General features: G+C 68.5%; 58 protein-coding genes (2 of these 58 running past the window's edge). 33 read left to right on the top strand and 25 right to left on the bottom strand.

Going from position 1 to position 55507, the window contains the following annotated elements:
* On the bottom strand, window positions 1-537 hold the 5' portion of the coding sequence (locus KIT25_17655) for a hypothetical protein (protein ID UYN93864.1). The gene continues 447 nt to the left of window position 1, outside the view; 537 of the gene's 984 nt are visible here — the first part of the coding sequence; it begins with the start codon at window positions 535-537; the stop codon falls past the left edge of the window.
* Between the two features lie 7 nt (window positions 538-544).
* Window positions 545-1519, bottom strand: coding sequence for a C-terminal binding protein (locus KIT25_17650; protein ID UYN97972.1), 975 nt, complete (start codon window positions 1517-1519; stop codon window positions 545-547).
* Window positions 1520-1632: 113 nt separating this feature from the next.
* On the opposite strand from KIT25_17650, the gene KIT25_17645 reads away from it, so the two are divergent.
* The 4 genes from KIT25_17645 to pcaB are packed head-to-tail and all read left to right on the top strand — an operon-like array spanning window position 1633 to window position 5798.
* Window positions 1633-3180 (top strand): alkaline phosphatase family protein, encoded by a 1548-nt coding sequence (locus KIT25_17645; GenBank protein UYN93863.1) that lies wholly within the window; start codon window positions 1633-1635, stop codon window positions 3178-3180.
* A 14-nt stretch (window positions 3181-3194) separates the two neighbouring features.
* A complete protein-coding gene (pcaH, locus tag KIT25_17640) occupies window positions 3195-3890 on the top strand; it encodes a protocatechuate 3,4-dioxygenase subunit beta (protein ID UYN93862.1) in 696 nt (231 codons plus the stop codon).
* A 4-nt stretch (window positions 3891-3894) separates the two neighbouring features.
* On the top strand, window positions 3895-4473 hold the full coding sequence (gene pcaG, locus KIT25_17635; protein ID UYN93861.1) for a protocatechuate 3,4-dioxygenase subunit alpha: 579 nt from the start codon (window positions 3895-3897) through the stop codon (window positions 4471-4473).
* 2 nt (window positions 4474-4475) lie between these two features.
* Complete coding sequence (gene pcaB / locus KIT25_17630; protein UYN93860.1) at window positions 4476-5798, top strand: 3-carboxy-cis,cis-muconate cycloisomerase; 1323 nt, start codon at window positions 4476-4478, stop codon at window positions 5796-5798.
* A gap of 44 nt (window positions 5799-5842) precedes the next feature.
* On the opposite strand, the gene greB is transcribed toward pcaB, so the two are convergent.
* Complete coding sequence (gene greB, locus KIT25_17625; GenBank protein UYN93859.1) at window positions 5843-6394, bottom strand: transcription elongation factor GreB; 552 nt, start codon at window positions 6392-6394, stop codon at window positions 5843-5845.
* Window positions 6395-6424: 30 nt separating this feature from the next.
* On the opposite strand from greB, the gene KIT25_17620 reads away from it, so the two are divergent.
* From KIT25_17620 to urtE, 13 genes are all read left to right on the top strand, one after another.
* A complete protein-coding gene (locus tag KIT25_17620; protein ID UYN93858.1) occupies window positions 6425-7240 on the top strand; it encodes an urease accessory protein UreD in 816 nt (271 codons plus the stop codon).
* A gap of 43 nt (window positions 7241-7283) precedes the next feature.
* On the top strand, window positions 7284-7586 hold the full coding sequence (locus KIT25_17615; GenBank protein ID UYN93857.1) for an urease subunit gamma: 303 nt from the start codon (window positions 7284-7286) through the stop codon (window positions 7584-7586).
* Window positions 7587-7598: 12 nt separating this feature from the next.
* Window positions 7599-9650 carry an urease subunit alpha gene (gene ureC, locus KIT25_17610; GenBank protein ID UYN93856.1) on the top strand — a complete coding sequence of 684 codons (2052 nt, stop codon included), beginning with the start codon at window positions 7599-7601 and terminating at the stop codon, window positions 9648-9650.
* Window positions 9650-10138 carry an urease accessory protein UreE gene (locus tag KIT25_17605; protein ID UYN93855.1) on the top strand — a complete coding sequence of 163 codons (489 nt, stop codon included), beginning with the start codon at window positions 9650-9652 and terminating at the stop codon, window positions 10136-10138. Before ureC ends, KIT25_17605 begins: the two co-directional genes overlap by 1 nt.
* Window positions 10119-10799, top strand: a complete 681-nt coding sequence (locus tag KIT25_17600) for an urease accessory protein UreF (protein ID UYN93854.1) — start codon at window positions 10119-10121, stop codon at window positions 10797-10799. The genes KIT25_17605 and KIT25_17600 overlap by 20 nt, the downstream gene beginning before the upstream one ends.
* Complete coding sequence (locus tag KIT25_17595; GenBank protein ID UYN93853.1) at window positions 10796-11215, top strand: DUF3995 domain-containing protein; 420 nt, start codon at window positions 10796-10798, stop codon at window positions 11213-11215. The genes KIT25_17600 and KIT25_17595 overlap by 4 nt, the downstream gene beginning before the upstream one ends.
* A 2-nt stretch (window positions 11216-11217) precedes the next feature.
* Window positions 11218-11835, top strand: a complete 618-nt coding sequence (ureG, locus tag KIT25_17590; protein ID UYN93852.1) for an urease accessory protein UreG — start codon at window positions 11218-11220, stop codon at window positions 11833-11835.
* Window positions 11836-11861: 26 nt separating this feature from the next.
* On the top strand, window positions 11862-12431 hold the full coding sequence (locus KIT25_17585) for a HupE/UreJ family protein (protein ID UYN93851.1): 570 nt from the start codon (window positions 11862-11864) through the stop codon (window positions 12429-12431).
* Window positions 12432-12521: 90 nt separating this feature from the next.
* On the top strand, window positions 12522-13814 hold the full coding sequence (urtA, locus tag KIT25_17580) for an urea ABC transporter substrate-binding protein (GenBank protein ID UYN93850.1): 1293 nt from the start codon (window positions 12522-12524) through the stop codon (window positions 13812-13814).
* A 79-nt stretch (window positions 13815-13893) separates the two neighbouring features.
* Window positions 13894-15507, top strand: coding sequence for an urea ABC transporter permease subunit UrtB (gene urtB, locus KIT25_17575; GenBank protein ID UYN93849.1), 1614 nt, complete (start codon window positions 13894-13896; stop codon window positions 15505-15507).
* On the top strand, window positions 15504-16613 hold the full coding sequence (urtC, locus tag KIT25_17570) for an urea ABC transporter permease subunit UrtC (protein ID UYN93848.1): 1110 nt from the start codon (window positions 15504-15506) through the stop codon (window positions 16611-16613). The genes urtB and urtC overlap by 4 nt, the downstream gene beginning before the upstream one ends.
* The gene (urtD, locus tag KIT25_17565; protein ID UYN93847.1) at window positions 16610-17362 is read left to right on the top strand and encodes an urea ABC transporter ATP-binding protein UrtD; all 753 of its coding nucleotides are present in this window, start codon (window positions 16610-16612) and stop codon (window positions 17360-17362) included. Before urtC ends, urtD begins: the two co-directional genes overlap by 4 nt.
* Before the next feature lie 2 nt (window positions 17363-17364).
* Window positions 17365-18060 carry an urea ABC transporter ATP-binding subunit UrtE gene (gene urtE, locus KIT25_17560; protein UYN93846.1) on the top strand — a complete coding sequence of 232 codons (696 nt, stop codon included), beginning with the start codon at window positions 17365-17367 and terminating at the stop codon, window positions 18058-18060.
* A gap of 101 nt (window positions 18061-18161) precedes the next feature.
* Here urtE and KIT25_17555 read toward each other — a convergent pair whose 3' ends face one another.
* The gene (locus tag KIT25_17555) at window positions 18162-19868 is read right to left on the bottom strand and encodes an amidohydrolase family protein (GenBank protein UYN93845.1); all 1707 of its coding nucleotides are present in this window, start codon (window positions 19866-19868) and stop codon (window positions 18162-18164) included.
* Window positions 19869-19947: 79 nt separating this feature from the next.
* On the opposite strand from KIT25_17555, the gene KIT25_17550 reads away from it, so the two are divergent.
* The 5 genes from KIT25_17550 to KIT25_17530 all read left to right on the top strand — a co-directional run bounded on the left by KIT25_17550 (window position 19948) and on the right by KIT25_17530 (window position 24681).
* The gene (locus KIT25_17550) at window positions 19948-21087 is read left to right on the top strand and encodes an NADH:flavin oxidoreductase/NADH oxidase (protein ID UYN93844.1); all 1140 of its coding nucleotides are present in this window, start codon (window positions 19948-19950) and stop codon (window positions 21085-21087) included.
* 18 nt (window positions 21088-21105) lie between these two features.
* A complete protein-coding gene (locus KIT25_17545; GenBank protein ID UYN93843.1) occupies window positions 21106-22320 on the top strand; it encodes a CoA transferase in 1215 nt (404 codons plus the stop codon).
* Window positions 22307-23515: a 3-hydroxybenzoate 6-monooxygenase gene (locus KIT25_17540; protein ID UYN93842.1), complete on the top strand. Its 1209-nt coding sequence runs from the start codon at window positions 22307-22309 to the stop codon at window positions 23513-23515. The genes KIT25_17545 and KIT25_17540 overlap by 14 nt, the downstream gene beginning before the upstream one ends.
* Window positions 23516-23631: 116 nt before the next feature.
* Entirely contained in the window at window positions 23632-24054 is a 423-nt protein-coding gene (locus KIT25_17535) for an ester cyclase (protein ID UYN93841.1), read from the top strand.
* Window positions 24055-24060: 6 nt separating this feature from the next.
* The gene (locus KIT25_17530) at window positions 24061-24681 is read left to right on the top strand and encodes a TetR/AcrR family transcriptional regulator (protein UYN93840.1); all 621 of its coding nucleotides are present in this window, start codon (window positions 24061-24063) and stop codon (window positions 24679-24681) included.
* Here the strand turns inward: KIT25_17530 and KIT25_17525 are convergent.
* The 8 genes from KIT25_17525 to KIT25_17490 form a co-directional block, all read right to left on the bottom strand.
* Complete coding sequence (locus tag KIT25_17525; protein ID UYN93839.1) at window positions 24678-25997, bottom strand: TRAP transporter large permease; 1320 nt, start codon at window positions 25995-25997, stop codon at window positions 24678-24680. The genes KIT25_17530 and KIT25_17525 overlap by 4 nt on opposite strands.
* 16 nt (window positions 25998-26013) lie before the next feature.
* Entirely contained in the window at window positions 26014-26541 is a 528-nt protein-coding gene (locus tag KIT25_17520) for a TRAP transporter small permease (protein ID UYN93838.1), read from the bottom strand.
* Window positions 26542-26548: 7 nt separating this feature from the next.
* Entirely contained in the window at window positions 26549-27562 is a 1014-nt protein-coding gene (locus KIT25_17515) for a TRAP transporter substrate-binding protein (GenBank protein UYN93837.1), read from the bottom strand.
* 19 nt (window positions 27563-27581) lie between these two features.
* Window positions 27582-28229, bottom strand: coding sequence for a TetR/AcrR family transcriptional regulator (locus KIT25_17510; GenBank protein UYN93836.1), 648 nt, complete (start codon window positions 28227-28229; stop codon window positions 27582-27584).
* Window positions 28230-28327: 98 nt separating this feature from the next.
* Complete coding sequence (alsS, locus tag KIT25_17505; GenBank protein UYN93835.1) at window positions 28328-29992, bottom strand: acetolactate synthase AlsS; 1665 nt, start codon at window positions 29990-29992, stop codon at window positions 28328-28330.
* Complete coding sequence (locus KIT25_17500; protein UYN93834.1) at window positions 29989-30453, bottom strand: carboxymuconolactone decarboxylase family protein; 465 nt, start codon at window positions 30451-30453, stop codon at window positions 29989-29991. The genes alsS and KIT25_17500 overlap by 4 nt, the downstream gene beginning before the upstream one ends.
* Before the next feature lie 34 nt (window positions 30454-30487).
* Window positions 30488-30847 (bottom strand): BrnA antitoxin family protein, encoded by a 360-nt coding sequence (locus tag KIT25_17495; GenBank protein UYN93833.1) that lies wholly within the window; start codon window positions 30845-30847, stop codon window positions 30488-30490.
* Entirely contained in the window at window positions 30747-30995 is a 249-nt protein-coding gene (locus tag KIT25_17490; protein ID UYN97971.1) for a BrnT family toxin, read from the bottom strand. Before KIT25_17490 ends, KIT25_17495 begins: the two co-directional genes overlap by 101 nt.
* Window positions 30996-31173: 178 nt before the next feature.
* On the opposite strand from KIT25_17490, the gene KIT25_17485 reads away from it, so the two are divergent.
* On the top strand, window positions 31174-32175 hold the full coding sequence (locus tag KIT25_17485; protein UYN93832.1) for a hypothetical protein: 1002 nt from the start codon (window positions 31174-31176) through the stop codon (window positions 32173-32175).
* Window positions 32176-32438: 263 nt separating this feature from the next.
* On the opposite strand, the gene KIT25_17480 is transcribed toward KIT25_17485, so the two are convergent.
* From KIT25_17480 to KIT25_17445, 8 genes are all read right to left on the bottom strand, one after another.
* Window positions 32439-33239 (bottom strand): SDR family oxidoreductase, encoded by an 801-nt coding sequence (locus KIT25_17480; protein UYN93831.1) that lies wholly within the window; start codon window positions 33237-33239, stop codon window positions 32439-32441.
* 52 nt (window positions 33240-33291) lie between these two features.
* Window positions 33292-33834 carry a carboxymuconolactone decarboxylase family protein gene (locus tag KIT25_17475; GenBank protein UYN93830.1) on the bottom strand — a complete coding sequence of 181 codons (543 nt, stop codon included), beginning with the start codon at window positions 33832-33834 and terminating at the stop codon, window positions 33292-33294.
* A 137-nt stretch (window positions 33835-33971) separates the two neighbouring features.
* Window positions 33972-34802, bottom strand: a complete 831-nt coding sequence (locus tag KIT25_17470) for an SDR family oxidoreductase (GenBank protein ID UYN93829.1) — start codon at window positions 34800-34802, stop codon at window positions 33972-33974.
* Window positions 34799-35674, bottom strand: coding sequence for an MBL fold metallo-hydrolase (locus KIT25_17465; protein UYN93828.1), 876 nt, complete (start codon window positions 35672-35674; stop codon window positions 34799-34801). The genes KIT25_17470 and KIT25_17465 overlap by 4 nt, the downstream gene beginning before the upstream one ends.
* Window positions 35674-36786, bottom strand: coding sequence for an S-(hydroxymethyl)glutathione dehydrogenase/class III alcohol dehydrogenase (locus KIT25_17460; protein ID UYN93827.1), 1113 nt, complete (start codon window positions 36784-36786; stop codon window positions 35674-35676). The genes KIT25_17465 and KIT25_17460 overlap by 1 nt, the downstream gene beginning before the upstream one ends.
* A gap of 177 nt (window positions 36787-36963) precedes the next feature.
* Window positions 36964-37917, bottom strand: a complete 954-nt coding sequence (locus tag KIT25_17455) for a nitronate monooxygenase (protein ID UYN93826.1) — start codon at window positions 37915-37917, stop codon at window positions 36964-36966.
* Window positions 37917-39044, bottom strand: coding sequence for a CoA transferase (locus KIT25_17450; GenBank protein UYN93825.1), 1128 nt, complete (start codon window positions 39042-39044; stop codon window positions 37917-37919). The genes KIT25_17455 and KIT25_17450 overlap by 1 nt, the downstream gene beginning before the upstream one ends.
* On the bottom strand, window positions 39041-40150 hold the full coding sequence (locus tag KIT25_17445) for a CoA transferase (GenBank protein UYN93824.1): 1110 nt from the start codon (window positions 40148-40150) through the stop codon (window positions 39041-39043). Before KIT25_17445 ends, KIT25_17450 begins: the two co-directional genes overlap by 4 nt.
* Before the next feature lie 62 nt (window positions 40151-40212).
* On the opposite strand from KIT25_17445, the gene KIT25_17440 reads away from it, so the two are divergent.
* Window positions 40213-41427, top strand: a complete 1215-nt coding sequence (locus KIT25_17440) for an LLM class flavin-dependent oxidoreductase (GenBank protein ID UYN93823.1) — start codon at window positions 40213-40215, stop codon at window positions 41425-41427.
* A 102-nt stretch (window positions 41428-41529) separates the two neighbouring features.
* On the opposite strand, the gene KIT25_17435 is transcribed toward KIT25_17440, so the two are convergent.
* On the bottom strand, window positions 41530-42342 hold the full coding sequence (locus KIT25_17435; GenBank protein UYN93822.1) for a metal-dependent hydrolase: 813 nt from the start codon (window positions 42340-42342) through the stop codon (window positions 41530-41532).
* 123 nt (window positions 42343-42465) lie between these two features.
* On the opposite strand from KIT25_17435, the gene KIT25_17430 reads away from it, so the two are divergent.
* Together KIT25_17430 and KIT25_17425 are read left to right on the top strand one after the other, a co-directional pair.
* Window positions 42466-43638: a thiolase domain-containing protein gene (locus tag KIT25_17430; protein ID UYN93821.1), complete on the top strand. Its 1173-nt coding sequence runs from the start codon at window positions 42466-42468 to the stop codon at window positions 43636-43638.
* A gap of 19 nt (window positions 43639-43657) precedes the next feature.
* Window positions 43658-44050 (top strand): Zn-ribbon domain-containing OB-fold protein, encoded by a 393-nt coding sequence (locus KIT25_17425; GenBank protein ID UYN97970.1) that lies wholly within the window; start codon window positions 43658-43660, stop codon window positions 44048-44050.
* 96 nt (window positions 44051-44146) lie between these two features.
* On the opposite strand, the gene KIT25_17420 is transcribed toward KIT25_17425, so the two are convergent.
* The 3 genes from KIT25_17420 to KIT25_17410 are packed head-to-tail and all read right to left on the bottom strand — an operon-like array spanning window position 44147 to window position 48272.
* Window positions 44147-44533, bottom strand: a complete 387-nt coding sequence (locus tag KIT25_17420) for a hypothetical protein (GenBank protein UYN93820.1) — start codon at window positions 44531-44533, stop codon at window positions 44147-44149.
* Window positions 44509-45957, bottom strand: coding sequence for a bifunctional 3-(3-hydroxy-phenyl)propionate/3-hydroxycinnamic acid hydroxylase (locus KIT25_17415; protein UYN93819.1), 1449 nt, complete (start codon window positions 45955-45957; stop codon window positions 44509-44511). The genes KIT25_17420 and KIT25_17415 overlap by 25 nt, the downstream gene beginning before the upstream one ends.
* Window positions 45936-48272 (bottom strand): xanthine dehydrogenase family protein molybdopterin-binding subunit, encoded by a 2337-nt coding sequence (locus KIT25_17410; GenBank protein UYN93818.1) that lies wholly within the window; start codon window positions 48270-48272, stop codon window positions 45936-45938. Before KIT25_17410 ends, KIT25_17415 begins: the two co-directional genes overlap by 22 nt.
* 81 nt (window positions 48273-48353) lie before the next feature.
* On the opposite strand from KIT25_17410, the gene KIT25_17405 reads away from it, so the two are divergent.
* Genes KIT25_17405 through cydB form a run of 5 tightly spaced genes read left to right on the top strand, consistent with a single transcriptional unit; the run spans window position 48354 to window position 54021 of the window.
* Complete coding sequence (locus KIT25_17405) at window positions 48354-50048, top strand: hydantoinase B/oxoprolinase family protein (GenBank protein ID UYN97969.1); 1695 nt, start codon at window positions 48354-48356, stop codon at window positions 50046-50048.
* Window positions 50048-50575 carry a hypothetical protein gene (locus KIT25_17400; GenBank protein ID UYN93817.1) on the top strand — a complete coding sequence of 176 codons (528 nt, stop codon included), beginning with the start codon at window positions 50048-50050 and terminating at the stop codon, window positions 50573-50575. The genes KIT25_17405 and KIT25_17400 overlap by 1 nt, the downstream gene beginning before the upstream one ends.
* Before the next feature lies 1 nt (window position 50576).
* The gene (locus tag KIT25_17395) at window positions 50577-51596 is read left to right on the top strand and encodes an asparaginase (protein UYN93816.1); all 1020 of its coding nucleotides are present in this window, start codon (window positions 50577-50579) and stop codon (window positions 51594-51596) included.
* Window positions 51597-51605: 9 nt separating this feature from the next.
* Window positions 51606-53015, top strand: a complete 1410-nt coding sequence (locus tag KIT25_17390; protein UYN93815.1) for a cytochrome ubiquinol oxidase subunit I — start codon at window positions 51606-51608, stop codon at window positions 53013-53015.
* A 1-nt stretch (window position 53016) separates the two neighbouring features.
* Window positions 53017-54021 carry a cytochrome d ubiquinol oxidase subunit II gene (gene cydB / locus KIT25_17385; GenBank protein UYN93814.1) on the top strand — a complete coding sequence of 335 codons (1005 nt, stop codon included), beginning with the start codon at window positions 53017-53019 and terminating at the stop codon, window positions 54019-54021.
* A 93-nt stretch (window positions 54022-54114) separates the two neighbouring features.
* Here cydB and KIT25_17380 read toward each other — a convergent pair whose 3' ends face one another.
* Entirely contained in the window at window positions 54115-54474 is a 360-nt protein-coding gene (locus tag KIT25_17380; GenBank protein UYN93813.1) for a hypothetical protein, read from the bottom strand.
* A 76-nt stretch (window positions 54475-54550) separates the two neighbouring features.
* Between KIT25_17380 and KIT25_17375 the strand changes: the two genes are divergently transcribed.
* A complete protein-coding gene (locus tag KIT25_17375) occupies window positions 54551-55345 on the top strand; it encodes an alpha/beta fold hydrolase (GenBank protein UYN93812.1) in 795 nt (264 codons plus the stop codon).
* Between the two features lie 5 nt (window positions 55346-55350).
* Window positions 55351-55507 carry the beginning of an amidohydrolase gene (locus KIT25_17370; GenBank protein ID UYN93811.1) on the top strand. Its footprint extends 1019 nt past the window's final position, so only the first 157 of its 1176 coding nucleotides appear in the window; the start codon lies at window positions 55351-55353; the stop codon falls past the right edge of the window.

Raw genomic sequence — 55507 nt, 5'->3', positions numbered from 1 at the left:
ATCCCATCGCATGCCGTGACCGGAAGGCTCGTCGGGTGCGTCATAGTCGCCAAGGTCGTTCTCCATGCAGAGCGCGAGGACGATCTGCCCGGTCCGGGCGCCGAGTGCGCGGGCGTGATCGAGCAGGTCGCGGTAGCCGTCGAGGTCGGCCGGCGCGCTGAGATTGAACACGCGCCTGCCGGTCAACGGCTCGAGCAGGTCGGAGAAGCGCCGTCCCGTCGCGACACCCCAGCCCCAGGCGAAGGAGTCGCCGACCACCACGATGTCATCGGCAGCCGCCTCGGCGATGTCCCGGGGGTCGCGCAGCCCATGCCGGTTGATGCGGACCGCGACGTCGTAGTCGCCGGTGTTCTTGCGCTGGCGGAGGTCGACGTTCGGCGGCGCCAGCACCAGCCGATCACCGACGGCGTGGGTGAAGGCGATCCGGCCCGATGGATCGAAGCCGGGAAAGAAAACGCGCGCCAGCACCTCCAGCAGGCCGACCGCCACGATCGTCGCGACCGCCGCCACGACCAGGGTCGCCGCGCCGCGCCGCATCGGCGCCCTAGTTCCCGGGGCCGCGTTCCATGGAATAGGGCTGCCAGCGCTCGAGCTTGGACTTGTCCAGGACCATCGGATTGACGCACGAGCGCGGCCACTTGCCGCTCAGCACCAGCGCCATCTCGGCACCGGCGCGGCGCTTGCGGGCGATGTCGAAGCGGCTCGACGCCGAGGCGACGTGGGCGGTCAGGATGACGTTGTCCATGCCGAGCAGCGGGTTGTTGTGACCCACCGGCTCGGTCTCCAGCACGTCCAGTCCGGCGCCGGCGATCCAGCCCTCCTGCAGCGCCTTGATCATGGCCGGCTCGTCGACCGTGGAGCCGCGGCCGGTGTTCACGAACAGCGCTGTCTTCTTCATCCTGCGGAAGTGCTCCTCCTTCATCAGGTGGTGCGCATCCTTGGTGCCGGGCGCGTGCATGGAGACGATGTCGGAGCGTTCGAGCAGCTCACCGTAGCTCACCGGCTGGACGCCGTAGTCGCTCATCACCAGCTCCTCGATGTAGGGATCGTAGGCCAGCATCTGGAAGCCGAAGGGCCGCGCGCGCCTGGCGACGGCGCGGGCAACGTGGCCGAACGCGATGAATCCCAGGGTCATCCCCATCAGGCGCGGGAACTGGTAGAGCATCGGCCGGGCCTTGGCCCAGTCGCCCTTGCGCACCATCTGGTCCTGCACGACCAGCCGCCGCCAACTCGCCAGGATCAGCGTCATGGCGTGGTCGGCCACCTCCTCGATGAAGGTATCGGGGCAGTTGGTCACCGGGATGCCGAGCCTGGTGGCGGTCGCGACGTCGATCGAATCGACGCCGACGCTGCCGATCGACACGACCTTGAGCTTCTTTCCGGCCTCGATCACCTTGGCGGTGATGCGGGGCCGTCCCTTGCAGTAGATCGCGTCGGCATCGATCGCCGCCCTGGCGATCTCGTCCTCGCCGCCCGAGATCTCGACGATTTCCGCGCCGAGCGCGCCCAGCGTCTCCATCTCGAGGGTGTGATCGGTGTTGCCCGGGCCGGTCGTAACGATCTTGAAATTCGCCACCTGTTGTCTCCTCCTCCGGATTGGGCACACTCTAGCGCAGTTTGTCGGGAGGTCGCATGTCCGGGGTCAGGAACGTCCTTTTGATCGTCGTCGACCAGTGGCGCGGGCTGATGTTGCCCAAGCTCGGCGCCGGCTATCTCAAGTTGCCCAACATCGACCGGCTGTGCGCCGAGGGCGTGACTTTCCGCAACCACTTCACCCAGTGCGTGCCGTGTGGTCCCGCTCGGGCGAGCCTGCTGACCGGGCTCTACATGATGAATCATCGGGCCGTGCAGAACACCATTCCGCTGGCCGACCGCTTCACCAACCTCGCCCACGAGCTGCGGCGCGGCGGCTACGACCCGGCTCTGGTGGGCTACACCACCACCACGCCCGATCCGCGCAAGACCGCACCCAGCGATCCGCGCTTCTTCGTGCTGGGCGACATCATGGACGGCTTCCACGCAGTCGGCGCTTTCGAGAACCGGGACGCCTATTTCGGCTGGGTCGCCAGCCAGGGCTTCGAACTGCCCAAGGTGCGGGAAGACATCTGGCTGCCGCGATCCGATTCGAAAGGGGATGGCGGCGCGGGAGGGGCCACATCGCGACCGGCGGTGATCCCCAAGGAGCTGTCGGACACGGCCTGGTTCACCGAGCGCGGCCTAGCGTATCTGCGCGGCCGCGCGGGCCGGCCGTGGTTCCTGCATCTCGGCTACTACCGGCCGCACCCGCCCTTCATCGCGCCGGCGCCCTACAATGCCATGTACCGGCCTCAGGACATGCCGAAAGCCGTGCGGGCGGCGTCCTCGGCCGAGGAGGCCCGGCAGAACGCGTTGCTCGGCTACTACGTGAACCACGTCGCGCAGGCGAGTTTCTTCCAGGACGGCAGGAAGCTCGGCAGCGAGATGAGCGAGGAGGAAGTGGCGCAGATGCGCGCCACCTATTGCGGCCTCATGAGCGAAGTCGACGACCAACTCGGCCGCGTCTTCGACTACCTGAAGCAGACAGGACAATGGGACGATACGCTGATCGTCTTCACCTGCGATCACGGCGAGCAACTCGGCGACCATCACCTGCTGGGCAAGATCGGCTATTTCGACGAATCCTACCGCATCCCCCTGATCATCCGCGATCCGCGCCAGGAGGCGAATGGCACGCGCGGCGCCGTGGTCGGGGAGTTCACCGAGACGATCGACACCATGCCGACCATCCTCGACTGGCTTGGCCTGCCGGTGCCGCGCCAATGCGACGGCCATTCGCTGTTGCCGTTCTGCGAGGGCGATGTACCGTCGGACTGGCGGACCGAGGTTCACTACGAATTCGACTTCCGCGATCTCTACTACAGCAAGCCTGAATCGGCGCTGGGCACGCCGATGGACAAGTGCACGCTCGCCGTCGTGCAGGACGAGAACTACAAGTACGTGCATTTCGCGGCGCTGCCGCCGCTGTTCTTCGACCTCAAGGCGGACCCCGGCCAGTTCGTGAACCGGGCCGGCGATCCGGCCTACGCCGCGCGCATGGGCGAATACGCCGCCAAGATGTTGAACTGGCGACTCGGATATGCCGAGCGCACGCTGACCGGCTACCGTGCCACACCCAAGGGGCTGGAGGTGCGGGCGGCCTAGGGTAGAATGTTTGAATGGCCAATGATCTTTACCGCCGGCCCGCGGCGGACCAGCATCCGCCCAACCTGTCACTCGACTACAAGTCGACGCCCGGACGTGCGCCGCGCCAGGCGCCGATCGTGCTGCCGCAGACCCTGTCGGAGATCACCGGGCCGCTCGCCGCGTCGGAGCATCTCGGCACGCTCGAGAGCGACCTGACGAGGCAGCGTTCCGGCGAGCCGCTCGGCGAACGCATCGTCGTGCACGGGCGCGTGCTGGGCGACGACGGCAAGCCGGTGCCGAACGCGCTGGTCGAGATCTGGCAGTGCAACGCCGCCGGCCGCTATCACCATCCGGGCGACCAGCACGACGCGCCGCTCGATCCCAACTTTCACGGCGGCGGACGCTGCCGCGCCGATTCGGAGGGCCGCTACCAGTTCGTCACCATCAAGCCCGGCGCCTATCCGTGGAAGAACCACTTCAATGCGTGGCGGCCGGCGCATATTCATTTCTCGCTGTTCGGGCCGGCCTTCGCCACGCGCCTGATCACGCAGATGTACTTCCCCGGTGATCCGCTGCTGGCGATCGATCCGATCCACCTGTCGGTGCCGGCCGGCGCGCGGCAACGGCTCATCTCGTCCTTCGACATCGAGACGACGCGGCCGGAGTGGGCGCTCGCCTACAGGTTCGACATCGTGCTGCGTGGCCGCAACGCCACGCCGATGGAGTGATCGCATGAGCAGCGGTCTCACGCCGTCGCAGACCATCGGCCCGTTCTACTTCGGCACCCTGGTGAAGGCCTATCGCGCCGACATCGCGCCGCCGGGTGTCGCCGGCGAGCGCATCGAGGTGGCGCTCACGCTTCACGACGCGGAGGGCGCTCTCGTGACCGACGGCCTGCTCGAGATCTGGCAGGCCAACGGCCACGGCCGCTACAACCATCCCGACGACCGTCGCAACCTGCCGCTCGATCCGGGCTTCGAAGGCTTCGGCCGGGCCTCGACCGACATGCAGGGCACGGCGCGCTTCGCGACGGTGCGGCCCGGCCGCGTGCCGTGGCCCCATGGCGGAGGACAGGGAGGCGGCATGCAGGCGCCGCATCTCAACATCTCCGTCTTCGCGCGCGGCCTGCTCAACCGGCTGGCGACGCGGCTCTACTTCGACGGCGATCCGGCGCTCGCCGAAGACCCGGTGCTGAAGATGATCGAGCCGGCGCGGCGCGCCACGCTGATCGCCAGGCGCGACCCATCGGGTGCCTGGGCGTTGCCGATCCATCTCGGCGGCGTGCGCGAGACAGTCTTCTTCGATATCTGAACATGGCCGGTCGCCTCGTGAACGCGCTCGGCGCGGCGGCCGCCACCGCCGAGGCCTTCTCCGACGCGGCCACCCTGCGCCACATGCTGCGCTTCGAGGCGGCGCTGGCTCGGGCGACGGCCGAGGCCGGCCTGATCCCCAAGAAGCACATCGCGACGATCGCCAGGGCCTGCGACCCCACGCTCTATGATGCCGCGTCGCTCGCCGAGACGGCACGGTGCAATGCCACGCTCACCGTCGCCCTCGTGAAGGCTCTCACCGCCGAGGTCGCCCGGCGCGACGTCGGCGCGGCCGCCTACGTGCATTGGGGCGCCACCAGCCAGGACGTGCTCGACTCCGCGATGGTGCTGCAGTTCGGCGAGGCACTGCCGCCGCTGCTGAAGCAGCTCGACGGCATCGTCGGTGCGTTCGCCAAGCTGGCGAAGAAGCACCGCACCACGGCGATGCTCGGCCGCACCCTGCTCCAGCCGGCGACGCCGCTGTCGCTCGGCCAGAAGATCGCCGGCTGGGTCTCCGACATCGACCGCGCGAGACGCCGGTTGGCCGCGAGCTTCAAGGAGACACAGGTGCTGCAGTTCGGCGGCGCCTCGGGCTCCCTGTCGGCGCTCGGATCGAAGGCCGAGCCGGTGATGAAGTCGCTCGCCAAGGAACTCGATCTGGCCTTGCCACCGGCTCCGTGGTTCACCCAGCGCGTGCGTGTCGCGGCGCTGGCGCAGGATTGCGCGCTGGTCATCGGTGCGCTCGCCAAGGCCGCGCGCGACATCTCTCTGATGATGCAGGCCGAAGTGGGCGAGGCGAGCGAACCGTCGGGCGCCGGCCGCGGCGGCTCCTCGACCATGCCGCACAAGCGCAATCCGGTGGGCGCCGCCCTGGTGCTGGCCGCGGCGCAGCGCGCGCCCATGCTGGCGGCGACCGTCGTCGCGGCGATGCCGCAGGAGCACGAGCGCGCGCTGGGCGGCTGGCAGGCCGAATGGCCGACACTGGCGGCGCTGGTCGAATCCTTGGGCTCCGCCGTCGAAGCGATGGCCGAGGTGGCGCCTGGCCTCGCGATCGATCTCGATGCCATCCAGGCTAACATGGACGCCGTTGAACCCGCCGTCTTCGCCGAGCGCGCGACGTTCCTGCTGGCCGAGAAGTTGGGTAAGCAGAAGGCGCACGCGCTGGTCGAGAAGGCGCTGGCGCAAGGTGGCTCGTTTCTCGAGGCGCTGGGCCGGCTCGAAAAGGAACTTGCCGACGAGAAATCGTTGCTCGGGTACTCGCCCAGGTTCGTCGATCGGCTGCTTGCCCCATTGTCATCCCGAGACCGAAGGCCGAGGGACCTTTAAGGCGACAGGAGAAGTCCCCTGCTGCGCTCGGAATGACACCGGCGCTAGCGGTACTCCACCTTGACGATCTCGAGCTCCTCGACGCCCACCGGCGTGCGCATCTTCACGACGTCGCCCTCGTGGGCGCGCAGCAGCGCCTTGGCGATGGGCGAGATCCAGCTCACGTGTCCCTTGGCCGGATCGACCTCGTCGACGCCGACGATCTTCACCGTGCGTTCCTCGCCCTTGCCGTTGGCGCAGGTCACGGTGGCACCGAAGAACACCTGGTCGGTCTTGGGCCGCTTGGCTGGGTCGACGACCTCCGAGCGCTCCAACCGCTTGCTGAGGAAGCGGATGCGCCGGTCGATCTCGCGCAGCCGCTTCTTGCCGTAGAGATAGTCGCCGTTCTCCGAACGGTCGCCGTTGGCCGCCGCCCAGGACACGACCTGCACCACCTCGGGCCGCTCCTTGCGCATGAGCGTCATCAACTCCTCGCGCAGGCGGGCGAAGCCTTCGGGAGTCATGTAGTTCTTGGCGCCGGCCGGCAGGCCCCCGGTATCTTCCGGCGGGTCGTCGTCCAGTTCGCCGTCGGTTTCCTTGGTGAAAGCCTTGCTCATTTCGATCCGTAATCTATCAAGGGCTGGCCGATGAACGCCACCCGTCCCGCCCTGCAGCGCGCTTCCGGCGAATGCCGGGTCGTGTTCAAGAGGAGCGACGGGGCAACGCGTCTGGCTGATCTCTATCAGCGCGATCCCTGCCGGGTTCTGTTCCCCGAACCCGAGCCGGGCGAGCCCGTTCAGGCCGTGCTGGTGACGACGTCGGGTGGCGTCACCGACGGCGATTCGCTGCGCATGGATGTCTCGGTCGGACCGACCGGCGAAGCCGTGGTGGCCACTCAGGCGGCGGAGAAAATCTATCGTGCCGCCCATCCGGACGCGCACTGCGCCATCGATGTCGCGATCGAGCTGGAGGAGGGCGCGACGCTCGACTGGCTGCCGCAGGAGACGATCGTCTTCCAGGGCGCCCGGCTGAAGCGGCGAACGGTTGCCGACGTGGCGCCCGGCGCTTCGCTGCTGGCCTGCGAGATGGTGGTGCTCGGCCGGGCGGCGTCGGGCGAGCGCTTCCGGTCGGGACTGCTGCTGGACGCCTGGTCGGTGCGGCGCGGCGGCCGGCTCGCCTGGACCGACACGCTGCGCGTCGAGGGCGAAACGCCTGGAGGCGCGGGCTTCCGCGAGGCCAACGCGCTTGCCACGGTGATCGGCGTATGGGACTCCCCCGGGCCGCGCTTCGAGCGGGCGCGCGTGCTGCTCGAGGCGGCGGACGGCGTGCGTGCGGGGATCACGCTGGTCAACGGCGTGATGGTGGCGCGGCTGCTCGGCGAGGCGACCGGGGTGCGGCGGGCGGTCACGCGCTTTCTCGGCGATTTTCGCGGCCGGCGCCTGCCGCGCGTTTGGCATATTTGATGCTGGCTCTATAGTCCGAAGAAGCGAGGGAGGAGCGCGGGCGATGAATCTGACGCCTCGGGAAAAGGACAAATTGCTGGTCGCCATGGCGGCCAACGTGGCGAGGCGACGACTCGAGCGCGGGGTCAAGCTCAACCATCCCGAGGCGATCGCGCTGATCACCGACTTCGTCGTCGAGGGCGCCCGCGACGGCCGCTCGGTGGCCGACCTGATGCGGGACGGCGGCACGGTGCTGACGCGCGAGCAGGTGATGGAAGGCGTCGCCGACATGATCCACGACATCCAGGTCGAGGCGACGTTTCCCGACGGCACCAAGCTCGTCACCGTCCACAATCCGATCCGTTGAGGGGCGCGCGCCATGAAACCAGGTGAGATTCTCCCGGCGGCGGGCGAACTGGAGCTCAATACGGGCAAGGGCCGCAACTCCATCACGCTCGAAGTCGCCAATACCGGCGACCGGCCGATCCAGGTCGGCAGCCACTATCATTTCTTCGAGACCAACGAGGCGCTGAATTTCGACCGCAAGCGCGCCAAGGGCATGCGGCTCGACATTGCCGCGGGCACCGCCGTGCGTTTCGAGCCGGGCCAGTCGCGTACGGTTCGGCTCACTCCCTACCTCGGATCGCGCGAGAGCCACGGCTTCCAGGCCAGGGTCTCGGGCAAGCTCGGGCCTATCGCCAAGGTCGGCCCGTCGAACGAGGGACCGACGCGCATCTCGCGCGCCGCCTACGCCGGCATGTTCGGCCCGACCAAGGGCGACAAGGTGCGGCTTGCCGACACCGACCTCGTCATCGAGGTCGAGAAGGATCACACGACCTATGGCGAGGAGGTGAAGTTCGGCGGCGGCAAGGTGATCCGCGACGGCATGGGCCAGAGCCAGCGCACCCGTGCGCAGGGCGCGGTCGACACCGTGATCACCAACGCCCTGATCCTCGATCATTGGGGGATCGTGAAGGCCGACATCGGCCTCAGGGACGGCAAGATCGCCGCCATCGGCAAGGCCGGCAATCCCGACATCCAGCCTGGCGTGAACATCGTCATCGGCCCCGGCACCGAGGCGATCGCGGCCGAAGGCAAGATCGTCACCGCGGGCGGTATCGACTGCCATATCCATTTCATCGCCCCGCAGCAGGTCGACGACGCGCTCTACAGCGGCGTGACGACCATGCTGGGCGGCGGCACCGGCCCCGCGCACGGCACGCTCGCCACCACCGTCACCCCCGGGCCGTGGCATATGGGCCGCATGCTGCAGGCCGCGGAAGGCCTGCCGATGAATCTCGGCTTCTTCGGCAAGGGCAACACCAGCAAGCCCGCCGCCCTCAAGGAGCAGGTCGAGGGCGGCGCCTGCGGGCTGAAACTGCATGAGGATTGGGGCACAACGCCCGCCGCCATAGACAACTGCCTCACCGTCGCCGACCGCATGGACGTCCAGGTGGCGATCCATACCGATACGCTGAACGAGTCGGGTTTCGTCGAGACGACGCGGGCAGCCTTCAAGGGCCGCGCCATCGCGACGTTCCATACCGAGGGCGCCGGTGGCGGCCATGCGCCCGACATCATCCGCCTGTGCGGCGAGAAGAACGTGCTGCCGTCCTCGACCAATCCGACGATGCCCTACACGGTCAACACCGTGGACGAGCACCTCGACATGCTGATGGTCTGCCACCATCTCGACGCGCGCATCCCCGAGGACGTGGCCTTCGCCGAGTCGCGCATCCGCAAGGAGACGATCGCGGCCGAGGACATCCTGCACGACATGGGCGCCTTCTCCATGATGTCGTCGGACAGCCAGGCGATGGGCCGGGTCGGCGAAGTCGTGATCCGCACCTGGCAGACCGCCGACAAGATGAGGAAGCAGCGCGGGCGCCTCAAGGAGGAGCAGGGCGACAACGACAATGTCCGCGCCAAGCGCTACGTCGCCAAGTACACCATCAACCCCGCGATCACCCACGGCATCGCGCGCCATGTCGGCTCGATCGAGGTCGGCAAGCGCGCCGACCTGGTGATCTGGTCGCCAGCCTTCTTCGGCGCCAAGCCCGACATGGTGCTGATCGGAGGAAGCATCGTCGCCGCGCCGATGGGTGATCCCAACGCCTCGATTCCGACGCCGCAGCCGGTGCATTACCGGCCGATGTTCGGCGCCTTCGGCCGGAGCCTGGTGGCGAGCCCGGTACTGTTCACGAGCCAGGCCGGTGTCGCCAAGGGCATCGCGAAGAAGTGGGGGTTGAGCCGTCCGCTCGCGGCGGTCAGGGGAACGCGCAGGATCGGCAAGAAGGACATGGTGCACAACGCGCTCTGCCCGAAGATCGAGGTCGATCCCGAGACCTACGAGGTGCGTGCCGACGGCGAGCTCCTGACCTGCGATCCTGCCAAGGTGCTGCCTCTGGCGCAGCGCTACTTCCTGTTCTGATGAAGCGCGCCATCGAAATCGTGCGGTCTGGCCGCTGGCCCGCCGCCGAGCGCGTCGACAGCGTCACCCTGCTGTTCGACGACCGCTATCGGCGGCGGCTGCGCATGCTGGGCGACGGCGGGCTCGACTTCCTGCTCGATCTCGTCGAGCCGGTGGTGTTGCACGGCGGCGACGGTCTGAAACTCGCCGAGGGCGGCTTCGTCGAGGTGAGGGCGGCGGAGGAAGACCTCGTCGAGGTGAGAGGGCGCGATGCAGCTTCGTTCGCTCGGCTCGCCTGGCATCTCGGCAACCGTCACCTGCCGGCGCAGATCGAGGGCGACCGCATCCTGATCCGCGACGATCATGTCATCGTCGACATGTTGAAGGGCCTCGGCGCCGAGGTGCGCAAGGTGCGCTCGCCGTTCGATCCCGAGGGCGGTGCGTACGGCCAGCACAATCACGATCCGGGGCATCGTCACGGCTCACTGCATGGCGGACGCCATGGCTGATTCGCTCTACCGCCTGCTCGCCTGGCTCTCGCCCGCCTATCCGATCGGCGCCTTCTCCTACAGCCATGGCATCGAGACCGCGGTGGAGGAGGGCGTCATCAAGGATCGCGCCACGCTGATCGCCTGGCTCGACACGGTCCTGCGCAACGGCACGGGCTGCGTCGACGGCGCGCTGTTCGCCGCCGCCTGGCGTGCCGCGACCTCGAAGGACTGGCCTTTGTTCCACGCCGTCGCCGAGCGCGCGGCGGCATGGCGCGGCACATCGGAGATGGCGCTCGAATCGCGCCAGCAGGGCGGCTCGTTCCTGTCGATCACACGCACCGCCTGGCCGCATCCCGATCTGCACGAGGCGGGCGACGAGCTGGCGCTGCCGGTCGCGGTGGCGCTCGCCGCAGCGGCGCACGGCATCGCGCTCGAATCGGCGCTCGGCGGCTACCTGCATGCCTTCACCGCCAACCTGATCTCGGCCGCCATCCGTTCCGTGCCGCTTGGACAAAGCGACGGTCAGCTCGCGCTGGCGGCTCTCGAAGGCGCCGTGCGCGCCACCGCCGATGCGGCCGTGGCCGTCGCCGATCTCGACGAAGTCGGCACGGCCACGCCGTTGCTCGACTGGTGTTCGCTGCGCCACGAGACGCAGTACACCCGGCTTTTCCGCTCGTGATCGCGCTCGCCCTGTTGCTGTCGGCCATGCTGCTCGCCATCGCGGCGCTCCATGTCTACTGGGGGCGAGGCGGCCTGTGGCCGGCGTCGAGCGAGGCCGAACTCGCCCGGACCGTCGTCGGCACGGGGCAGAGCCGCATGCCGTCGGCCTGGGCGTGCCATGCGGTTGCCGTCCTCCTCGTGGTCGTCGCCGCCTGGCCGTGGTTGATCCTGGCCTGGCCGGAGGATCCGATCGTGCTGACCGGCCGCATCGTCATCGCCGCGGTCTTTTTCATGCGCGGCCTGGCCGCCTACAGTCCGCGCTGGCGTCGCTCCTTCCCGGCCGAGCCCTTCGCCACGCGCGACAGGCGTCTCTACGCGCCGATCTGCATGGTGCTGGCGACGGGTTTCGTGGCGCTCTTGGAACGGGAGTATTGAGCATGGAATTGCGAGGTCCCCTGCGCGTCGGCGTCGGCGGTCCGGTCGGATCGGGCAAGACCGCTCTGGTCGAGCGGCTGTGCAAGCGGATGCGCGACGCCTACGACATCGCCGTCGTCACCAACGACATCTATACGAAGGAGGATGCCGAGTTCCTGACGCGCGCCGGGGCGCTTGCGCCGGAGCGCATCGTCGGCGTCGAGACCGGCGGCTGCCCGCACACGGCGATCCGCGAAGACGCCTCGATCAACCTCGCCGCGGTCTCCGATATCGTCCGCCAGTGGCCCGAACTCGAGATCGTGTTCGTCGAGTCAGGCGGCGACAACCTTGCGGCTACCTTCTCGCCCGAGCTCGCCGATCTCACGATCTACGTCATCGACGTGGCCGCCGGCGAGAAAATCCCGCGCAAGGGCGGGCCCGGAATCACGCGGTCCGATCTGCTGGTCATCAACAAAATCGACCTGGCGCCGCTGGTCGGCGCCAATCTTGACGTGATGGACCGTGACGCGCGAAGAATGCGCGGACAGCGGCCGTTCCTGTTCTCCAATCTCAAGGAGAACAAGGGCGTCGATGACATCGCCGCTTTCATCGTCCGGCAGGGGGGCCTTCCGGCACGGTAGGCCGGCCTTCGAGGGGAGAAATGCAGATGTTGCGTATCGTCGGTCTCAGTGTCGCCCTGCTCTTCGCCGGAAGTCCGGCCATGGCGCATTCGGGCCATGCGGCCTCGGGGTTCGCGCACCCCTTCACGGGGATCGATCACCTGTTGGCGATGGTCGGCACCGGCATGTGGGCGGCATTCCTGGCGACGAAGCGTCCGTCGGCAGCCTACCTCGTTCCGCTGGCGTTCGTGACGATGATGGCTTTGGGGGCAGCTGCCGGATTTGCAGGCACAAAACTGCCTTTTGTAGAAGCGGGGATTGTCGCTTCCGTTTTCTTGGTGGGTGGCCTCGCCGCCGCCGCCGTCCGGCTGCCGGTGAACATCGCCATGATCGTGGTGGGGCTGTTTGCCATCCTCCACGGCTATGCCCACGCGCTCGAGGCCCCCGGATCGGACACGGGCCGCTATGTGCTGGGCTTCCTGCTGGCCACCGCCGCGCTCCATGCCATCGGCCTGGGGCTCGGTATGGCAGCACAACGGCTTGTGGGCGACTTCGGCATGCGCACCCTGGGTGGCCTGATCGTTGCCGGTGGCGCCTTCATTCTAGCGGCTCACTAAGGCTCTCGAGATTATCCACAGGACCGTTGGCACGATCTTCGCTTTCCGCGGCTTTGGCGGGGCTTCCGTCGAAGGAACAAGGAGAGCGGGATGAAGTTGGGTTCGATGATTCGGACGGGGCTCGTCGCGGCCGGCCTGGTGGCCGGCGCCGCGACCGGCGCGTTCGCGCAGGGGGCGCCGATCAAGATCGGCATCCTTCATTCTCTGTCGGGCACCATGGCGATCAGCGAGACCACGCTGAAGGACGTCATGCTGATGCTGATCGAGGAGCAGAACAAGAAGGGCGGCGTGCTGGGCCGCAAGCTCGAAGCCGTCGTCGTGGATCCGGCGTCGAACTGGCCGCTGTTCGCCGAGAAGGCGCGCGAACTCCTGCAGAAGGAGAAGGTCGCGGCGGTGTTCGGTTGCTGGACTTCGGTCAGCCGCAAGTCGGTGCTGCCGGTGTTCGAGGAGCTGAACGGCCTGCTGTTCTACCCGGTGCAGTACGAGGGCGAGGAGAGCCAGCGCAACGTCTTCTACACAGGCGCGGCGCCGAACCAGCAGGCGATTCCGGCCGTCGACTACCTGATGGAGAACGAGAAGGTGCAGCGCTGGGTCCTGGCCGGCACCGACTACGTCTATCCGCGCACGACCAACAAGATCCTCGAGGCGTATCTCAAGGCAAAGGGCGTCAAGCAGGAAGACATCATGATCAACTACACGCCGTTCGGTCACTCCGACTGGCAGTCGATCGTGGCGGAGATCAAGAAGTTCGGCTCGGCCGGCAAGAAGACGGCGGTCGTTTCGACCATCAACGGCGATGCCAACGTGCCGTTCTACAAGGAGCTGGGCAACGCCGGCATCAAGGCCAAGGACATCCCGGTCGTCGCCTTCTCGGTCGGCGAGGAGGAACTCGCGGGCGTCGACACCAAGCCCCTGGTCGGCCACCTCGCCGCCTGGAACTACTTCCAGTCGGTCAAGAACCCGACCAACGAAGCCTTCATCAAGACCTGGCAGACCTTCACCAAGAATCCCAAGCGCGTGACCAACGACCCGATGGAAGCCCATGTGATCGGCTTCGCCATGTGGGTCGAGGCGGTGAAGAAGGCCGGCACGACCGATCCCGACGCGGTGATCGATGCCATCATCGGCGTGTCGGTGCCGAACCTGTCGGGCGGCTACTCGACCATGATGCCGAACCATCACATCACCAAGCCGGTCCTGATCGGCGAGATCCAGGCCAACGGCCAGTTTGACGTGGTGTGGCAGACTTCCGGCTTGGTCGTCGGCGACGAGTGGTCCGACTACCTGCCGGACTCCAAGGACCTGATCGCCGATTGGCGCAAGCCCATGAACTGCGGCAACTTCAACGTCGCCACGGGCAAGTGCGGCGGCAAGGGCAAGTAGGTCCTCGCACCGTCAACTCACAGGGCGGGGCGACTTTCGAGTCGCCCCGTTCCCGTCTTAACGCTAAGTCATCCAGGCCATGCATCGCTTGCGTCTATTCGGGGGTCTGTTCGCGGCGATCTGCTCCCTCCTGCTTGCCGGGTCCGTGCTCGCCGCCGACTTGCCGACCCTCGTCGGCAACCTGACCAAGGGCGGCTTCGGCGACCGCGAGACCGCCATCAATGCCCTCGCCGCATCGGGCGAGGGACGCGCCGCGCCCGTCCTCGAAGCCCTGGGCGCCGGCCAGCTCTACGTCCGCAAGTCCGACCAGATAGTCGTCATCGGCAAGCCCGATGGCGGCAAGCTCGCGTTGAGCGAGGCGGTGTCAGGCAACCCGGCCGGCAGTGCGAGCGAAGGTGAGCTCGATCGGGTGCGCGTGAACAATCGGTTGCGCGGCGTCATCGAGGCGGCCGTCGGGTCGCTCACCCTGATGAGCCCCGAGCCGCGCGTGCGCCGCGGCGCCGCTGAGTCTCTGCTCAAGCGCCCTGATCCGGCGGCGCTCGGTGCGCTCGACGCCGCCATTGCGGCCGAGAAGGACGCCAGGATCAAGGCGGCATTCGCCGAGGCGCGGGCCGCAGTCCTGCTCGTCTCAGACGCGCCCAAGGCCCAGAAGCTCGACGCGCTTGGCGTGATCGAGCGCCGAGGAGACCGCGAGGCGCTCTCCGTGCTGCAGGGCGCCGCCAACAATTCAACCGATCCGGACGTCAAGGCGGCGGCCCAGGCGGCGGCGGCCTCGGTGCGCCAGACGCTCGCCGCCTGGGGGGCGGCGCAGAACGTCTGGTACGGCATCTCGCTCGGTTCCGTCCTGCTTCTCGCCGCCATTGGCCTCGCCATCACTTTTGGCACCATGGGCGTGATCAACATGGCGCATGGCGAGATGGTGATGCTGGGCGCCTACACCACCTTCGTCGTTCAGGAGGTGATCCGCACGTCGGCGCCGCACCTGTTCGACGTGTCGCTCGTCATCGCGCTGCCGCTCGCCTTCGTGGTGGCCGGTGCCGTCGGCATCGCCATCGAGCGCGGCATCATCCGCTTCCTCTACGGCCGTCCGCTCGACACGCTGCTCGCCACCTGGGGCCTCTCGCTGGTCCTGCAGCAGGCCGTGCGCTCGATCTTCGGCTCGTCCAACCGCGAGGTCGGTGCTCCGTCCTGGATGTCGGGCGCCTTCCAGGTCGGCCAGATCACAGTGACCTACGGTCGCCTCTGGATCGTGGTCTTCGCCCTCCTGGTGTTCGTCGCCCTGATCCTGGTGTTGCGCAAGACGCCGCTCGGCCTCTACATGCGCGCCGTCACCCAGAACCGGCCGATGGCCTCGGCCATGGGCATCCGAACGCCGCGCGTCGATGCGCTGACCTTCGGTCTGGGCTCCGGCATCGCCGGCCTGGCCGGCGTGGCGCTGAGCCAGATCGACAATGTCAGCCCCAATCTCGGTCAGGGCTACATCATCGATTCCTTCATGGTGGTGGTGTTCGGCGGCGTCGGCAACCTGTTCGGTACGCTGGTGGGCGCGACGGCACTGGGCATCGTCAACAAATTCCTCGAACCCTACGCCGGCGCGGTGCTGGGCAAGATCCTGGTGCTGGTGTTCATCATCCTGTTCATCCAGCGACGGCCGCGCGGGTTGTTTGCGCTGAAGGGACGCGCGGTGGAATGATCACGCGATTCCTGATCCAGGGCATGGACCGCAAGCTCCAGCTCTTCGTGCTGTTGGTGCTGGCGATCGGCATCGTGCTGCCGCTGTTGAACCAGTTCGTGCCGCCCGCCAGCCCGTTCCACGTGCCGGCCTGGGTGCTGCAACTCATCGGCAAGTACCTCTGCTATGCCGCGCTGGCGCTCGCCGTCGATCTGGTGTGGGGCTATTGCGGCATACTCACGCTCGGCCATGCCGCGTTCTTCGCGCTCGGCGGCTACTGCATGGGCATGTATCTGATGCGCCAGATCGGCAGCCGCGGCGTCTACGGCAACCCGGTCCTGCCCGACTTCATGGTGTTCCTGAACTACAAGACGCTGCCTTGGTTCTGGCACGGCTTCGACATGTTCTGGTTCGCCGCCGTCATGGTCGTGCTGGTGCCGAGCGTGCTCGCCCTCGCGCTCGGCTGGTTCGCCTTCAGAAGTCGCGTCACCGGCGTCTATCTCTCGATCATCACCCAGGCGATGACGTTTGCCCTGATGCTGGCCTTCTTCAGGAACGACATGGGACTGGGCGGCAACAACGGCCTGACCGACTTCAAGGACATCCTCGGCTTCTCCGTGCAGGCCGACGGCACGCGCGCCGCGCTCTGCTTCGCCTCGGCGCTGATGGTCGCCGCCTTCCTGGTGATGTCGGCCGCGGTGGTCGGCTCGCGCTTCGGCAAGGCGCTGACGGCGGTGCGCGACGCGGAAAGCCGCATGCGTTTCCTTGGCTACCGCGTGGAGGGCTACAAGCTCTTCGTCTTCGTCCTGTCGGCGGCCATGGCGGGTGTCGCCGGCGCGCTTTACGTGCCGCAGGTCGGCATCATCAACCCCAGCGAATTCTCGCCCGGCAACTCCATCGAGGCGGTGCTGTGGGTCGCCGTCGGCGGCCGCGGCACGCTGATCGGACCGGTGGTCGGCGCCTTCCTGGTCAATTGGGCGAAGACCTACCTGACCGGCGCCATCCCGGAGATCTGGTTGTTCGCACTGGGGGCCCTGTTCATCGCGGTGACGTTGTTCCTGCCCAAGGGTGTGGTCGGCCTGTGGGGCCAGATTCGTGGTCGCAAAGCCAGGGCCGGCGCGACATGACGGCCAAGAGCACCTCGGCTCTTCTTTATCTCAGCGGCGTCACCGTCTCGTTCGACGGCTTCAAGGCGCTGAACAACCTCTCGCTGCTGGTCGAGCCGGGCGAGATGCGCGCCATCATCGGCCCCAACGGCGCGGGCAAGACGACGATGATGGACGTCGTCACCGGCAAGACACGGCCCGACGAGGGCGAGGTCGTGTTCGACGGCAAGGCCGACCTCACCAAGCTCGACGAAACCGACATCGCCACGTTGGGCATCGGTCGCAAGTTCCAGAAGCCGACCGTGTTCGAGAACCACACCGTGCGCGACAACCTGTTGCTGGCGCTGGCCGGCCACCGGAGCTGGTACCGCCTGCTGCTGTCCCAGCCGACCCGGGCCGAGAATGCGCGACTGGAGGAGATCCTGGCCGTCATCCGGCTCGCCGACCAGCGGCACACGCTGGGCGCGCGGCTGAGCCACGGCCAGAAGCAGTGGCTCGAGATCGGCATGCTGCTGGCGCAGGATCCCAAGCTGCTGCTGGTCGACGAGCCGGTCGCCGGCATGACCGACGTCGAGACCGAGACCACGGCACAGGTGCTGCGCGAGATCAACCGCACGCATTCCGTCGTCGTGGTCGAGCACGACATGAGCTTCGTGCGCGCGCTCGGCGTCAAGGTGACGGTGCTGCACGAGGGGTCGATGCTGGCCGAGGGCACGCTTGACCAGGTCAGCGCCGACCCGCGCGTCGTCGAAGTGTATCTCGGACGCTAGCCATGCTCGTGGTCCGGAACGTCGATCTCTACTATGGCGCCGCGCAGGCGTTGCGCTCGGTCTCGCTCGGCGCCTCGATCGGCAAGGTGACGTGCCTGCTCGGCCGCAACGGCGTCGGCAAAACCAGCCTGCTGCGCGCGATCTGCGGCCTGCAGCCGATCGCCTCGGGTTCGATTGCGCTCGACGGGCAGGACATGTCGAGGCTGCCGGCCTACGAACGCGCCCGGCGCGGCGTCGCGCTGGTGCCGCAGGGCCGCGAGATCTTCCCGCTGCTGACGGTGAAGGAAAACCTCGAGACCGGCTTCGCGCCCTTGCCGCGCGATCAGAAGAAGGTGCCGGACGAGGTGTTCGAGCTCTTTCCGGTGCTGCAGTCGATGCTCAGGCGTCGTGGCGGCGACCTGTCGGGCGGCCAGCAACAGCAGCTCGCGATCGGCCGCGCCCTCACCATGCGGCCCAAGCTCCTGGTGCTCGACGAGCCGACGGAGGGCATCCAGCCCTCGGTGATCAAGGATATCGGCCGCGCCATCACCTTCCTGCGCCAGCGCGGCGACATGGCGATACTGCTGGTCGAGCAGTATCTCGACTTCGCCCACGAACTCGCCGACGAGTTCGCCGTCATGGATCGCGGCGAGATCGTGATGTCGGGAACGCGCGAGACCTTCGATGGCGAGGCTGTGCGCCGCCACATGACGGTTTGACTGAGCGCGATGACTTTTGCTTTGCTCGTCGGCCCGGCGCTCGCAGCGAAGCGGCGCATGTGCCGGGCCGGCGAGTTGATTCAATGAAAAGTCATCGCGCTTTAGGACGGGGTCTGGGCGCCGCGCACCAGTCGGCCCGGCCGTGCGCCGGTCAGCTCGCCGTCACGCACCGTCTCGACGCCTGAGTTGAAGGTGTGGCGGTAGCCCGAGGCGCGCTGCACCAGGCGGCGGCCGCCGGCCGGCAGGTCGTAAACCACTTCCGGGCGCCTGAGCGCCAGCGAGTCGAAATCGATCACGTTGATGTCGGCCTTGTGGCCGGGCGCCAGCAGGCCGCGGTCGCGCAGCCCGTAGGCCTCGGCCGTGCCGCGCGCCTGCTTGGCCACCAGGAATTCGAGCGGCACCCTGGGGCCGCGTGAACGATCGCGGCTCCACAGGGTGAGCAGCGAGGTCGGCGAGGAGGCGTCGCAGATCACGCCGACATGGGCGCCGCCGTCGGCCACGCCCAGCACGGTGGCGTCGTCCGTGATCATCTCGTGCACCACGTCGAGATTGCCGTAGGCGTAGTTCTCGAAGGGCAGCATCAGCAGTCCCTTGCCGTCGTCGGCCATCATCGCCTCGAGCGCCACCTCCCGGGCCGTGCGGCCGGCGCGCTCGGCGAGCGCCTTCACCGAGGTCGCCGCGTCGGGCTCGTAGTCCGGCCGGGCACCGATCGGGAACATCTTGTGGAAGGCATCGGCCATGAAGGCGCGCGGGCCGTCATGCGCCGGCTCCTCGACCAGGCGGCGGCGCAGCGCCGCGTCGCCCGCCAAACGGGCGAAGCGCTCGGCGGGCGTGAGCCCGCGCATCTCGAGCCAGGCCGGATGGCCGGCGAAAGGATGCACGGTCGTCTCGAGGCCCATGATGACGCCGATCGGCCGCGACCCGACCTGGGCGTTGGCGGCGCGGCCGGTGCGGCGCACGCCGCGGATCTGGTCGAGCGTCTCGCGCCACAGCGTCGGCTGGGCGTCGACCTGGACCAGCAGGCAGGAGAGGGGACGGCCGGCGAGCTTCGCCGCCGCGTCGAGCGCCTCGAACTCGCCCGGTCCGAAGTCGGAGTTGACCTGCAGCACGCCCGAGCCGGCGCGCCGCATGCCGTCGGCCAGCGCGAACAGCTCGGCCTCGCGCGCCGAGAGCGACGGCGTGAAGCGGCCGTCCCGGGCCTTGTGCTTGGTCGTGCGCGAGGTGGTGACGCCGAGCGCGCCGGCGCGCAGCGCCTCCTCCACGAGCCGCGTCATCTCCTCGCGCTCGCCCTGGTCGGGCATCTCGGCATGGTCGGCGCCACGCTCGCCCATGACGTAGAAGCGCAACGCGCCATGCGGCAGCTGCGCCGCCACGTCGACCGCGCGCGGCATCGCCGCCAGCGCATCGAGATAGTCGGGGAAGGATTCCCAGTCGAACTTCACGCCCTCGGCCAGCACCGAGCCGGGTATGTCCTCGACGCCCTCCATCAGGTTGATGAGGTAGCCCGAGGCGCCGCGCCGCACCGGCGCGAAGCCGACACCGCAATTGCCGAACACGGTGGTCGTCACACCGTGCCACGACGAGGGCGTGATGAAGGGATCCCAGGTCGCCTGGCCGTCGTAATGCGTGTGGATGTCGACGAAGCCCGGCGTCACCAGCAGTCCCGACGCGTCGATCTCGCGCCGGCCGGGGCCGAGCTTCGGCCCCACCTCGGCGACGCGGCCGTCCTGCACTGCAACATCGGCGATGCGGCGCGGTGCGCCCGAGCCGTCGATCACGGTTCCGTTTCGGATGACGAGGTCAAACATGGCCGGAGGATAGGCCGTGGGCCATCGGACGGTCTATGGTCGCGGCCGAACCGAGCCATTCCCCCGGAGAGCACGACCCTTGCAAAAGCCGCTCCTCTTCACGCCGCTCACGCTGCGCGGCGTCACGGCCCCCAACCGCGCGGTCGTCTCGCCAATGGTGCAGTATCGCGCTACCGACGGCCAAGTGAACGACTACCATCTGGTCCATCTCGGCAAGTTCGCGCTCGGCAGGTTCGGCATCGTCTTCACCGAGAACTGCGCCGTCGAGCCGCGCGGCCGCGTCACGCAGGGCGATCTCGGCCTGTGGGACGACGGCCAGATCGAGGGCCACAAGCGGCTGGTGCGCTTCCTCAAGCAGGAAGGATCGCTCGCCGCCACGCAGATCACCCATTCCGGCCGCAAGGGATCGACACCACGCTCCTTCGACAAGCCCGGCCAGCTCGGGCCGCAAGGGGCGGGCTGGCAGCGCTGGGAGCTGGTCGGACCGTCGCCGCTCGCCGCCGGCGAGGGCTACGTCACGCCGAGGCAGCTCGCCACCGACGAGATCGACGACATCGTGCGGAAGTTCGGCCAGGCGGCACGGCGTGCCGACGCCGCCGGCTACGACGTGGTCGAGATCCACGGCGCGCACGGCTACCTGCTCGCCCAATTCCTGTCGCCGATCAGCAACCAGCGCAACGACCAGTACGGCGGCGATCGTGCCGGCCGCATGCGCTTCCCGCTCGCCGCGGCGCGCGCCGTGCGCGAGGCCTGGCCCGCGCACAAGCCGATGTTCATCCGCGTCTCGGCAGTCGACGGCGCGGGCGGCTGGGATGTCGACGATACGGTCGCCTACGCCAGGGAGCTGAAGGCGATCGGCATCGACGTCGTCGACACCTCGTCGGGCGGCCTCACCGGGCTGTCGACCGCGCTGCCGGTCAAGCGCACGCTCGGTTTCCAGGTGCCGTTCGCCGCGGCGGTGAAGCGCGGCGCCGGCATCCCGACCATGGCGGTCGGCCTGATCCTCGACGGGCCGCAGGCCGAGGCGATTCTGCAGGCGGGCGACGCCGACCTGGTCGCGATCGGCCGGCAGGCGCTCTACGACCCGTTCTGGGCGCTGCACGCGGCGCAGGAGCTGGGCTGCGACGAGGCTTTCGACATGTGGACGCCGGAATACGGCTGGTGGCTCGACAAGCGCAGGAACAACCTGCCCGACAAGGCAAAAGCGGCAAGATCATAAGAAGACACGGAAACGCACATGACCGGCATTCTCGCGGGCCTTCGCATCGTCGAAGGCTCGGCCTTCATCGCCGCCCCGCTGGGCGGCATGACCCTGGCGCAGCTCGGCGCCGACGTGATCCGCTTCGACGACATCGCCGGCGGCCTCGACAGCGACCGCTGGCCGGTCACGAAGGACGGCACGTCGATCTATTGGGCGGGCCTCAACAAGGGCAAGCGCTCGATCGCCGTCGACCTGCGCAACCCGAAGGGCCGCGAGCTCCTCACGGCGCTGATCGCCGCCCCCGGCGAGGGCGCGGGTATCTTCACCACCAACATGCCGGCGCGCGGCTGGCTCTCCTACGAGGAGCTGGCGAAAAGACGCGCTGACCTGATCGCGCTGAACATCGTCGGCGACCGTCACGGCACGGCCAATGTCGATTACACGGTGAACGCCATCACCGGCTTCCCGATGGTGAGCGGCCCGGTCGGCCACGACCGGCCGGTCAATGCGGTGGCGCCGCCGTGGGATCTCGCCACCGCCTATGCCGGCGCCCTGGCGATCCTCGCCGCCGAGCGGCACCGCCGGCTGACCGGCAAGGGCCAGCGCATCGTGCTGCCGCTGCAGGACATGGCGCTCGCGGCGACCTCGGCGCTCGGCTACATCGGCGAGGCCGTCGTCAACCGGGTCGACCGGCCGCGCTACGGCAACGAGATCTTCGGCACCTTCGGCCGCGACTTCCGGACGAAGGACGGCCGCCATGTGATGATCTGCATCTTCTCCGACCGCCACGTCGACGCGCTGGCCGCCGCCGGCGGCTTCGCCGAGGCGTTCGCGCGGCTCGAGACCGAGGCGGGCGTCGATCTCAAGACCGATGCCGGCCGCTGGAACGCGCGCGCCAGCCTCTGCGCCGTGATCGAGCCGTGGGTGGCGGCGCACACCGCCGACGAGGTGAGCGCGGCACTCAGGAAGGCGGGCGCGCTGTGGGCGCCGTATCTCACCTTCCGCGAGCTGGCCGCCGACAGGGACGCGGTGCGCGACAATCCCATGTTCACGGTGATCGACCAGCCCGGCATCGGCGCCTATCCGGTGGCGGCGAGCCCGCTGCAATTCGGCAGCTTCACGCGCGAGGCACCGAGACCCGCGCCGCGGCTCGGCCAGCACACCGACGAGATCCTGTCGGGCATCCTCGGCCTGCCCGACCACGAGATCGCGCGCCTGCGCGACGCCAGGGTGGTCGGTGGACCGAAATAGGGTCCTCGTCGCCGGCGGCGGCATCGGCGGCCTCGCCACCGCGCTGGCGCTGGCGCAGAGGGACATCGCCTCGCTGGTGCTGGAGAAGGCGAGCCGGCTCGGCGAGATCGGTGCCGGCATCCAGCTCGGTCCCAACGCCTTCCACTGCTTCGACCGCCTCGGCGTCGGCGCGGCGGCGCGCGGCATGGCGGTCTATATCGACAAGCTGCGCCTGATGGACGCGATCGAGGACGGCGAGATCTGCCACATCGATCTCGGCGAGAAGTTCCGCGCCCGCTTCGGCAATCCCTATGCCGTGGTCCATCGCGGCGATCTGCACGGCGTGCTGCTCGAGGGCTGCCGCGACCATCCGCTGATCGAGCTCAGGACGTCGAGCGAGGTCACGGGTTACGACCAGGATGGCGGTGGCGTCACCGCGATCCTCGCGGGCGGCGATCGCGTCCCGGGCGCGGCGCTGGTCGGCGCCGACGGCCTGTGGTCCAACGTCCGCCGCCAGGTGGTGGGCGACGGCCCGCCGCGTGTCTCCGGCCACACCACCTACCGCTCGGTGATCCCGACTGAGCGCATGCCCGAGGATCTGCGCTGGAACGCCGCCACGCTGTGGGCCGGGCCGAAGTGCCACATTGTCCACTATCCGCTGTCGGGCTGGAAAGTGTTCAACCTCGTGGTGACCTACCACAACGACGCGCCCGAGCCGGTCGCCGGCAAGCCGGTGTCGATCGAGGAGGTGGCGCGCGGCTTCGCTCACGTCTGCGAGCGCGCGCAGACCATCATCCGCCACGGCCAGGATTGGCGGATGTGGGTGTTGTGCGATCGCGAGCCGGTGCACGGCTGGATCGACGGCCGGGTGGCGTTGCTCGGCGACGCCGCGCACCCGATGCTGCAATACATGGCGCAGGGCGCCTGCATGGCGATGGAGGATGCCGTCTGCCTCGCCGATTCGCTGGCCGCGGTGGACGACGACCTGCCCGCCGGCCTCGCCAACTATCGCGACCGCCGCGTCCTGCGCACCGCGCGCGTGCAGCTCACCTCGCGTGCCATGGGCGACCACGTCTATCACCCGGCCGGACCGCACGCCGCGCTGCGCAATTCGATCATGCGCGCCAAGAGCCAGGACGAGTGGCTCGACGCGCTGGACTGGATCTACGGAGTCCTGCCGGAGTCCACCGGGCCGTGGACTGGCAAATCCTTGTGAACATTCGCCTTTTCGCCCGAGTCCACGAATCCATCCCACACCCTGGGTTAAATTCTTGACATGAGACACAAGTCTCATTAATCGGCGCTGCTCCTACCATAGAAAGGACGTCGAGGATGGCGCTGAGCCGCGCGGACATGGACCGCAAAATGGACGAGCATTTCGGCTTCGAGGCCGCGGACGACGTCGAAGGCGTGCTGACGACCTTCACCCCCGACGTCGAGCACGACATCGTCGGCTGGCCGACCGGACCGACGCGTGGTCCGGCCGCGGCGCGGCCGTTCTACGAGACCCTGTTCGCCGATCTCGCCGACGGCAAGGTCGAATGCCGCAAGCGGCTCTACGGCGCGGACTTCCTGGTCGACGAATCGGTGTGGCGCGGCCGCGCGCCCGGCCGGCCGTTCGGTCTCGACGGCGCCAACCGCCCGCTCGAGTTCCGGCTGCTGCATGTCGTCGAGTTCGCGCCGTCGGGCGACATCAGGCGCGAGAACGTCTGGATCGACCTCGCCGCGATCCAGCGCCAGCTCGCACCGGCCTGACGCGCCATGCCGCGCCGCGATGCGGACGACGCGGGCGGGCGGGCCAACCAGCGCCGGCGCACGCGCAAGGATCTGCTGGGCGCGGCGGCGCGGCTGATGGCCGGCGGCCGCGTGCCGAGCCTGGAGGAGATCGCGCTCGCCGCGATGGTGTCGCGCGCCACCGCCTATCGCTACTTCCCCAGTCTCGAGGCGCTGCTGGTCGAGGCCGTGATCGACCAGGCCACGCTCGGGCCGGAGCGGCTCTTCGAGGGCGACGCGTCCGACGATCCGGTGGCGCGGCTGGAGAAGGTCGACGACGCCCTGCAGGAGGTCTTCCTCGGCAACGAGCGCGGCATGCGACTGATGCTGGCGCAATCGCTGCAGCGGGCCGTCGTCGGCGACCTGCCGCGCCGGCAGAACCGTCGCACCGACCTGATCGAGGCGGCGCTCGAACCGGCGAAGCAGGAGCTCGCGCCCGGCGCGCGCGACCGGCTCGTCAAGGCGCTCGCCCTGATCGTCGGCAGCGAGGGCATGGTGGTCGTGCGCGACGTGCTGCAGATCGACCCTGCGGAGGCGCGCGCGGTCAAGCGCTGGGCGATCCGCGTGCTGGTCGAGGCGGCACGGCGATCCGCGGGACCGCCGTCCTAGAGGTAGCTCGCCAGCCCCAGTTGCCGGGGCAGCCAGAGCACGAGGTCGGGCAGAAGGATGAACGTCGCCAGGCGGGCGAGGTCGGCCAGGAAGAAGGGCACGACGCCGCGGAAGATCGTCGAAAGCGGCACCTGCGGCGCCATGCCGTGCAGCACGAAGACGTTGAGTCCGATCGGCGGCGTGATCATGCCGGTCTCGATCAGCACGATCATCACCAGACCCCACCACACCGGGTCGTAGCCGAGCCCGATGACCAGCGGATAGACGAACGGCAGGGTGATCACCATGCCGGCCGTGGTGTCGAACACGCTGCCGATGACGATGAACATCGCCGCCAGCAGGAAGATCACCAGCAACGGCGGCAGGTCCTGCGCCTGGATCCACGCGACCAGCAGGCCGGGCGCGCCCGACAGGGTGACGAAGTAGGACATCGTCGAGGCGCCGATGATGACGACGAACAGCATGGCCGTGGTCGCCGCCGTGTCGCCCAGCACCCCGGTCAGGCTGCCGCGGCCGGCGCGCGCGCCAGTCACGTAAAAGAGGAAGGCGAGTCCGGCGCCGATCGCGGCGGCCTCGTTGACGGTGAAGGCGCCGCCGTAGATGCCGCCGCTGACCAGGGCGGCCAGTGCCACGACGCGCCAGCTGCGCGCCGTCGCCTCGCCGCGCTGGCGCCAGCCCGCCCGCTCGGTGGCCGGTCCGGCCTGCGGCTGCAGCCGCACGTACACGGCGATCGCCACCATGTAGTAGACGACCGTGACCAGGCCCGGAATGACGGCGGCCGCGAACATGCTGAGCACCGACTGCTCGGTCAGCACGGCATACAGCACCATCAGGATCGACGGCGGAATCAGCATGCCGAGCGAGCCGCCGCCGGCGATCGCGCCGGCGGCGAGCCGCGGACTGTAGCCGCGCCGCAGCATCTCCGGCAGGGCCACCCGGGTCATCGTCGCGGCGGTGGCGATCGACGAGCCGCTGACCGCGCCGAAGCCCGCGCAGGCGCCGATGGTGGCGATCGCCAGGCCGCCACGCAGATGGCCGAGAAAGGCCTGGGCGAGCCGGTACAGGTCGCTCGACATGCCGCTCGCCGAGGCGAAGCCGCCCATCAGCAGGAACAGCGGGATCACCGCCAGCTCCAGGCTCGACAGCGCGCTGACGCTCTCGGTCTTGAGGATGGAGAAGGCCCGCCCGAGGTCGTTCTCGAGCAGGGCGAAGCAGGCCAGCCCGGTCGCCGCCATGGCGACGCCGATCGGCACGTGCAGGGCGATCAGGACGAACATGCCGGCGAGGCCGGCGACGACGATCAGGGTCGGGTCCATCGGGAGCGGGGCCGGGTCAGAGGGCGGAGCTTTCGGCGTCGGGTGACGGCGCGCCGGTGATCGCCGCCATCAGGTGGCAGAGCGCCACCAGCGCCTGCGCCAGCGCCGCCAGCGAGGCGAGCGCCGCCGCGGCGTACCACGCCGGCGCGACCGGCCACTGCAGCATGAAGGTCGTGCGGCCGCCCACGTCGGCGATGTTGACGACGAGCTGCCAGGCGACCGCGGCGATGAAGGCGAGCGCGACGAACTGGCCGAAGCTCTCGAGGCAGGCATGCCCGCGCCGCCCCAATGCCCGGCCGGCGAAACGCACCGTGATGTTGCTGCCGAGCGCGAAGCCCGCCGGGAAGCAGGCGACCACCGCGACGATCAGCGCGAGCGCCACGATGTCCTCGAGGCCGTGGATCGGCGCGTCGAACAGGAAGCGCAGCGCGACGTCGAGGCTGACGGCGAGCGAGATCACCAGCAGGGCCAGCACCGCCAGCCAGGCGAGACGGCGGCTGCCCTCGCGCACCCGTTCGAGCAGCCGCAGCAGTCGTCCGCTCATGTCGGGCTCACCTGGCGCGGAGCTTCTTCAGCTCCTCCTCGAGCGCGGCGAACAGCGCCTTGCCGTTGGCGTGCTCGTTCTTCCACTTCTCGACGATCGGCATCAGCGTCTTCTCCCACTCGGCGCGCTCCTTGGCGTCGAGCTCGATGATGGTGTTGCGGCCGGTGGCCTTGGCGTCGGCCAGCGACTTCGCGCCCACGATGTCGTAGTTCTTCGCGATGTTCTCGGCGATCCATTCACCGGTGATTCCGTCGATCGCCTTGCGCAGGTCGGGCGGCAGGCCCTCGTAGCGCTGCTTGTTCATGGCGATCATGACCGGCGTGACGCCGAGCGGCACCATGACGTGGTGAGTGGTCACCGGGGTGACGCGGAAGCTGTTCATCGACTCCCAGCCCAGCAGGGTGCCGTCGATCAGCCGGCGACTCAGCGACTCGGCGGTCTGGGTGACGGCGATGCTGCCGACGGGCGTCGCACCGAGTGCGGTGATGATCTCCGACTGGATCGAGGTCGCGGCGCGGATCTTCTTGCCCTTCAGGTCCGGCAGGGCGCTGTAGGGGAAGGCGAGCTGGAGGTTGTAGGCCGAGGTCGTCGCCAGCCCCAGCACCTTGACCTTGTCGTAGCCGCGCAGCAGGCCGCGCTCGAACAGGCGCTGGTGGGCGAGGGCGGCCTCGCGCGTGGTGCGGATGACGAGCGGCAGCTCGAGCAGCGAGTTGTCGGGGAACTCGCCCGGCGTGTAGCTCTGCACGATGAAGGAGATGTCGAGGACGCCGTCGAGCACGAGCTGGAGCTGCTGCGCCGGATTGCGGCCCAGCGTGCCGCCCGGGAAGAGCTGGATTTCCAGGCGCCCGCCGGACTCCTTCTTGACCCGCTCCGCCATCGGCACGAAGAGGTCGGTGTGGGTCATCGACTGCGGCGGCAGGAAGTGGCCGAGCTTCAGGCGCACGGTGTCCTGCGCCTGGGCGGCGGCGGAAAGGCCCAACGCGGCGGCCAGCAGCGTCGTGGCGAGCGGTTTGAAGTTCATGACGGTCCTCCTTGGTCGGTTACCGGCGCGCGGGCCGGCGGGTCGTGGCAGTGGCGGGGCGGCGGACGGCGCGCGGCCGGGCGCTGCGGTTGATCATCCGCAGCGCGCTCTCGAACAGCGACTGCAGCGGCAGGTCGGGCGGCAGGATGCCGGCGAGATGGAGCATGATGGCGCCGTGCGTGCTCGCCCACATGACATGGCTGAGCTCCACCGGGTCGCCCTCCAGCAGGCCGGCGTCGATCAACGCCGCGTTCTGGCGCACGATCACCTCGCGCGCGCGCGCGCGGTGCCGCGTCAGCTCGGGGTAGCTGGCCTCGTCGGATTGGCCGACGTCGTACATCAGCCGATAGAGGTCGGGCTCGTCGCAGGCGAAGCCGAGGAAGGTGCGGCCGACGGCGCGCGCGCGCGCGACCGGATCGGTCTCGGCGGCATAGGCCTCCTCCAGGAGGTCGGCGAAGCGCCGGAAGGCATCGGCTCGCACCGCCGCGACGATGTCCTGATGGTCGCGGAAGTAGCGGTAGGGCGTCATCGGCGAGCAGCCGAGCTCGGCTGCCAGCCGGCGCATGGTCACGCCCGGCAGGCCCTCGCGCGCGAACAGCCGCACCGCCGCCTTGCACAGGCGCGCCCGGAACTTGGCGATCTCGGCATCGCTCAGGCCTCGCGGCATCCTCCCCTTTCCCAGAGCTCTCGACGCGCCCTATTTTTTACAACGTAAATTATCCAGCCCTGGCGATCAAGCGACGAAAGGGAGGGTCGCCGCGCGCGCTAGTGAATGACGTCGGCGTGCATGGCGGCGATCAGCTTGGGATTGTCGCCGTAGTCGACCGGCACGCCGACGATGACCGGCCCCGGCATCGCCATCGCCTGGCGCAGGGCCGGCAGGACCTGGTCGGGCGATGCGATCGTGAGGCCGTGCGCGCCCATCGATTCGGCGAACTTCACCACGTCGACCGGCCCGAAGCGCACGCCCGATTCGCGGCCGTAGGCCGCCTTCTCCTGGATGGCGACCATGTCGTAGCCGCCGTCGATCCACACCAGGTGGACGAGGTTGCACTTCAGGCGCACCGCCGTCTCGAGCTCGACGGCGGAGAACAGGAAGCCGCCGTCGCCCGACACCGAGATCACCTTGGCCGACGGATCGGCGAGGCAGGCCGCCATGCCCCACGGCAGGCCGACGCCCAGCGTCTGCTGGCCGTTGCTGATCAGGATCTGGCGCGGCCGGTGCGCCAGCAGATGGCGCGCCATCCAGATGTGGAACGAGCCCATGTCGGAGCAGAGCGTGGCGCCCTCGTCGAGCAGCTCCTGCAGCGCATGCACGATCCGCAGCGGATGGACCGGCGTGCCGCCGTGCCTGGTGGCTTCGGCGGCGAGCGCGGCGAAGCCCGCGCGGATCTCGGCGAGGATGTCCTGCTGGGCGGCGCGCTCGCGCGGCGCCAGCGCGGCCGACAGCGCCAGCAGGGTGGCGGCGATGTCGCCGGTCAGCTCGATGTCGGGCCGGTAGTCGCGGTCGGTGTCGGCCGGGACGCAGTCGAGATGGATCAGCTTGCGGCCGGCGCCGGCATGGGCGTTCCACAGCGCCGGGTCGTACTCGACCGGGTCGAAGCCCACCGTGATCACCAGGTCGGCGGCGTCGAGCAGGCGGTCGGCCGGCTGGTTGTGGAACAGCCCGACCCGGCCGCCGAAGCAGTCGAGCCGCTCGCGCGGCACGATGCCGGCGGCCTGGTAGGTGCCGACGACGGCGATGCGGGTGCGCGACAGCAGCACGCGCATCGCCTCGGTGGCGCGCGGCCGGCTCGCCAGCATGCCGAGCACGATCACCGGCGCGCGCGCCGCGTCGATCATCCTTGCCGCGGCGGCGATCGCCGCGGCATCGGCGGCGCCCAGCCGGATCCGCGGCGCCGGCGCCAGCACCGGCCCGGCTGCGTCGGCCAGCATCACGTCCTTGGGCAGGCTGAGGAAGGCGCCGCCCGGCCGGCCGCTCTCGGCGGCGCGGAAGGCGTTGGCCAGCGCCTCGGAGATGGCGAGAGGCGAATCGATCTCGGCCGAGTATTTGGTCACCGGCCGCATCATCGCCACGGTGTCCATGCTCTGGTGCGTCTGCTTGAGCCGCACCGCGACCGGCACCGAGCCGCCCAGCGCCACCACCGGGTCGCCCTCGGTGCTGGCCGTCGCGAGCCCCGTCACGAGGTTGGAGCAGCCCGGGCCCGAGGTCACCAGCACGACGCCCGCCTTGCCGGTCAGCCGGCCCAGGCCGCCGGCGATGAAGGTGGCGTTCTGCTCGTGCCGGCACACCACGGTCCTGATCTTCGAATCGACCAGCGCATCGAACACCGGGTCGATCTTGGCGCCGGGGATGCCGAACACGTACTCGACGCCCTGCGCCTCGAGATGGCGCACCAGCAGCCGGGCGCCGTTCTGCGCGGCGCTCACGTGCGCTTCCCGCGCGCGGGTTTGCGCGTGCCCTTCTTCCGCGCGGGCTTCCGCGCCGCGGCGTCGAGCTCGTCGAACGCCTGCTTCATGGTCATCAGCGCATTGGTGGCGGCGGGAAAGCCGCAATAGGCGATCATCTGGGTGATGATCTCGGCCACCTCGGCGCGCGAGGCGCCGCTGCGCAGCGCCGCCTTGACGTGCAGCTTGAGCTCGGGCAGCGCGAAGCCCTGCACGGTGAGCGCCGCCACGGTGCACATCTCGCGCGTCTTGAGGTCGATCACCTGGCGCGGATAGAGCTCGCCGAACGGGAAGGTGACGTTGACCCAGGCGAACTCCGGCGCCAGCGCCTTGATGTTGCGGATGTAGGCGTCGGCCATCGGCCCGAGCTGCTTGCGGATCTGCGCCATGCCGCGCTGGTAGGCGGCGGAATGTTCGTCGTGCCGGGGATCGGTATCTGCCACGGGGCCTCCTGCTGTTTGCAGGAGTGTAGCCCGACTACCGGCTGCGGTTGGCTACGTATTTCCGAAGCGCGCTGTTGATTTCGGTCTGGTAGCCACGCCCCCGGCCGCGCGCCTTGAACCAGGCAACGATGTCGGAGTCCAACCGAATGGTCACGGGCTGTTTAATCGGTTTGTAGAGCTCGCCACGCCGTGCCAGTCGCCAGTTCTCCTCAGGCGCTTCTGGAATGTCCGTCGTGTCGATCTCATCGTCGGGCATGGCCGCCAGACGGGTGAGCTGCCTGCGCTCGGCGACGCTAAAGGGCCTCGTCTTCGTAGCGCCGCCGCTCGTGCGGCGTCGCCCTTCGTGCCCCGATGATCCTCGCAACTCCCGCTTCTTCGCCTTTCGGATAGACATGCACCACCACCAGCAAAGTAATTGACCTCACGACACCGATCGCGTGCCAGCATTGTTCACCATCGACCAGCCGATCCGGAAGGATGACGTGCAGCGGATCGTCCCACACCCGGGTCGCAAGCTCGAAGGAGACTCCGTGCTTTGCCAGGTTTGCCCGGGCCTTGGCCGGATCTCATTCGAACCGCATCTGCGTACCTATGAAATTGTATGTACATAAGAAGGCGGCACGCGCAAGCCGACACTTGTGGGCGGCCGATCTTGATGGGAGGGATGCAACGAAAGCGGAACCACTGCGTTGTCGGGAGCATCGAGCCGGAGGACATGCCATGGCCCGTCTCGGCCGCCCCTTCATTGTCACATGCGCTGCATCGTTCGGCCTCGCCGCCGCTGCGCCCGCTGGCGCCCAGCAGCTTGCCGCCCAGGACTTCCCGGCGGAGCTGCGCGGCCAGGTCGAGGACACGATGCGCCGCTCGGTGCTGGCGCCGCCGGTCTCGCCGCAGGCGACCTGCGGCACGGTGATCGTCGGCCAGCACGCCAACTGGTCGGCGCCCGCGCCGTGGAAGCGCGTCTTCTCGCACCATCCGTCGGAGTGGCCGTGGCTCCGGCAGTATCCCTCCGGCACGCAGCTCCGCCTTTGCCAGTACACCGAGCGCGTCGCCGGGCCGGGGCAGGACGTCGCCTACACGGTCGAGGTGGCGACGCTCAATCCGACGCCGGCGCGGCTGATGAGCTGGATGGCGAGCGCCTGCAAGACCGCGATCCAGGTCAGCGGCGCGTCGCCTGCCAGGTTCGACCAGTGCCTGCGCGGCCTCTTCTGGGGGCTGCCGACGCAGGCACCGGAAGACAAGAAAGCACGGCCCGGCATCCGCCAGGTCGCCGGCGGCAACTTCGTGGTGGCGGGCGCCGTGGTGCAGGAGCGGGCGCGCGGCGGCGTGGTCTGCTACCGCGACGGCGTCGCCGTGCTGCGCGAGCGGCCCGGCCTGCCGATGACCGGCTACTTCGCGCTCACCGAGGCCGACGACGGTGGGCCGGTGCGGGTGGCCAAGGACGGCGAGCTCGGCGAATGCTTCAAGATCGCCTCGCCCAAGGAATGGCCGGGCGGCTCGCCGGGTCAGGTCACCGCGACGACCCGCGACCAGCTCTGGGCAGCGCTGCCCAAGCTCGGCCGCTCCCCCGCCGATTTCGGCCTCACCGCACGCGCCGATATCGAGCCGTCGGAGACCTGGCGCCGCGTCGTGCGCGAGGCGCATCTTGCAGCGCTCAAGTCGGACCGCAACGTGCTGGTCGATGCCTGGGCGCTGGCGAACGCACAGGAGTTGTTAAGGTAGGGTAGTTATTCAATTACAGGATGCATAGGTTAGTGGTAGCCGATTTAGGACGCGATCAACTTCGAATTCTGTCTGAAAATGCTCAGCATTGTGTAGCACAGGCTGTATTACGGCGGTGCTTGTCAGCCACAACTTAAAGTTAGACGTCTCAACGCCGGGATGGCGACGAAGCAGGTTGTTGAGATCGTCACAGCCCAGTATGTCGTCGAGTGCTTTCACGAATGGATGAAGCAGTCGAAATATCCGGTCCTTGTTGTCCGGACTCAGCCCCGCCTCACACTCGCTCCACCATCGACCGGCAAGGTCACGCCGGTGATGAAGTTCGCCTCGTCCGACGCCAGGAACAGGGCGGCGTTGGCGACGTCCCAGCCGGTGCCCATCTTGTGGCGCAGCGGCACCTTGGAATCGCGATCGGCCTCGACCTCGGCGCGGGTCTTGCCCCATTCGCGGGCGCGGGTGTCGACGGCCATCGGCGTGTTCATCAGGCCGGGCAGGATCACGTTGGCGCGCACGCCGTGCTCGGCGTTCTGGTAGGCGAGCTGCTCGGTGAAGCTGACCATCGCCGCCTTGGTCGCCTTGTAGGCGACGTAGGGGTAGGTGGTGATCACCGCCATCGAGGAGATGTTGATGATGGCGCCGCTCTTCTGCCGGCGCATGATCGGCAGCACCTCCTTGCAGGCGAGGATGCAGCTCTTGAGGTTGATCGCCACGCAGCGGTCGAACGCCTCCTCGGTGATCTTGTCGAGCTCGGCGTCGCCGCCGGCGAGGCTGACGCCGACATTGTTGTGCAGCACGTCGATGCGGCCCCACTTGCCCATCGCCTCGGCGACCATGGCCTTGATGTCCTTGGCCTTGGTGACGTCGGCCTGGAAGGCGAGCGCGGTGCCCTGGTTCTTTTCGATCAGGTCGACGGTCTCCTGCGCGGACGCGAGCCGATTGTCGACGCACAGCACCCGGGCGCCTTCGCGCGCGAAGGTGAGCGCGGTGGCGCGGCCGTTGCCGATGCCTTCGCCCGGGCTCTGGCCCGCGCCGACGACGATGGCGACCTTGTCCTTGAGGCGCATGTTCTTCTCCCTCTTATTCCTCTCCCCTTGGCGGGGGAGAGGAGGCTTGAAGCTAAAGCGGATATTGCTGCAGCACTTCCTTGTAGTAGGGCTCGTTGTCGATCTTCATGGTCGCCAGCACGCGGACCACGGCGCAGTAGAAGGCGATGGTCAGCACCAGATCGGTCATGTGCTCGTTGGAGAGATGCTGCTTTATTTCCGCGAAGGTCGCGTCGGTCATGGCGAGATCGCGCGTCATCTCGCGCGCGCCCTTGAGGATCGCCTTGGCCAACGGCTCGAGCCTGGAGGGCTTGCCCGCGGTCTCGTCGAAGATGCCCTGGATGTCGTCGTCGGTGACGCCGAACTCCCGGCCGATCCTGACATGGTGGGTGAATTCGTACTCCGACTTCTCCAGCCAGCCGACCTGCAGGATGGCGAGCTCGCGCAGCCGGGGATCGAGCCTGCTCTTGAAGCGGATGAAGTTGCCGATGCCGTTGAACGCCCTGGCCATGTCCGGCGAATTGACCAGCAGCTTGTGCAGGTTGGTGTTGCGCTTCAGCATGTCGCGATACTCGGGCGCGACCTGGTCGGGCTCGAGATAGGGCAGGCGGGCCATTCTTTTGTTTCCTCCTTTTCCTCTTCTTCTTATTCCTCTCCCCCGCTAGGGGGAGAGGTTAGGAGAGGGGGCTTCGAAAGCTCTTGTAACCCCCTCTCCTCGCCTCTCCCCCTAGCGGGGGAGAGGAACATGAGAACTCAATGACCTTCACTATCCCGCTCCGGCCCCTGCAATGTCACGCCGCCGTCGACCACCAGGACCTGGCCGGTGATGTAGCGGGCGCGGTCGCTCAGCAGGAAGCGCACGGCATTGCCGATGTCCCAGCCGGTGCCCTCGATCTTGAGCACCGAGGCCTGGGCGCGGCGGGCGCGCGCCGTCTCGCTCATGGTCGTGTTGCCGCGCACCGCCACCATGGGCGTGTACATCGGCCCGGGGCAGATGCAGTTGACCCGGATGCGATCCTTGCCGTGATCGACCGCCATCGCCTGGGTGAGGCCGATCACGGCCGCCTTGGAGACGGTGTAGGTGGTGAGGCCGCGCGGCCGGAGCGCGGAGATCGAGGAGATGTTGACGATGGCGCCGCCACCCTCCGGTTTGTCGGGGGTGGTCTTGATCATCGCCGGAATGGCGTGCTTGCAGAGTAGGAACATCGTCTCGACGTTGACCTGCATGACGCGGCGGTATTCCTCGGGCTTCTCGTCGACGACCGAGCCGCGGCTGCCGATGCCGACATTGTTGTCGAGGAAATCGAGCCGGCCCCAGTGATCGACCGCGGCGTCGACCAGGTTGCGGCACTCCTTTTCCTTCGTGACGTCGGCGGCATGGGCGAGCGCGTGGCCGCCCTCGGCCTTGATCATCTCGGCGGTGCGCTCGGCCAGCTTCTTGTCGCGATCGGCCACCAGCACGCGGGTGCCGGCGCGCGCCAGCAGGATCGCCGCGGCGCGGCCGTTGCCGATGCCGTCGCCCGCCGCGCCGCCGCCCGACACGATGGCGACCTTGCCCTCGAGGCCTTCGTCGTCCTCCTTCATTTGAGCACGTCCCATTCGATCTTGAACGCGTTGCCCTCGGGTTTGATGTAGCCCGCATTGGCGCCGGGGAAGTGGGCGGGGCAGAGGAGCGCATTGCTCTCGACGCAATCCTCGAGGAGCTTGCGGCGCGACCTGGCCGACATCTCCTGGTCCCAGCAGAACTGGCTCGACCAGTCGGGATGATAGACCTGGATCGGGTGGTGCATGATGTCGCCCGAGAAGCAGGCCTGCCGGCCGCCATCCTTGAGGTTGATGGCGATCGAGCCCGGCGTGTGGCCGGGATAGTCCACGATGGTGAGCAGCGGGTCGGGCTGGTGGTCGCTCTCGATCATCACCGCGCGGCCGGCCTCGACGACGGGCAGCACCGAATCGTCGAACGAGCCGCCGTTGACCTCGGCGCCGACCGTCTTGCGCTCCTTCTCCCAGTGCGCGTACTCGCGCTTGGCGAAGAGATACTTCGCGTTGGGGAAGGTCGGCACCCAGCGGCCGTTGTCCAGCCTGGTGTTCCAGCCGACATGGTCGACGTGCAAATGCGTGCACATCACGAAGTCGACCGATTCGGCGGGGCAGCCGCAGGCCTTCAGGCGCTCGAGGAACGGCGTGTCGAGGTTGTTCCAGCCGGGATTGTGGCGCTGCTTGTGGTTGCCGAGGCAGGTGTCGATCAGGATGGTGTGGCGGCCGGTCTTGACCACCCAGGTATGCACGCTGCCGACCAGTCGGTCGGAGCCGGCCTCGATGTGGTCGGGCAGCATCCAGCCCTTCTGGGCGTCGAAGGCCTCCTTGTCGAACTTCGGGAACATGCGGTTGGGCTTGAAGCCCGGGCCGCAGATCTCCTCGACCTTCTCGATGGTGGCGTTGCCGATCTTTCTCATCAGAAGGTCACCACGCTGCGAATGGATTTGCCCTCGTGCATCAGATCGAAGGCGTCGTTGATCTTCTCGACCGGCATGACGTGGGTGATCAGCGAATCGATGTCGATCTTCTTGTCCATGTACCAGTCGACGATCTTGGGGACATCGCGCCGGCCCTTGGCGCCGCCGAACGCGGTGCCCATCCAGACCCTGCCGGTGACGAGCTGGAAGGGGCGGGTGGCGATCTCCTGGCCGGCCCCGGCGACGCCGATGATCACCGACTTGCCCCAGCCGCGATGGCAGCACTCCAGCGCCTGGCGCATCAGCCTGGTGTTGCCGACGCACTCGAAGGAATAGTCGGCGCCGCCGTCGGTCAGTTCGACGAGATGGGCGACCAGGTCCTTGTCCCCGAGCGTCTCGGGATTGACGAAGTCGGTCATGCCGAACTTGCGTCCCAGCGCCTCGCGCGCGGGGTTGAGGTCGACGCCGACGATCCTGCTGGCGCCGACCATGCGCGCGCCCTGCACGACGTTGAGCCCGATGCCGCCCAGGCCGAACACCACGACGTTGGCGCCGGCCTCGACCTTGGCGGTGTTGATGACGGCGCCGATGCCCGTCGTCACGCCGCAGCCGATGTAGCAGACCTTGTCGAACGGCGCGTCGGGGCGGATCTTGGCCAGCGCGATCTCGGGCAGCACCGTGTGGTTGGCGAAGGTCGAGCAGCCCATGTAATGGTGGATCTTCTTGCCCTTCAGCGAAAAGCGCGAGGTGCCGTCGGGCATCACGCCCTGGCCCTGCGTGCCGCGGATCGCGGTGCAGAGATTGGTCTTGCCGCTCAAGCAGCTTTTGCAGGCACGGCATTCGGGCGTGTAGAGCGGGATCACGTGATCGCCCTTCTCGAGCGAGATCACGCCCGGCCCGACATCGACGACGACGCCCGCGCCTTCGTGGCCGAAGATCACCGGAAAGAGCCCCTCGGGATCGCCGCCGGAGCGGGTGAACTCGTCGGTGTGGCAGACGCCCGACGCCTTGATCTCGACCAGCACCTCGCCGAACTTCGGTCCCTCGAGGTCGACCATCTCGATCTCGAGGCTCTTGCCGGCCTCGAAACACACCGCTGCCTTGGTCTTCACGCGCCGCTCCCGTCTGTGGGCGGCAAGCCTAGAGCAGGGGCGAGGAGTACGCTACCGGCGTCGTTGCGCGAAGCGGAAGTCCCTTGTCGTCCTGAGCGAAGCGAAGGACCTAACGGAACGATCACCGAGTCTGCCGCCAGCGTGAGATCCTTCGCTGCGCTCAGGATGACAGAGAAGTTAGGCGACCTGGCGCTTTGCCTCCCGATATTGCGCGATCAGCCGGCGGCAAAGCTCTGATGCGGGCGGGATGTCGGCGATATTCCCGACGCCGTGGCCCGCCGTGTAGATGTCCTTCCAGCGCTTCTTGTTGTCGTGCGCGCTCACCACCTTGCCGGGCAAGGTGGTGCGCAGCACGTCGAGGTCGATGCCGGCGGCAATGAGGCTCGGCGTCAGCCAGTTGGCCGGCGCGCCGTCGATCGAGGCCGACAGGAAGACGTCGGTGGCGCGCGTGTCGAGAATCATCTGCTTGTGCGCGTCGGCGGCCATGGCCTCGCGCGTGGCGATGAAGCGCGTGCCGATGTAGGCGAGATCGGCGCCCATGGTCTCGGCCGCCAGCACGTCGCGGCCGGTGGTGAGGCCACCCGCCAGCACGATGGCGAAATCCCCGCCGAGCTGGCGCACCTCGTTCATCAGCGCGAAGGGATTGATCGTGCCGGTGTGGCCGCCGGCGCCGCCCGCCACGGCGATCACGCCGTCGACGCCAGCCTCCAGCGCCTTTTCGGCGTGGCGGCGGTTGGCGATGTCGTGCAGCGCGACCGCGCCCCAGCCGTGGATGCGCTTGATGGCATCGCCCGGCGCGCCCTTCGACGTCAGCACCACCGGCACCTTGTACTTCTCGACCAGTTCGAGATCGCCCGGATAGCGCGGGTTGGAGGCGTGCACGACCAGGTTCACTGCCCACGGCGCGGGCTTGCGGCCTTCGTCCTCCAGCCGCTCGATGCCTTCGACCATCTGGTCGAGCCACGCCTGGAACTCCTCGCGGCTGCGCGTGCCATGCGCCGGGAAGCTGCCCATGACGCCCTCGGCACAGCAGGCGAGCGTCAGCGCGGGATTGGACACCAGGAACATCGGCGCGGCGATGATGGGGGCGGCCATGCGGTCGATCAGCCGGCGGACTTCGGCACGCGCCATCAGACCTCTCCGATCGCCGGCACGGTCGCTGTGACGCCGGCCTCCTTCAGTCTCGCCAGCTCGCCATCGCCGTAGCCCAGCAGCTCGCGCAGCACTTCGTCGGTGTGCTGGCCGAGATCCGGTGCCGGCCGCTCGATGGCGATGCCTCTTCCGTCGAGCCGGTACGGCAGACCCTTGACCAGGGTGCCGCTGGCGTCGCGCGCCAGGGTGACGCCGGCGAGTGTCGCATCGCGCAGCAGGTCGGCGCCGTCGTGGCACAACGCGGCGGCGATGCCTCGTGCGCACAAAGTCGCAACGGCATCGGCGCTGCTTCGGCTGGCACAGAACGATTCGAGTGCCGGATCGGCGGCGTCGAGCGTGACGGCGATCCAACGTTCGTCGGCGCAACGATAGGCGTCCTGCTGCGCGATGCCGTCCTCGTGGTTGTCGCGCGGCACCTGCGGGCGCAAAGCGTCGACCGACGCCGCCAGGATCTCCTCGCCCAAGGTGAACGAGGCGACTTCGCGCTGGGAGAAATCGAGGAAGGCCCCCTTGCCGCTGCGGCGCGCCTCCATGACCGCCGTGATCACCATCCCTGTGGCGAACAGCGACACGATCTGGTCGGGATAGTTCACGTCCATGCCGGAGATGCGCGGCTCCTCCCCGTGGTAGCCGGTGAGCGCGGCGATGCCCGAGGTGGCGTCAAGCGTGCTGCCAAACGACACGTTCATGCGCTCCGGGCCTGTGTCGCCCTGGCTCGAGATGGCGGCGAAGACCAGGCGCGGGTTGACGGCGGAGAGGTCGCGCCAGCCGAGGCCGGCGCGGTCGAGCACGCCGCGGCGGAAATTCTCGACCACGACGTCGCAGTGCGCGGCGAGCTCGCGCACCACGCGCTGGCCCTCGGCGTGCTTGAGGTTGAGCGCCAGGCCGCGCTTGTTGCGGTTGGTGAAGCGGAACTGCGGCGAGCGGTTCCACCAGCCGTCGCCGTCATCCATCCTGCCGACGACGCGGAAGGGATCGAGATAGGCGCCCGATTCGATCTTCAGCACCTCGGCGCCGAGATCGGCCAGCATGGCCGAGGTGTTGGCGCCGGCGGTCAGCAGGCCGAAATCGAGCACGCGCACGCCGGCGAGCGGCCGCGCGCTCATGCCGCCACCTTCTTTTCGGCAGCGAGCTCCGGCGCCGGACGCGGCGCGAACGAGCGGCCGTTCCATTGCACGGGAAGCTGCGGCAGGCGGAGTGCGCCCAGCGTCGGGTGCGCCATCTCGGCGAGGAAGCCGCGCGCGACGTACTGCTCGGTTTCGAGCAGCTCGCGCGGCGTGAAGACCGGACCGAACGGCACGCCCCTGGCCTGCGCCGCCGCCTGGATCTCGGCGCGCGTCCTGTCGGCAAACCACGGCCGCAGGATGGCGTACATCTCCCCCACGTGCTTTCGGCGGCCGGCGCGGGTGGCGAACTTCTCGTCCTTCAGCCGGATGTCGCCGATCAGGTCGCGCGTCGCGGGCCATTGCGTGACGGTGTAGACGACGGCGACGTGGCCGTCGCGGCACGGCACGACCTGGAACTCCGACTGCTTTCCTTCGCGGCCCGGCGAGACACCGGTCGCTTCGGCGCCGGACGCCGCCTTCCAGTTGACCCACTGCATGACCTCGGCGAGCGACACGCGCACCGTCGGCGCCGCGCGCCCGGCGTCGCGCGCGGCGAGCGCGGCGGCCAGCCCGGTGAAGGCGGTGAGGCCCGCGGCATAGGAGGCCTGGTGGCCGGCGAGCTTGAGCGGCTTGCGCTCGGGCTCGCCCACCATGTGCAGCATGCCGCTCAGCGCCGTCAGCGTGAGGGCGCTGAACGGGACCGATGCGTCCATGCCGGCGGGAAAGGCGGCGATCTCGATCGGCGTCGCCTTGCCGGCGCGGATCGACGCGGCGAGCGACGCCGGCTCCTCGAACAGGCAGGCATCGGCGGTGTCCAGGAGGCGCGCCAGCGCCGCACGGCCGGCGTCGCTCGCCAGATCGAGCGCCAGCGAGCGCTTGGAGGTGTTGAGGAACTGGTAGAGCGCGCTTTCGCCTTGCGGCAGGAACGGCGGCGCGCGGCGCACCGGATCCCCGTCGGGTGGTTCGATCTTGAGCACCGCGGCGCCGAGATCGGCGGCGATCTTGCCGGCGAGCGACGTGGCGAGTCGCAGGCAGAGTGGCACGCCAGCGTCGTCGATCTCGAGAACCGTGAAGCGCGCCAGCGGCAGTGCGGAATTTTCGTTCATCGACTTTCACTCGTCACGCCGCATGTTGGCGCGTGCTAGTGTCGCGTGTCTACGGAGGAGTCATGGCACAGACCGGCAATCACAAGGGCCTGCAGTTCGGCATCTTTCTCGCGCCCTTCCATCGCGTCGGCGAGAACCCGACTCTCGGCATGGCGCGCGACATGGAGCTGATCGAGTGGATCGACGAGTTGGGCTACGACGAGGCTTGGATCGGCGAGCACCATTCCGCCGGCTGGGAGACCATCGCCTCGCCGGAGGTGTTCATCGGCGCCGCGATCGAACGCACGCGCTACATCAGGCTCGGCTCGGGCGTGACCAGCCTGCCCTACCACCACCCGCTGATGGTGGCGAACCGCTTCGTGCAGCTCGACCACATGTCGCGCGGCCGCACCATGCTGGGCTGCGGCCCGGGCGCGCTGCCGAGCGACGCCTACATGATGGGTATCGAGCCCTCCACCCAGCGCCGGCGCATGGAGGAATCGCTCGAGGCCATCATGCGGCTGCTCGAATGCAAGGAGCCGGTCACCATGAAGACCGACTGGTTCGAACTCAGGGAGGCGCGGCTGCACCTCGCGCCCTATTCCCATCCGCATTTCCCGATCGCCTGCGCCAGCACCATCACGCCATCGGGCATGATCGCGGCCGGCAAGCACGGCGTCGGCGTGCTGTCGATCGGCGCCGGCCTGCCGGGCGGGCCCGAGGCGATGGCCAAGCAGTGGGCGATCTACGAGGAGACGGCGGCCAAGCACGGCAAGACGGCCGACCGCACGAAATGGCGCATCGTCGTCAACGCCCACCTCGCGGAGGACGACGAGCAGGCGTTGCGCGAGGTCCATGTCGGCGAGCGGCACGAGACCGTGACTTATTTCGAGGACACGCTCGGCCGTCCGCCCGGCCGCTCCGACGATCCGTTGCGCGAGGGCGTCGCCATGGGCACGACCCTGGTCGGCACGCCCGACACGGTGGCCAGGGGCATCGAGCGTCTGCTCGGCTATTCCAACGGCGGCTTCGGCGGCATCCTGTTCCGCGCCCACGAATGGGCGAGCCGCGAGAGCACGCTGAGATCCTACGAGCTGTTCGCGCGCTACGTGATGCCGCGCTTCCAGGGCTCGCTCGACACCGTCGTCGGCTCGAACGAATGGGCCAGGGAGAACCGCAGGGGCATCTTCGGCCCCAACGTCGAAGCCGTGAAGAAGGCCTTCACCGACGCCGGCCGCGCCGTGCCCGACGAATTCCGGGCACGCACGCCGGGCGCGCGCGACGTGGCGGGGGACTGACTAAGGCGCGATGACTTTTGCTTTGCGCGGCGGCCCGGCGCCCGCAGCGACGCGGTGTATGCGCCCGGCCGACGAGTTGATTCAAGGAAAAGTCGTCGCGCCCTAAAACGTCTTCTTGTCGCCCGGCTTGGCGTCGATGATCTGGATCGACGTCTGGCCCATCGCCTCCTTGTACTGGGCGGGCGTGCCGCGCAGCATCGGGTTGGAGGCGTAGTGCATCGGCCACGCCATCTTGGGCTTGACCAGCTCCTTGGTGGCGTAGGCGGCGGCCTTGGGATCCATGACGAAGTGGCCGCCGATCGGCACCAGCAGCAGGTCGGGCTTGTAGTACTCGCCGATCAGCTTCATGTCGCCGAACAGGCCGGTGTCGCCCATGTGGTAGATCTTGAAGCCGTTCTCGAGCTCGATGATGAAGCCGACCGGCTCGCCGGCCGAATAGGTCGTGTCCTTGCCGGTGACGGGATCCTTGAGCAGCATCTCCGAGGAGTGCTCGGCGCGCACCATGGTGATCTTCACGCCGGGGAACGGCTCGACGGTGCCGGTCTTGTTCATGCGCGGCACGAGGTTGGCCGGCATCAGGCCGAGCGTCAGGAGCATCTGGTTGAGGCCGGCGGGCGCCCAGATCGGCGCGTTGTGCTTCTTGGAGATCGTCATGGCGTCGCCGAGATGATCGCCGTGTCCGTGCGTCACCAGCACGAGGTCGACCTTGTCGAGCAGGTCGAGGTTCTTCAGTTCCGGCGGCGTCAGCGGGCCGCCCATGATCCACGGATCGATCAGGATCACCTTGCCGCCCGGCGTGGTGATCTTGAAGGCCGCCTGGCTGTACCACAGGATCTCCGCCTTGCCCTGCGCGTGGACGGCGCCGGCAAAGGCGAGGCATGCGGCGACGAGCACCGCCACGAGACGAGCAATCATCTTTTTTGCCTCCCGGTTCGCCCCTTCAGCGTATCACCGTTTTCCGCAGCGAAAGAGCGCACTTTCCTGTGAGCATCGGATCGCCCACCATGTGCACCGCACAATGAAGGAGACGGGCGGCCGATGAGCATCAAGGGCAAGGCCTATATCGCCGGCATCTACGAGCACCCGACGCGGCTCGCCAAGGATCTGTCGCTGGCGCAGATCCATGCCGAGGTGGCGAAGGGCGCGCTGGCCGACGCCGGGCTGACCAAGGACGACGTCGACGGCTATTTCTGCGCCGGCGACGCGCCGGGCCTCGGCCCGATGTCGATGGTCGAGTACATGGGGCTCCGGCCACGCCACGTCGATTCGACCGACACCGGCGGCTCGTCCTACGTGCTCCATGTCGGCCACGCCGCCGAGGCGATCGCGGCGGGCAAGTGCAAGGTGGCGCTGATCACGCTCGCCGGCCGGCCGCGCGCCGAGGGCATGGCGACCGGCACCGTGCCGAGGAGCCGCGGCGGCACGCCGACGCCCGACGAGCCGTTCGAGTTCCCCTACGGCCCGACGGTGGTGAACATGTACGCCATGTGCGCCATGCGCCACATGCACGAGTTCGGCACGGCGGCCGAACAGCTCGCCTGGATCAAGGTCGCCGCCTCGCACCATGCGCAGCACAACCCGCATGCGCTGCTGCGCGATGTCGTCACCGTCGAGGAGGTGGTGAATTCGCCGGTCATCTCCGATCCGCTGCATCGCCTCGATTGCTGCGTCATCACCGACGGCGGCGGCGCCATCGTCGTGGTGGCGCCGGAGATCGCCCGCTCGCTGAAGCGGCCCAAGGTCAAGCTGATCGGCGCCTCGGAGTTCATCAAGACGCAGATGGGCGGCAAGGTGGATCTCACCTATTCCGGCGCGCGCTTCTCGGGTTCGGCGGCTTTCGCCGAGGCGGGCGTGACGCCGTCCGACATCAAGTACGCCTCGATCTACGACAGCTTCACCATCACGGTGCTGATGCAGCTCGAGGATCTCGGCTTCTGCCAGAAGGGCAAGGGCGGCAGCTTCGTGGCCGACGGCAACCTGATCGCGGGCCAGGGCAGGCTGCCCTTCAACACCGACGGCGGCGGCCTCTGCAGCAACCATCCGGGCAACCGGGGCGGCCTGACCAAGGTGCTCGAGGCGGTGCGCCAGCTCAGGGGCGAGGCCCATCCCAAGGTGCAGGTGAAGAACTGCGACCTCGCCATCGCGCACGGCACCGGCGGCTCACTCGGCCTGCGCCACGGCAGCGCCACCGTCATTCTGGAGAGGGAGTAGTCCGATGGCCGAGAGCCCGATGGAGAAGAAGGAACGCAAGCTGCCGGCGCCGGCCGTCAGCGCCGAGACCCAAGCCTATTGGGACGCCGCCGCCAGGGGCAAGCTGCTGGTGAAGAAATGCACCGCCTGCGGCGAATTCCACCACTATCCGCGCGCGCTCTGCCCGTTCTGCTTCTCCGACAAGACCGAATGGGTCGAGGCGTCGGGCAAGGGTACGATCTATTCCTACTCGGTGATGCGCCGCGCGCCGGTGCCCTACGCCATGGCCTACGTCACGCTGGCCGAGGGCCCGCGCATGGTGACGAACATCGTCGATTGCGACCTCGACAAGCTCCGGGTCGAGCAGCCGGTGAAGCTCGTCTTCAAGCCGACCGACGGGGGACCGCCGCTGCCGATGTTCACGCCGGCGTGACGGCAGCCACGACGAGCGCGACCAGCGCGAACGTCATCAGCGTCGCTCGTGCAACGTGGGACCACTCCCAGCGGTCGCGCAGCGTCGTCCAATCGCCTACCGAACTCGCCTTGCCGATTCCGAAGAAGGTCGCGCCGGCCGACCGAGCTTCTCCTTGCCGAGCCAGACCTTGTTCACGGGATGAGTGATCGTCCAATAGACGGCATGGGCAAGCAGCATGAACAAGAGAGCCGCAGCCAATGCCCCCGTGGTCGGCGTCCGCTCGGCCGGCGTCAGGGCGAGCAGCCCCGCCGTCGCGAGAAACGCCAGCGGCTCACCGAACACGCCGCCGATGGTGAATCCCGGATAGTAGATCGTCTGCACGGCGCGGAACGTCGCCTCGTCCAGTCGACGCTTGCCCGGCAGTTCCAGCGCGTGGGCGAGCGCCAGGCCCATGCCCACGGCGACCAGGATGATGCTCAGGACGTGGAGAGTGGCGACCATCCCGAATCGAACGAAGCCCTCGCGCCGCGGATTGCCTCGACGAGCGCCTCGCGCGAGTTCGCCACCGCGAAGATGTAGCGGTCCGGCCGCAGGATAGCCGCGCGCGCGCCGTGCGCCGCGAGCCAATCCATTCCTGCCCCAGGCAGCAGTACCGCGGCCGGCATATCGATACCCTCGAGCAATGCCGGTTCGCCGACGATGGCGAACCGCCGGCCGATCGCCTCGTCCATGAGGCGGCCGCCGGGCAGGCGCGACTGCGGGAAGATGGTGCCGACCGGGGATGGTGCGTCGGCGCGAAAGCCCGGTCCGAGTTGCGGCTGCGGGAAGTCGAACATCTCGGCGCCCTTGTCGAAGCGGCGGTCGCGCTCCTCGACGGCCGTGGGTTCGGTCGCCTGGATGACCGCGCCGAGCTTCACGGCAAGCTCGATGAAGGCGCGCACGTGCGGCAGGCGCTCGCTCTCGTATGTGTCGAGCAGCCTTTCGTCGGTTCCGTCCCGCACGACCGCCGCAAGCTTCCAGGCGAGGTTGGCGGCATCGCGCATGCCCGCGCACATGCCCTGGCCGAGGAAGGGCGGTGTCTGATGGCAGGAATCTCCGGCCAGCAAGAGACGGCCCTTGCGCCAGCCTTCCTGCACCACCGAATGGAAGGTGTAGACGGCCGAACGCTCGACCGTGGCGTCCTCGGGCCCGAGCCAGCGCGCCATCATCGGCCAGAAGACATCGGGATCGATGAGACGCGCGGGATCGTCGCCCGGCATCTGCATGATTTCCCAGCGTCGTCGCACGCCGCTGACGTTGACGACGGTCATCGGCCGCTTCGGATCGCAGAGTTGGATCGTGTACTCGGGCAAAGCGCGCACCCGCGGCGACTCTGGATCGCACAGCAGGTCGACCACCAGCCAGGGCTGGTGCAATCCGAGATCGCACTGTCGGCTGCCGATAGCGTGGCGTACCAGTGAGCGCGCACCATCGCACCCCACCACATAGCGTGCGTCGAGTTCGTCGACGGAGCCGACGTCGTGGCCGAGATGAAGGCGGACGTTGGCGAAGCGCTCGAGGCCGCCGCGCAGGATCCGCTCCAGCGTCGGCTGATGGAAATACCAGTTGCCGGCCCAGCCGTGCGGCCCCTGCCCCTCGATGCCGCGCCGGACCATCAGGGTGCGCCCCCCGGCATCGATGAAGTGCATGCCCCTCGACGAGGCGCGGGTTGCCGCGGCAATGGGCTCCGCCAGGCCTGTGGCCTGGAAGACTCGCATCACCTCGCCGTCGAAGTGCACGGCGCGCGGCAGCGGATGGATCTCGCTGTCGCGCTCGTAGATGGCGACCGAAAGGCCCGCCTGCCCGAGCAGGTTGCCGAGCAGGGCGCCGACCGGCCCGCAGCCGACGATGGCGACGTCTGCGCTCAGCTGTGCAGCGCCTGCCACACGCGCTCGGGTGTCGCCGGCATGTCGACGTGCCGGCCGCCCAGCGCGTCGGCGATGGCGTTCATCACCGAAGGCAGGGATCCGGCGCAGCCCGCCTCGCCGCAGCCTTTGGCGCCGAGCAGGTTGGTCCTGGCCGGCACCGAATGGTAGCCGATGGCGAAGGAGGGGACGTCGTCGGCGCGGGGCAGCGCGTAGTCGGTGAAGCTGCCGCTGAGCAGCTGGCCGTCCTCGCTGTAGACGACGCGCTCGAACAGCGCCTGGCCGATGCCCTGCACCACGCCGCCGTGGCTCTGGCCCTCGACGAGCAGCGGATTGATGACCGTGCCGAAGTCGTTGATCATGGTGTACTTCACCACCTCGACAATGCCCGTGTCTGGGTCGATCTCGACCTCGGCGACGTGCGCGCCGTTGGGAAAGGCCGACGGCGCGGCCTCGTGCACATGGCTGACGTCGAGGCTCGTCGGCACGCCTTCGGGCAGCGTCAGCCCGCCGCGCAGCTTCTCGGCCAGCTCCATGATGCCGACGCCTCGGTCGGTACCGACGATGTTGAAGCGGCCGAGCCTGAACTCGATGTCGGCCGCCGACGCCTCCAGTACGGCGCCGGCGATCTGCTTGCCCTTGTCGATCACCTTGTCGGAGGCTTCCACGATCGCCGCGCCCGACGCCATGATCGACTTGGAGCCGCCGGTGCCGCCGCCGGCGACGAGCAGATCGCTATCGCCCTGGATCAGCTTGATCCGGCGGAACGGGATGCCGAGCTTCTCGGTCAGCACCTGGGCGAAGGGCGACCAGTGGCCCTGCCCGTAGTCGAGCGTGCCGGTGATGATGGTGACGTCGCCGTTGGCCTCGAAGCGGATGCCGCCCATCTCCTTGATCGGGGGCGCGGTGACCTCGAGATAGTTGCCGATGCCGAGGCCGCGCAGTCTGCCGCGCGCTCTGCTGTTCTGCCGGCGCGCGGGAAAGCCGGCGACATCGGCCGCCGCCAGCGCCTTGTCGAGCACGGCCGTAAACTCGCCCGAATCGTAGGTCGTGCCCGACGCGGTCTTGTAGGGCATCTCCTCCGGCCTGATGTGGTTGCGCTTGCGCATCGCCACCGCGTCGATGCCCATCTCGCGCGCCGCCGTCTCGATCAGGCGCTCCATGAAGTAGTTGGCCTCGGGCCGGCCCGCGCCGCGATAGGCGCCTACCGGCGAGGTGTGTGTGAACACCACCTTGCTCGATACCTCGATCAGCGGCGTGCGGTAGATGGCGGCGATGTTGCGCGTCACGCCCATCGATCCCATCAGCGGGCCGACGTTGGCGAGATAGGCGCCGACGTTGGCGTAGCCGTCGAGGCGCAGCGCGAGGAAGGTGCCGTCCTGGTCGAGTGCGAGCTCGGCGTCGAAATCGTGGTCGCGGCCGTGCTGGTCGCTGAGGAAGCTGCCGCTGCGCTCGTCGGTCCACTTCACCGGCCGCCCAAGCAGCCGCGAGGCATGGAACAGGCCGGCATACTCGGGAAACGGCGAGCCCTTCATGCCGAACGAGCCGCCGACATTGCCGGTCAGCACGTGCATCTGCTCGGGCTTGATGCCGAGCAGCGCCGCCATCTGGTGCTTCATGCCGAAGGCACCCTGGTTGCCGACGTGGAACGTGTAGCGGTCGCTCGCCTTGTCGTAGTGTGCGACTGCCGAGCGCGGCTCCATGGCGCAGACGACGATCCGGTTGCTGACCAGGCGCAGGCGCGTGACATGGGCGGACCGGGCGAAGGCGTCCGCCACCTTGGCGGTGTCGCCATAGTGGAAGTCGACGCAGAGATTGCCGGGCGCCTCGTCGAACACCAGCGGCGCGCCCGGCTGCGCACTGGCGCGGGCGTCGGTGACGGCGGCAAGCGCATCGATGTCGAGTTGGACGGCCTCGGCGGCGTCCTTGGCCTGCGCCAACGTCTCGGCGACGACGAAGGCGACGGGATCGCCGACGAAGCGCACCCTGTCGGTGGCGAGCGAATGGCGCGTCGGAGCCTTCATCGGCGATCCATCGCGATTGGGAACCGGAATCAGGGTCTTGAGCGGACCGTAGCCCGCGGCGTTGAGATCGGTCCCCGTCCAAACGCCCAGCACGCCCGGCATGGCCTTCGCCTGGCCGGTGTCGATGCCCTTGATGATGCCGTGCGCGACCTGGCTTCGCACCATGACGGCATGTGCCTGCGCCGGCAGATTCACGTCGTCGGTATAGCGGCCATGGCCGCGCAGCAGCGTCGGATCCTCCTGCCGCGGCACCGGCTGGCCGATGCCGAATTTCATCAGGTTGAGATCGTCCGCGTCCTGGGCGACGTTCATGGGCGGTCCATTCCGAAAAAGGTGGGAGATCGGTTCCGATCATAGCGCACGAGGCGGGGGCCTGTGCTAGTCATTGCCGTCATGTCGAACCTCGATCCCGTCACGCTCACGGTCATCCAGAACGGCCTGATCCAGGTCTGCAACGAGATGGATCTCGCCTTCGTGCGCTCCGCCTTCTCGCCGGTGATCTCCGAGGGCATGGACCGGTCCGACGGCATCTACGACGCGCTCGACGGATCGTTGATCGCGCAGGGCGAACTCGGCCTGCCGGTGTTCGTCGGCACCATGCAATTCTCGACCCGTGCCGTCATCGATCGGGTGAAGAGCCATTATGCGGGAAAGGTCGACCCCGGCGACGTCTTCATCGTCAACGACCCCTATCTCGGCGGCACGCATCTGATGGATGTCAGGTTCGTGAAGCCCTTCTTCCATAGGGGTGAACTGTTCGCCTGGCTCGCCAACACCGGCCACTGGCCCGACGTGGGCGGCATGGTGCCGGGCGGCTTCTCGGCGAGCGCGACCGAGGTCGAGCAGGAGGGGCTGCGCCTGCCGCCGGTGAAATTCTTCAAGAAGGGCGAGATGGACCAGGAGATCCTGTCGATCATCCTCTCCAACATCCGCATCGCCGACCAGCGCATCGGCGACATCAAGGCCCAGGCAGCCGCGCTCGCCACCGGCGAGCAGCGGCTCGCGGCGCTGATCGACCGCTATGGCGCCGGCACGGTCCGGCAGGCCATCGCCGAGATGCGCCATCGCGCCGAGCGCCAGATGCGCGCCAGGATCGCCGCCATCCCCGACGGCGTCTACGAAGGAACCTCGCACGTCGACAGCGACGGCGTGGTCGACGAGCCGCTGACGATCCGGATGAAGATCACGAAGAAGGGCGAGGGCCTGACCTTCGACATGACCGGCTCCAGCCCGCCCTGCCGCGGGCCGATGAACAGCGTCATCGCCACCACCAAGTCGGCGATCTATCTCGCCATCAAGCACATCTTCCCGGACGTGCCGATCAACTCGGGCACGTTCGAGCCGCTCGAGATCGTCGAACCGGAAGGCACGTTTCTCTACGCGCGGTATCCGCGGCCGGTCTCGGGCTGCGCGGCCGAGGTGAGTCAGCGCATCGCCGAAGCCGTGTTCGCCGCATTGACCAGGGCGATTCCCGACCTGCTGTTCGCAGCTCCCGCCGGCACGTCGGGCAATCTCGGCATCGGCGGCTACGACCCCGAGCGCAAGAAGAACTACATCATGTATCTCTTCACCGGCGGCGGCTACGGCGGGTTCCGGGGCGGTGATGGACTGTCGAACGGCTGCTCGACCATCGGCATCTCCAAGATGCCGCCGGTCGAGGTGCTCGAGCAGTTCTACCCCGTGCTGTTCGAGGAGTTCTCGCTGCGCGAGGGCTCGGGCGGCGCCGGCGAATATCGTGGCGGCTTCGGTATCAACTACGCGATCAGGCTGCGCCGCGGCGAGGCCCGCGTCTCGATGGTCATGGACCATGGCCGCACCGGCCCGCAGGGCGCCCTCGGCGGCGAGGCCGGAGCGACCAACACCGTCGCCGTGACGCAGGCCGGCAAGACCTATCGTCCGCCGCACCTGTCGAAGGACCAGGACATCCAGATCGGCGTCGGCGACGTGGTGCGCGTGTCGACGCCGGGCGGCGGTGGGTTCGGCGATCCGGCCAGGCGCAAGGCCGAACTGATCGAGCGCGACGTGGCGCGCGGCTATTATACCACCGACGAGGCGCGCGTCAGGTTCGGGCGTCCGGCGGCGACGTGATGCGGCGCCGAAGCCTCCTCGTGGGGATTGCCGTCGGCGCGGCCGCGCCGGCCGCGGCGCAGCTGCGCATGCCGACGCGGTGGTACGGCGTGCAGGTCGAGGGCAATGCCTTCACCGTGGAGATGCCGGGTATTCCCGACCACCGCGTCGTCAACGACGCCTCGGCGCGCGGCACGGCCTTCGCGCTCCATTCCTACAGCCTCGAGATGGGCGGCTTCTCCTATGTCGTGCAGACCGCGCTTTATCCGCGCGACGTCGACACGACCCAGCCGCGCGGCCTGCTGCAGACGGCGCTCGACACCCGTGCCCGGGCGCTCGAGGGCGGCAGGTGGAGCCAGGTCCAGTGGCGCGAGATCCTGGCCGGCGCGGCCGCCGAATCGGTCGGCACCCTGCGCGGCGGCAACGGCTTGCGCCAGCTCGTGCTGCTGAAGGAGCATCGCTTCGCCTCGCTCGCCTTCATGGGGCCGGCGGGCAGCACCAGCGGGCCGGATGCCGAGCGCTTCTTCAAGTCGTTCAAGATGGCGTGACGTGACGAGGCCACGTCTCCATGTCCTGGCGCTCGGCGGCACCATCGCCACGCGGCCCGATTCGTCCGGGGCCATGCAGATGGGCCTGGGCGCCGACGATCTGGTGTCGGCGGTGCCGAGGCTCGGCGAGCTGGCGGAGATAAGGGCCGAGACGGTGTCGCGGGTCGGCAGCCATTCGCTGTCCTTCGACCAGATCCATGCGCTGGCGACGAGGATCAAGGGGCTCGACGTTGATGGCGTGATCGTGACACAGGGCACCGATACGCTCGAGGAGACGGGATTTCTCCTCGACCTGCTGCTCGACCGCGACGTTCCCGTCATCGTCACCGCCGCCATGCGCAACCCCGCGCTCACGTCGCCGGACGGGCCGGGCAATCTCCTCGCCGCCGCGCGCGTCGCCTGCGATCCGTGGTTCCGCGCCCACGCCAGGGCGATCGGAGTGGTCGCCGTGATGCTGGACGAGGTCTATGCGGCGGCGGACGTGCTCAAGATTCATCCGACACGCCTCAATGCCTTCGCGTCGCCGCAGACAGGACCGCTCGCCGCCCTGGTCGAGGATCGCCTCGTGCCGCTCGGCCTGCCGGTGCGCGACGCCGTCGTCGCGGCGCGTCGGCGGCTCGGTTCGGCGCACCGCGGCACGGCCGCGCCGGTCGCGCTGTTGTCGATGGGCCTCGACGAGGCGGGCGGGTTGATCGCGGCGCTGCTCGAGGCGCGCGACCGCCTCGGCTACCGCGGCGCCGTAATCGCCGCCATGGGCGGCGGACACGTGCCGGAGCGCGTCGCCGACCTCATGCCGCGCCTCGCCGCGGCCCTGCCGACCGTGATCGCGCCGCGCGCCGGCGGCGGGCCGATGCTGCGACAGACTTACGGTGGCCCGAGCGCGGAGATTGCGCTACGCAAGGCCGGTCTCATCTGGGGCGGTCGCTTGCATCCGGTGAAGGCGCGCGTGCTTCTCGAAACGTGCCTGCGCGCCGGTCTGGATCGTGCGGCGATCGCCGAGGTGTTCGACGCGTTCGGATAGGGGAACGCCATGTTCGAGACTCTCGACGCGACCCTGCTGGCACGACTGCAATTCGCCTTCACCGTCTCGTTCCACTTCATCTTTCCTGCCTTCTCGATCGGGCTGGCGAGCTACCTCGCGGTGCTCGAGGGGCTGTGGTTGTGGACCGGACGGCAGGTCTATCTCGATCTCTTCAAGTACTGGCTGAAGATCTTCGCGCTCGCCTTCGGCATGGGCGTGGTGTCGGGCATCGTCATGTCCTACCAGTTCGGCACCAACTGGTCGGTGTTCTCCGACAAGGTCGGCCCGGTGATCGGGCCGCTGATGGCCTACGAGGTGCTGACCGCCTTCTTCCTCGAGGCCGGCTTCCTCGGCGTCATGCTGTTCGGCATGAACCGGGTCGGTCGCGGCCTCCACTTTACCGCCACCCTCGCCGTCGCCGTCGGAACCTTCCTGTCGGCGTTCTGGATTCTGTCGGCCAACAGCTGGATGCACACGCCGGCCGGCCATGCCATCGCCGACAACGGCCAGTTCGTGCCCGTCGACTGGATCGCGCTGATCTTCAACCCGTCGTTTCCCTATCGCCTGGTTCACACCGTGCTGGCGGCCTACCTGACGACGGCGCTGGTGGTCGGCGGGGTCGGCGCGTGGCATCTGCTGACCGGCCGCAAGACCGAGGGCACGCGGGTCATGTTCTCGATGGCGATGGGCATGATCGCCGCCGTCATCCCGGTGCAGATCCTCGTCGGCGACCAGCACGGCCTCAACACGCTCGAGCACCAGCCGGTGAAGACCATGGCGATGGAGGGCCATTTCAAGAGCTATCCCGACGGCGCGCCCCTCGTTCTCTTCGGCTGGCCGGACGAAGGCGCAGCTCGCGTGCTCTACGAAGTCTCGATTCCCAAGGCGTCGTCCCTGATCCTCAAGCACTCGCTCGACGCGCCGCTCGACGGTCTCGACACGGTCGACCGTTCGGAGTGGCCGCCGGTGGCGATCGTCTTCTGGGCCTTCCGGATCATGGTCGGGTTGGGGTTGCTCATGCTGCTGCTGGGCGTCTGGAGCCTGCTCGCGCGATGGCGGCGGTCGCTCTACGACTGGGTGTGGCTGCACCGCTTTGCCCTCGCGATGGGACCGGCCGGCTTCGTCACGGTGATCGCCGGCTGGGTGACGACCGAAGTCGGGCGCCAGCCCTACACCGTCCATGGCCTGCTGCGCACCGCCGACTCTGTCTCGCCTCTCGAGGCACCGGCGGTGGCGGCGTCGCTGCTCGCCTTCATCGTCGTCTACTTCATCGTGTTCGGCGCCGGCACGCTCTACATCCTGCGCCTGATGTCGCGTGCGCCGCAGGCGGCCGAACCGGGCCCCGGACACGAAGGCCCGCAGCGCGCCGCCGGCATCACGCCCGCGCCGGCCGTCGCGCGGCCGGAAGGGAAGGTGTGACATGCCGGCCTTCGACCTGCCCACGATCTGGGCCTTCATCATCGCCTTTGCGATCTTCGCCTATGTCGTGATGGACGGCTTCGACCTCGGCATCGGTATTCTTTTTCCCGCGTTCGAGGAGGGACGCGAACGCGACACCGCCATGAATTCGATCGCGCCGGTCTGGGACGGCAACGAGACCTGGCTGGTGCTGGGCGGCGGCGGGCTGATGGCGGCCTTTCCGCTCGCGTATGGAGTCATCTTTTCCGCCCTCTATGCACCTCTCATCGCCATGCTGCTGGCGCTGATCTTCCGCGGCGTCGCCTTCGAGTTCCGCTGGCGCGACCCGGGGCATCGCAAGTATTGGGACGCCGCCTTCACCCTGGGGTCGATCGTCGCCACCCTGGCGCAGGGCGTGGTGCTCGGCGGCCTGCTGCAGGGCATCGCCGTCGACGAGCGATCCTACGCCGGCGGCTGGTGGGACTGGGCGACGCCGTTCAGCCTGCTGGTCGGCGTGGCGCTGCTCGCGGGCTACGGCCTGCTCGGCGCGACCTGGCTGATCATGAAGAGCGAGGGATCGTTGCTCGAACATTGCCATCGTCTGGCGCCGCGCTTCGCCGTCGCCACGCTGGTCGGCATGGCGGCGGTGAGCGCCTGGACGCCGTTCCTCGCCAACGACTACTACCTGCGCTGGTTTGCCTGGCCGCAGATCCTGTTCACCGCGCAGGTGCCGCTGCTGGTGACGCTGGCGGCCGTTGCCCTGTTCTTCACCCTGCGCCGCCGCCACACCTATTGGCCGTTCCTGATCTCGCTCGGCCTGTTCGCGCTCGGCCTGGCGGGGCTCGGCATCAGCCTCTATCCCTGGGTGGTGCCGCGCGCGCTGTCGATCTGGGATGCCGCCGCACCCGACAAGAGCCTCGGCTTCATGCTGGTCGGCGCGGCGATCATGGTGCCGATCATCCTCGCCTACACCGCCTATGCCTACTGGGTGTTCCGCGGCAAGACCGGCCACGAGGGCTATCACTGATGCCGACACGCCGTCAGTGGGCGTGGTTCTTCGGCTTGTGGCTCGCCGGCGTCGGCGCCGTCGCCTTGGTGGGCTACGGCATCAGGCTGTGGCTCAGCTAGTGCGCCGGACCGGGCGGCAGTTGAAGGCGAGCGGCCGGCCGGCATGCTCGCGCAGCGACGCCAGGTCGTCGCGGCCGGCCCATTCGTTGGCGGCGTCGCGATAGACGAAACCCTGCTCGACCGGCAGGTACTCCATGCGCCAGGTCTTGTCGGCGAAGGTCACCGAGGCGCGGTTGCGCGCATAGACGACCGAGACCTCCTTGCGGCCCTCGCAGACATAGGCGATCCCGGCAGGCCTCGGATCGTCCGCCTCCGGCCGGGCGATCGGAGTCCAGGCGACCGTTGGCGGCTGCTGCACGCACGCGCCGAGCAGGGCGGCCAATGCGATGCCGCCAATCGACAAACGACGCATCCTGCGCTTTTCTCCCGACCCACCCATTTCAGTGCCGCGAAGCTTAGCCGCCTCGCGGAAGAGGGCAATCGGGCAAATGCCACACTTCAAGCTGCGCGACGGCGCCGATCTCTTCTACGAAAGGCACGGCGAGGGACCGCCGCTGTTCCTGGTGCCCGGGCTGGGCGGCGACGGCCGCTGGTGGGGCGTCAACGTCGCCGCCCTGGCGAAGCGCTTCACCGTCGTCGTCCATGACCACCGCGGCACCGCGCGGAGCAGCCTGAGCCGCATCGACTACTCGGTCGGTCAGATGGCGGACGACGCGCTGCAGCTGATCGAGGGGTTGGGCTTCGACAAGGTCCATTGGTGCGGCCACTCGACGGGCGGGGCCATGGGCCAGGTGCTGGCGATCGAGCATCCCGAACGCATCGACCGGCTGGTGCTGAGCGCCACCTGGGCCAGGACCGACGCCTTCTTCCGCCGCCTGTTCGAAGTGCGCTCGCTGATGCTGCGCGAACTCGGGCCGGCGGCCTACCTGAAGTCGAGCGCGCTGGCGCTCAACATGCCGTCCTGGGTACGCGATCACGACGCCGATCTCGCCGCCGCCGAGGCCAAGGCGGCCGAGACGATCCCGGTGCCGGAGATCGTGCTGTCGCGCATCGCCGCCATCGTGGCGCACGACCGGCGGGACCAGCTCCAGAGGGTGCGGGCGCGGACGCTCGCCATCTGCGCGCGCGACGACATGGTGACGCCGCTCTACTTCACCGAAGAGCTGGTGCGCCTGATCCCCGACGCGCGCGCCTACGTCCTGCCGGACGGCGGGCACATGTATCCGAACGTGCATCCGGGCGAGTTTCAGCGTGTAATGACGTCCTTCCTGCTGGAGTCCTGAAGTCCATGAAGATCGAACCCAAGATCGCCGCCTTCGGCGCCGAGCTGACCGCCATCCGGCGCGACATCCACGCCCATCCCGAGCTCGGCTTCGAGGAGGAGCGCACGTCGGAGATCGTTGCCCGGAAGCTCAAGGAGTTCGGCTGCGACGTCACCACCGGGA

This window comes from Enhydrobacter sp., from assembly GCA_025808875.1.
Classification (GTDB): Bacteria; Pseudomonadota; Alphaproteobacteria; order Reyranellales; family Reyranellaceae; genus Reyranella.
The sequence above is the reverse complement of the archived record's forward strand: the minus strand, read 5'-3'. Positions and strand labels throughout refer to the sequence as shown.

Coding starts and splice junctions, on each gene's coding strand:
- KIT25_17650 (UYN97972.1), bottom strand. CDS start 1,519: ATGGAGACGCTGGGCGCGCTCGGCGCGGAAATCGTCGAGATCTCGGGC.
- KIT25_17645 (UYN93863.1), top strand. CDS start 1,633: ATGTCCGGGGTCAGGAACGTCCTTTTGATCGTCGTCGACCAGTGGCGC.
- pcaH (UYN93862.1), top strand. CDS start 3,195: ATGGCCAATGATCTTTACCGCCGGCCCGCGGCGGACCAGCATCCGCCC.
- pcaG (UYN93861.1), top strand. CDS start 3,895: ATGAGCAGCGGTCTCACGCCGTCGCAGACCATCGGCCCGTTCTACTTC.
- pcaB (UYN93860.1), top strand. CDS start 4,476: ATGGCCGGTCGCCTCGTGAACGCGCTCGGCGCGGCGGCCGCCACCGCC.
- greB (UYN93859.1), bottom strand. CDS start 6,394: ATGAGCAAGGCTTTCACCAAGGAAACCGACGGCGAACTGGACGACGAC.
- KIT25_17620 (UYN93858.1), top strand. CDS start 6,425: ATGAACGCCACCCGTCCCGCCCTGCAGCGCGCTTCCGGCGAATGCCGG.
- KIT25_17615 (UYN93857.1), top strand. CDS start 7,284: ATGAATCTGACGCCTCGGGAAAAGGACAAATTGCTGGTCGCCATGGCG.
- ureC (UYN93856.1), top strand. CDS start 7,599: ATGAAACCAGGTGAGATTCTCCCGGCGGCGGGCGAACTGGAGCTCAAT.
- KIT25_17605 (UYN93855.1), top strand. CDS start 9,650: ATGAAGCGCGCCATCGAAATCGTGCGGTCTGGCCGCTGGCCCGCCGCC.
- KIT25_17600 (UYN93854.1), top strand. CDS start 10,119: ATGGCGGACGCCATGGCTGATTCGCTCTACCGCCTGCTCGCCTGGCTC.
- ureG (UYN93852.1), top strand. CDS start 11,218: ATGGAATTGCGAGGTCCCCTGCGCGTCGGCGTCGGCGGTCCGGTCGGA.
- KIT25_17585 (UYN93851.1), top strand. CDS start 11,862: ATGTTGCGTATCGTCGGTCTCAGTGTCGCCCTGCTCTTCGCCGGAAGT.
- urtA (UYN93850.1), top strand. CDS start 12,522: ATGAAGTTGGGTTCGATGATTCGGACGGGGCTCGTCGCGGCCGGCCTG.
- urtB (UYN93849.1), top strand. CDS start 13,894: ATGCATCGCTTGCGTCTATTCGGGGGTCTGTTCGCGGCGATCTGCTCC.
- urtC (UYN93848.1), top strand. CDS start 15,504: ATGATCACGCGATTCCTGATCCAGGGCATGGACCGCAAGCTCCAGCTC.
- urtD (UYN93847.1), top strand. CDS start 16,610: ATGACGGCCAAGAGCACCTCGGCTCTTCTTTATCTCAGCGGCGTCACC.
- urtE (UYN93846.1), top strand. CDS start 17,365: ATGCTCGTGGTCCGGAACGTCGATCTCTACTATGGCGCCGCGCAGGCG.
- KIT25_17555 (UYN93845.1), bottom strand. CDS start 19,868: ATGTTTGACCTCGTCATCCGAAACGGAACCGTGATCGACGGCTCGGGC.
- KIT25_17545 (UYN93843.1), top strand. CDS start 21,106: ATGACCGGCATTCTCGCGGGCCTTCGCATCGTCGAAGGCTCGGCCTTC.
- KIT25_17535 (UYN93841.1), top strand. CDS start 23,632: ATGGCGCTGAGCCGCGCGGACATGGACCGCAAAATGGACGAGCATTTC.
- KIT25_17530 (UYN93840.1), top strand. CDS start 24,061: ATGCCGCGCCGCGATGCGGACGACGCGGGCGGGCGGGCCAACCAGCGC.
- KIT25_17525 (UYN93839.1), bottom strand. CDS start 25,997: ATGGACCCGACCCTGATCGTCGTCGCCGGCCTCGCCGGCATGTTCGTC.
- KIT25_17520 (UYN93838.1), bottom strand. CDS start 26,541: ATGAGCGGACGACTGCTGCGGCTGCTCGAACGGGTGCGCGAGGGCAGC.
- KIT25_17515 (UYN93837.1), bottom strand. CDS start 27,562: ATGAACTTCAAACCGCTCGCCACGACGCTGCTGGCCGCCGCGTTGGGC.
- KIT25_17510 (UYN93836.1), bottom strand. CDS start 28,229: ATGCCGCGAGGCCTGAGCGATGCCGAGATCGCCAAGTTCCGGGCGCGC.
- KIT25_17495 (UYN93833.1), bottom strand. CDS start 30,847: ATGTCTATCCGAAAGGCGAAGAAGCGGGAGTTGCGAGGATCATCGGGG.
- KIT25_17485 (UYN93832.1), top strand. CDS start 31,174: ATGGCCCGTCTCGGCCGCCCCTTCATTGTCACATGCGCTGCATCGTTC.
- KIT25_17480 (UYN93831.1), bottom strand. CDS start 33,239: ATGCGCCTCAAGGACAAGGTCGCCATCGTCGTCGGCGCGGGCCAGAGC.
- KIT25_17475 (UYN93830.1), bottom strand. CDS start 33,834: ATGGCCCGCCTGCCCTATCTCGAGCCCGACCAGGTCGCGCCCGAGTAT.
- KIT25_17470 (UYN93829.1), bottom strand. CDS start 34,802: ATGAAGGAGGACGACGAAGGCCTCGAGGGCAAGGTCGCCATCGTGTCG.
- KIT25_17465 (UYN93828.1), bottom strand. CDS start 35,674: ATGAGAAAGATCGGCAACGCCACCATCGAGAAGGTCGAGGAGATCTGC.
- KIT25_17455 (UYN93826.1), bottom strand. CDS start 37,917: ATGGCGCGTGCCGAAGTCCGCCGGCTGATCGACCGCATGGCCGCCCCC.
- KIT25_17450 (UYN93825.1), bottom strand. CDS start 39,044: ATGAGCGCGCGGCCGCTCGCCGGCGTGCGCGTGCTCGATTTCGGCCTG.
- KIT25_17445 (UYN93824.1), bottom strand. CDS start 40,150: ATGAACGAAAATTCCGCACTGCCGCTGGCGCGCTTCACGGTTCTCGAG.
- KIT25_17440 (UYN93823.1), top strand. CDS start 40,213: ATGGCACAGACCGGCAATCACAAGGGCCTGCAGTTCGGCATCTTTCTC.
- KIT25_17435 (UYN93822.1), bottom strand. CDS start 42,342: ATGATTGCTCGTCTCGTGGCGGTGCTCGTCGCCGCATGCCTCGCCTTT.
- KIT25_17430 (UYN93821.1), top strand. CDS start 42,466: ATGAGCATCAAGGGCAAGGCCTATATCGCCGGCATCTACGAGCACCCG.
- KIT25_17425 (UYN97970.1), top strand. CDS start 43,658: ATGGAGAAGAAGGAACGCAAGCTGCCGGCGCCGGCCGTCAGCGCCGAG.
- KIT25_17420 (UYN93820.1), bottom strand. CDS start 44,533: ATGGTCGCCACTCTCCACGTCCTGAGCATCATCCTGGTCGCCGTGGGC.
- KIT25_17410 (UYN93818.1), bottom strand. CDS start 48,272: ATGAACGTCGCCCAGGACGCGGACGATCTCAACCTGATGAAATTCGGC.
- KIT25_17405 (UYN97969.1), top strand. CDS start 48,354: ATGTCGAACCTCGATCCCGTCACGCTCACGGTCATCCAGAACGGCCTG.
- KIT25_17400 (UYN93817.1), top strand. CDS start 50,048: ATGCGGCGCCGAAGCCTCCTCGTGGGGATTGCCGTCGGCGCGGCCGCG.
- KIT25_17390 (UYN93815.1), top strand. CDS start 51,606: ATGTTCGAGACTCTCGACGCGACCCTGCTGGCACGACTGCAATTCGCC.
- cydB (UYN93814.1), top strand. CDS start 53,017: ATGCCGGCCTTCGACCTGCCCACGATCTGGGCCTTCATCATCGCCTTT.
- KIT25_17380 (UYN93813.1), bottom strand. CDS start 54,474: ATGCGTCGTTTGTCGATTGGCGGCATCGCATTGGCCGCCCTGCTCGGC.
- KIT25_17375 (UYN93812.1), top strand. CDS start 54,551: ATGCCACACTTCAAGCTGCGCGACGGCGCCGATCTCTTCTACGAAAGG.